Origin of the sequence: Nocardia sp. AB354 (assembly GCF_049538315.1) — a bacterium.
Lineage (GTDB): Bacteria > Actinomycetota > Actinomycetes > Mycobacteriales > Mycobacteriaceae > Nocardia > Nocardia nova.
The window spans coordinates 225,822-276,806 of sequence record NZ_JBMVFU010000009.1; the positions used below are offsets into that span (position 1 = coordinate 225,822).

General features: G+C 67.4%; 44 protein-coding genes (1 of these 44 cut by a window edge). 21 read left to right on the forward strand and 23 right to left on the reverse strand.

The window, feature by feature from the left end; translation table 11 throughout:
- Positions 1-842, reverse strand: partial view of a zinc-binding alcohol dehydrogenase family protein gene (locus ACPCUW_RS15910; protein ID WP_423425662.1) — the 5' portion only. Its footprint begins 166 nt before the window's first position; the window shows 842 of its 1,008 coding nt (coding positions 1-842); the start codon lies at positions 840-842; its stop codon lies beyond the left edge, outside the window.
- A gap of 150 nt (positions 843-992) precedes the next feature.
- On the opposite strand from ACPCUW_RS15910, the gene ACPCUW_RS15915 reads away from it, so the two are divergent.
- Both ACPCUW_RS15915 and ACPCUW_RS15920 read left to right on the forward strand, forming a co-directional pair.
- The gene (locus ACPCUW_RS15915; protein ID WP_423425598.1) at positions 993-2,006 is read left to right on the forward strand and encodes an AraC family transcriptional regulator; all 1,014 of its coding nucleotides are present in this window, start codon (positions 993-995) and stop codon (positions 2,004-2,006) included.
- Positions 2,007-2,130: 124 nt separating this feature from the next.
- Positions 2,131-3,252: an acyl-CoA dehydrogenase family protein gene (locus ACPCUW_RS15920; RefSeq protein ID WP_063028198.1), complete on the forward strand. Its 1,122-nt coding sequence runs from the start codon at positions 2,131-2,133 to the stop codon at positions 3,250-3,252.
- 182 nt (positions 3,253-3,434) lie between these two features.
- Here ACPCUW_RS15920 and ACPCUW_RS15925 read toward each other — a convergent pair whose 3' ends face one another.
- The 5 genes from ACPCUW_RS15925 to ACPCUW_RS15945 all read right to left on the reverse strand — a co-directional run bounded on the left by ACPCUW_RS15925 (position 3,435) and on the right by ACPCUW_RS15945 (position 9,693).
- Positions 3,435-4,481 (reverse strand): lactonase family protein, encoded by a 1,047-nt coding sequence (locus ACPCUW_RS15925; protein ID WP_423425599.1) that lies wholly within the window; start codon positions 4,479-4,481, stop codon positions 3,435-3,437.
- A 260-nt stretch (positions 4,482-4,741) separates the two neighbouring features.
- Positions 4,742-5,116, reverse strand: a complete 375-nt coding sequence (locus ACPCUW_RS15930; RefSeq protein WP_423425601.1) for a DUF742 domain-containing protein — start codon at positions 5,114-5,116, stop codon at positions 4,742-4,744.
- Complete coding sequence (locus tag ACPCUW_RS15935; protein ID WP_423425602.1) at positions 5,113-5,547, reverse strand: roadblock/LC7 domain-containing protein; 435 nt, start codon at positions 5,545-5,547, stop codon at positions 5,113-5,115. The genes ACPCUW_RS15930 and ACPCUW_RS15935 overlap by 4 nt, the downstream gene beginning before the upstream one ends.
- 11 nt (positions 5,548-5,558) lie before the next feature.
- Positions 5,559-7,712: a nitrate- and nitrite sensing domain-containing protein gene (locus ACPCUW_RS15940; protein WP_423425604.1), complete on the reverse strand. Its 2,154-nt coding sequence runs from the start codon at positions 7,710-7,712 to the stop codon at positions 5,559-5,561.
- Positions 7,713-8,085: 373 nt separating this feature from the next.
- Positions 8,086-9,693: a sigma-54-dependent Fis family transcriptional regulator gene (locus tag ACPCUW_RS15945; RefSeq protein WP_423425605.1), complete on the reverse strand. Its 1,608-nt coding sequence runs from the start codon at positions 9,691-9,693 to the stop codon at positions 8,086-8,088.
- Between the two features lie 407 nt (positions 9,694-10,100).
- Here ACPCUW_RS15945 and ACPCUW_RS15950 point away from each other — a divergent pair, with 407 nt between their 5' ends.
- From ACPCUW_RS15950 to ACPCUW_RS15985, 8 genes are all read left to right on the forward strand, one after another.
- The gene (locus ACPCUW_RS15950; RefSeq protein ID WP_423425606.1) at positions 10,101-11,270 is read left to right on the forward strand and encodes a PucR family transcriptional regulator; all 1,170 of its coding nucleotides are present in this window, start codon (positions 10,101-10,103) and stop codon (positions 11,268-11,270) included.
- Between the two features lie 122 nt (positions 11,271-11,392).
- Complete coding sequence (locus ACPCUW_RS15955) at positions 11,393-12,409, forward strand: ABC transporter permease (RefSeq protein ID WP_063063389.1); 1,017 nt, start codon at positions 11,393-11,395, stop codon at positions 12,407-12,409.
- A 58-nt stretch (positions 12,410-12,467) separates the two neighbouring features.
- On the forward strand, positions 12,468-13,538 hold the full coding sequence (locus ACPCUW_RS15960) for a sugar ABC transporter substrate-binding protein (protein WP_423425608.1): 1,071 nt from the start codon (positions 12,468-12,470) through the stop codon (positions 13,536-13,538).
- A 2-nt stretch (positions 13,539-13,540) separates the two neighbouring features.
- Entirely contained in the window at positions 13,541-15,775 is a 2,235-nt protein-coding gene (locus ACPCUW_RS15965; RefSeq protein ID WP_423425609.1) for an ABC transporter permease, read from the forward strand.
- Positions 15,772-16,857, forward strand: a complete 1,086-nt coding sequence (locus ACPCUW_RS15970) for a hypothetical protein (RefSeq protein WP_423425610.1) — start codon at positions 15,772-15,774, stop codon at positions 16,855-16,857. The genes ACPCUW_RS15965 and ACPCUW_RS15970 overlap by 4 nt, the downstream gene beginning before the upstream one ends.
- A 10-nt stretch (positions 16,858-16,867) precedes the next feature.
- Entirely contained in the window at positions 16,868-18,379 is a 1,512-nt protein-coding gene (locus tag ACPCUW_RS15975) for a sugar ABC transporter ATP-binding protein (RefSeq protein ID WP_423425612.1), read from the forward strand.
- A gap of 213 nt (positions 18,380-18,592) precedes the next feature.
- Positions 18,593-18,772 carry a hypothetical protein gene (locus tag ACPCUW_RS15980; RefSeq protein WP_157121547.1) on the forward strand — a complete coding sequence of 60 codons (180 nt, stop codon included), beginning with the start codon at positions 18,593-18,595 and terminating at the stop codon, positions 18,770-18,772.
- 120 nt (positions 18,773-18,892) lie between these two features.
- Entirely contained in the window at positions 18,893-19,651 is a 759-nt protein-coding gene (locus tag ACPCUW_RS15985) for an SDR family NAD(P)-dependent oxidoreductase (protein ID WP_423425614.1), read from the forward strand.
- A gap of 193 nt (positions 19,652-19,844) precedes the next feature.
- Here ACPCUW_RS15985 and ACPCUW_RS15990 read toward each other — a convergent pair whose 3' ends face one another.
- The 3 genes from ACPCUW_RS15990 to ACPCUW_RS16000 form a co-directional block, all read right to left on the reverse strand.
- A complete protein-coding gene (locus ACPCUW_RS15990; protein ID WP_423425616.1) occupies positions 19,845-20,894 on the reverse strand; it encodes a zinc-dependent alcohol dehydrogenase family protein in 1,050 nt (349 codons plus the stop codon).
- Positions 20,895-20,942: 48 nt separating this feature from the next.
- Positions 20,943-22,409, reverse strand: a complete 1,467-nt coding sequence (locus ACPCUW_RS15995; RefSeq protein WP_423425617.1) for an aldehyde dehydrogenase — start codon at positions 22,407-22,409, stop codon at positions 20,943-20,945.
- Between the two features lie 185 nt (positions 22,410-22,594).
- Positions 22,595-24,013, reverse strand: coding sequence for an MmgE/PrpD family protein (locus tag ACPCUW_RS16000; RefSeq protein ID WP_423425618.1), 1,419 nt, complete (start codon positions 24,011-24,013; stop codon positions 22,595-22,597).
- A gap of 207 nt (positions 24,014-24,220) precedes the next feature.
- On the opposite strand from ACPCUW_RS16000, the gene ACPCUW_RS16005 reads away from it, so the two are divergent.
- The 3 genes from ACPCUW_RS16005 to ACPCUW_RS16015 all read left to right on the forward strand — a co-directional run bounded on the left by ACPCUW_RS16005 (position 24,221) and on the right by ACPCUW_RS16015 (position 27,940).
- Positions 24,221-25,318 (forward strand): response regulator transcription factor, encoded by a 1,098-nt coding sequence (locus ACPCUW_RS16005; RefSeq protein ID WP_423425619.1) that lies wholly within the window; start codon positions 24,221-24,223, stop codon positions 25,316-25,318.
- Positions 25,319-25,608: 290 nt separating this feature from the next.
- Positions 25,609-26,640 carry an MBL fold metallo-hydrolase gene (locus ACPCUW_RS16010; protein WP_423425620.1) on the forward strand — a complete coding sequence of 344 codons (1,032 nt, stop codon included), beginning with the start codon at positions 25,609-25,611 and terminating at the stop codon, positions 26,638-26,640.
- 70 nt (positions 26,641-26,710) lie between these two features.
- Positions 26,711-27,940, forward strand: coding sequence for a CoA transferase (locus ACPCUW_RS16015; protein WP_423425622.1), 1,230 nt, complete (start codon positions 26,711-26,713; stop codon positions 27,938-27,940).
- Between the two features lie 303 nt (positions 27,941-28,243).
- On the opposite strand, the gene ACPCUW_RS16020 is transcribed toward ACPCUW_RS16015, so the two are convergent.
- From ACPCUW_RS16020 to ACPCUW_RS16030, 3 genes are all read right to left on the reverse strand, one after another.
- Positions 28,244-29,233 (reverse strand): quinone oxidoreductase family protein, encoded by a 990-nt coding sequence (locus ACPCUW_RS16020; protein WP_423425623.1) that lies wholly within the window; start codon positions 29,231-29,233, stop codon positions 28,244-28,246.
- Between the two features lie 337 nt (positions 29,234-29,570).
- The gene (locus ACPCUW_RS16025; RefSeq protein ID WP_423425625.1) at positions 29,571-30,734 is read right to left on the reverse strand and encodes an acyl-CoA dehydrogenase family protein; all 1,164 of its coding nucleotides are present in this window, start codon (positions 30,732-30,734) and stop codon (positions 29,571-29,573) included.
- Between the two features lie 85 nt (positions 30,735-30,819).
- Complete coding sequence (locus ACPCUW_RS16030) at positions 30,820-32,055, reverse strand: acetyl-CoA C-acetyltransferase (protein WP_232329181.1); 1,236 nt, start codon at positions 32,053-32,055, stop codon at positions 30,820-30,822.
- Positions 32,056-32,159: 104 nt separating this feature from the next.
- Here ACPCUW_RS16030 and ACPCUW_RS16035 point away from each other — a divergent pair, with 104 nt between their 5' ends.
- The 6 genes from ACPCUW_RS16035 (at position 32,160) to ACPCUW_RS16060 (ending at position 37,144) form a co-directional block, all read left to right on the forward strand.
- On the forward strand, positions 32,160-33,323 hold the full coding sequence (locus ACPCUW_RS16035) for an acyl-CoA dehydrogenase family protein (protein WP_423425626.1): 1,164 nt from the start codon (positions 32,160-32,162) through the stop codon (positions 33,321-33,323).
- Positions 33,320-34,162 (forward strand): HpcH/HpaI aldolase/citrate lyase family protein, encoded by an 843-nt coding sequence (locus ACPCUW_RS16040; protein WP_423425627.1) that lies wholly within the window; start codon positions 33,320-33,322, stop codon positions 34,160-34,162. Before ACPCUW_RS16035 ends, ACPCUW_RS16040 begins: the two co-directional genes overlap by 4 nt.
- A 24-nt stretch (positions 34,163-34,186) precedes the next feature.
- Complete coding sequence (gene fabG, locus ACPCUW_RS16045) at positions 34,187-34,933, forward strand: 3-oxoacyl-ACP reductase FabG (protein WP_423425628.1); 747 nt, start codon at positions 34,187-34,189, stop codon at positions 34,931-34,933.
- Positions 34,933-35,802, forward strand: coding sequence for an FAS1-like dehydratase domain-containing protein (locus ACPCUW_RS16050; protein WP_423425630.1), 870 nt, complete (start codon positions 34,933-34,935; stop codon positions 35,800-35,802). Before fabG ends, ACPCUW_RS16050 begins: the two co-directional genes overlap by 1 nt.
- 13 nt (positions 35,803-35,815) lie before the next feature.
- Positions 35,816-36,268, forward strand: a complete 453-nt coding sequence (locus ACPCUW_RS16055; RefSeq protein WP_423425631.1) for a MaoC family dehydratase — start codon at positions 35,816-35,818, stop codon at positions 36,266-36,268.
- A gap of 180 nt (positions 36,269-36,448) precedes the next feature.
- Positions 36,449-37,144 (forward strand): GntR family transcriptional regulator, encoded by a 696-nt coding sequence (locus tag ACPCUW_RS16060; protein ID WP_063063404.1) that lies wholly within the window; start codon positions 36,449-36,451, stop codon positions 37,142-37,144.
- Between the two features lie 71 nt (positions 37,145-37,215).
- On the opposite strand, the gene ACPCUW_RS16065 is transcribed toward ACPCUW_RS16060, so the two are convergent.
- Both ACPCUW_RS16065 and ACPCUW_RS16070 read right to left on the reverse strand, forming a co-directional pair.
- On the reverse strand, positions 37,216-38,103 hold the full coding sequence (locus ACPCUW_RS16065) for an HpcH/HpaI aldolase/citrate lyase family protein (RefSeq protein ID WP_063063405.1): 888 nt from the start codon (positions 38,101-38,103) through the stop codon (positions 37,216-37,218).
- 30 nt (positions 38,104-38,133) lie between these two features.
- Complete coding sequence (locus ACPCUW_RS16070; RefSeq protein ID WP_387251607.1) at positions 38,134-38,928, reverse strand: enoyl-CoA hydratase/isomerase family protein; 795 nt, start codon at positions 38,926-38,928, stop codon at positions 38,134-38,136.
- Positions 38,929-39,095: 167 nt separating this feature from the next.
- Between ACPCUW_RS16070 and ACPCUW_RS16075 the strand changes: the two genes are divergently transcribed.
- Positions 39,096-39,911 (forward strand): acyl-CoA thioesterase domain-containing protein, encoded by an 816-nt coding sequence (locus ACPCUW_RS16075; protein ID WP_423425632.1) that lies wholly within the window; start codon positions 39,096-39,098, stop codon positions 39,909-39,911.
- Positions 39,912-39,921: 10 nt separating this feature from the next.
- Complete coding sequence (locus ACPCUW_RS16080) at positions 39,922-40,212, forward strand: WhiB family transcriptional regulator (RefSeq protein ID WP_423425634.1); 291 nt, start codon at positions 39,922-39,924, stop codon at positions 40,210-40,212.
- Positions 40,213-40,379: 167 nt separating this feature from the next.
- Here the strand turns inward: ACPCUW_RS16080 and ACPCUW_RS16085 are convergent, their stop codons facing one another.
- From ACPCUW_RS16085 to ACPCUW_RS16125, 9 genes are all read right to left on the reverse strand, one after another.
- Positions 40,380-41,723 carry a phenylacetate--CoA ligase family protein gene (locus tag ACPCUW_RS16085; RefSeq protein WP_423425636.1) on the reverse strand — a complete coding sequence of 448 codons (1,344 nt, stop codon included), beginning with the start codon at positions 41,721-41,723 and terminating at the stop codon, positions 40,380-40,382.
- Between the two features lie 127 nt (positions 41,724-41,850).
- On the reverse strand, positions 41,851-42,465 hold the full coding sequence (locus ACPCUW_RS16090; RefSeq protein WP_423425637.1) for a TenA family protein: 615 nt from the start codon (positions 42,463-42,465) through the stop codon (positions 41,851-41,853).
- 37 nt (positions 42,466-42,502) lie between these two features.
- A complete protein-coding gene (locus ACPCUW_RS16095; RefSeq protein WP_423425639.1) occupies positions 42,503-43,738 on the reverse strand; it encodes a cytochrome P450 in 1,236 nt (411 codons plus the stop codon).
- 252 nt (positions 43,739-43,990) lie between these two features.
- Complete coding sequence (locus tag ACPCUW_RS16100; protein WP_423425640.1) at positions 43,991-44,704, reverse strand: GntR family transcriptional regulator; 714 nt, start codon at positions 44,702-44,704, stop codon at positions 43,991-43,993.
- A gap of 89 nt (positions 44,705-44,793) precedes the next feature.
- Positions 44,794-45,969: a CaiB/BaiF CoA transferase family protein gene (locus tag ACPCUW_RS16105; protein WP_423425642.1), complete on the reverse strand. Its 1,176-nt coding sequence runs from the start codon at positions 45,967-45,969 to the stop codon at positions 44,794-44,796.
- Positions 45,966-47,144, reverse strand: coding sequence for a CaiB/BaiF CoA transferase family protein (locus tag ACPCUW_RS16110; protein WP_423425644.1), 1,179 nt, complete (start codon positions 47,142-47,144; stop codon positions 45,966-45,968). The genes ACPCUW_RS16105 and ACPCUW_RS16110 overlap by 4 nt, the downstream gene beginning before the upstream one ends.
- A 94-nt stretch (positions 47,145-47,238) precedes the next feature.
- Positions 47,239-48,402, reverse strand: coding sequence for an acyl-CoA dehydrogenase family protein (locus tag ACPCUW_RS16115; protein ID WP_062996793.1), 1,164 nt, complete (start codon positions 48,400-48,402; stop codon positions 47,239-47,241).
- Positions 48,399-50,300 (reverse strand): AMP-binding protein, encoded by a 1,902-nt coding sequence (locus ACPCUW_RS16120; protein WP_423425646.1) that lies wholly within the window; start codon positions 50,298-50,300, stop codon positions 48,399-48,401. The genes ACPCUW_RS16115 and ACPCUW_RS16120 overlap by 4 nt, the downstream gene beginning before the upstream one ends.
- A gap of 83 nt (positions 50,301-50,383) precedes the next feature.
- Complete coding sequence (locus ACPCUW_RS16125) at positions 50,384-50,860, reverse strand: MaoC family dehydratase (protein WP_063063416.1); 477 nt, start codon at positions 50,858-50,860, stop codon at positions 50,384-50,386.
- Between the last annotated feature and the right edge of the window lie 125 nt (positions 50,861-50,985).

Here is a 50,985-nt window from a genome sequence, read left to right on the forward strand (position 1 = left end):
GTGACCGAACGGATCTCGCGCTCCTGGAACAGATGGCGCTGATAGTTCAGCACCGGGATGTCCGTGAGGTGGATACCCGCGATCGACAGCACACCACCGCGGTCCAGCCCCTCCAACGCGGGCAGCACGAGGTCCCCGACCGGCGCGAACAGGATCGCCGAATCCAGCGGCACCGGCGGCGGGTCGGCCGCGCCCTGCGCCGAGGCCGCGCCCAGCGCCAGGGCCAACTCCCGCGCGGCGGCGTCGCGGGTCATCACGTGCACCTCGGCGCCCTGCGCCAGGGCGACCTGGGCGGCCAGATGCGCGCTGCCGCCGAAACCGTAGATACCGAGCCGTCCCCCCGGTGGCAGCGCGGCCCGTCGCAGCGCCCGGTAGCCGATGATGCCCGCGCAGAGCAAGGGGGCCAATTCCGCGTCGGCATACCCGGAAGGCAGCGGATACACGTAATCGGCAGGCGCCGTGGCATATTCGGCGTACCCGCCGTCGGCGTCCCATCCGGTGTAGCGCGAATTCGGGCACAGATTCTCCGCGCCGCGGCGGCAGTACGCGCACACCCCGCACGTGCTGCGCAACCACGCGATACCGACCCGGTCACCGGGCGCGACAGCCGTCGCTCCGGCACCCGCAGCCACCACCTCCCCCACGACCTCGTGACCGGGCACCACCCGCTGCCGGTGCACCGGCAGATCGCCCTCGGCGACATGCAGATCGGTGCGGCACACGCCGCAGGCCAGCACTCGCACCAGCACCTCGCCCGCGGCCGGCTCGGGAATCGGGATCCGGGCGCGGACCGGCGGGGATTCGTCGATCGGACCGGGCCGCACCACCTGCCAGGCGGCCATCGTCGCAGGGCTCATCGCACTCCTTCCGACACCGGAACGCCCGCGCCACGGCGGGAAGATCGATGGTAGTCGTGCACGCGGACGAACCCGGCACATCCGGCCGCCGAGGCGGTCACGCGCACCGGAACGCGGCGTTGATAGCGTCGCCGAGTGCCCCCGCCGTCGACCGCCTTCACGCTGCCCATCGGGCGCGTGCACGCGATCGTCGACCTGGCGCGCCGGCGCGGCTGGGACACCGGGGAACTGCTCGCCGAAGCCGGCATCGCGCCGCAACTGCTGAACCAGGGCCGCGCCCGCGTCACCGTCGGGCAAGCCGTGCATCTGGTGCAGCAACTGTGGCGCAGCACCGACGACGAACTACTCGGATTGGGCCGTCACCCGATGCCGCGCGGCACCTTCCGGCTGGTGTGCTTCGCCCTGCTCGGTTCCCGCGATCTCGCCACCGCACTGCACCGATTCCGGATGTTCCAGAAGGCCCTGCCGGGATTTCCGCCGCTACAGCTGAGCGCCGACGCCCGCGAGGCGCGAATCGCGTTCGACCTCAGCGATATCCGCCATCCGCACAGCCTGATCATCGACACCATGCTGATGGTCGTCTACCGCTTCCTGGACTGGTCGGTGGGCGGCTCGCTGCGACTGCTGCGCGTCGAAGTCCCCTATCCGCCCAACGATCTCGACGACTACGACCTGATCTTCGATGCGCCCGTGCGCTTTTCGGCGCCCCATCCGGCCCTGGTGTTCGATGCCGCCCTGCTCACCGCACCCCTCGTGCGCGACGAGGACGATCTGCTGCGCTTCCTACGCAACGCCCCCGAGGCCGTGATCGGCCGCGGCGACGATTCGGTGTCCACCGCGGCGCAGGTACGCCGGATCCTGGAGCGCGGCGGACCACGGCACTGGCCCGGTGTCGAACAGATCGCCGGCGAACTGTCCGTCAGCCCCGCGACACTGCGGCGCAAATTGAGCGAGGAACATACCTCGCCTAGCCGCATCCGCGAACAGATCCTGCGCGATGCCGCGATCGCGGCGCTGGTGCGCGGCGAGACGGTGACAGCGATATCGCGCCGGCTCGGATTCTCCGAACCCAGCGCCTTCTCCCGCGCGTTCCGGCGCTGGACCGGCAGCTCCCCCGGTTCCTATCGCGGTCCCGCCGCCGCGCCCTGAGCGATCCGGTCACAAGATCGAGCGCTGCGGTCATTGGCTGCCGCGCGGCGCGCTCCTACCTTGGCGAACGAACACCGTATTCGACCAGAGGAGTTTCCCCGTGCCGGTGCATCGGTCCCCGTGGATGGACGAAGATCTCGACGCGCTCACCGATTTGGCGCGCCGCTTCTTCGAGAAGGAGTGCGCACCGAACGAGGATCGCTGGGGCCGCCAGCACCACGTCGACCGCGAAATCTGGAACCGCGCAGGCGAATTGGGTCTGCTGTGCATCTCCATCCCCGAGGAGTACGGCGGTGGCGGCGGCACCTTCGCCCACGAGGCCGTGATCGCGATCGAGCAGACCCGCGCCATGGCGCCCAGCCTCGGCAACCCGGTGCATTCCACGATCGTCGCGCACTACATCAACGCCTACGGCACCGAGGAACAGAAGCAGGCATGGCTGCCGAAGATGGCCTCCGGCGAGATCGTCGCCGCCATCGCCATGACCGAACCCGGCACTGGTTCCGACCTGCAGGGCATCCGCACCCGCGCGGTCGCCGACGGTGACCACTACGTCATCGACGGCGCCAAGACCTTCATCTCCAACGGCCTGCTCGCCGATCTGGTGATCGTCGCCGCCAAGACCTCCGAAGGCAAAGGCGCGGAATCGGTTTCGCTGATCGCCGTCGAGACCGACCGAGACGGCTTCCGGCGCGGCCGCAACCTCGAGAAGGTCGGCCAGCACGGCCAGGACACCTGCGAACTGTTCTTCGACGCCGTACGCGTCCCGAAGACCAACCTCCTCGGCGCCACCGAGGGCACCGGCTTCATCCAGCTCATGCAGCAACTACCGCAGGAGCGTCTGATCCTGGCCGTCGCCGCCGCGGCAGCGATCGAGAAGACCGTCGAGATGACCGTCGCCTACACCAAGGAACGCCAGGCCTTCGGCAAACCCATCTTCAACTTCCAGAACACCCAATTCACCCTCGCCGAATGCGACACCATCGCCTCGGTCGCCTGGGCCTTCCTCGACGACTGCGTCGCCAAACACCTCCGCGCCGAGCTCGACATCCCCACCGCCGCCAAAGCGAAATGGTGGCTGACAGAACAACAATGCCGCGTCGCCGACGAATGCCTCCAGCTGTTCGGCGGATATGGGTACATGGCGGAATACCCGATCTCACGGGTGTTCACGGATGCTCGGATCCAGAAGATCTATGGCGGGACGAACGAGATCATGAAGCTGATTATCGGGCGGAGTTTGTAGATTGCCTGGTAAGGGGCGGTTTTCGGGGTCAGGAGGCGGTAGCGCTCCCGTCTTGCTCCCGTCCGTCGTCGAAATCTTCGTCCAGATCTTGTAATACCCCGTGGGGGTTAATCCGATCCAGGCCGAAGACGTCATCGAGGCGGCAACAGTTCGCGACCGCATATTTGTGCCAACGGCGGGATTCATGTGCCCGGGGTGACGAACACGCCGGTGGCGCCGTCGGAGAACACCACGCCGGTTTCGGCCGGCGGCTCACCGGTCGGTTCGAGCGCCCCGTTCGCGAGCACCCGGTAGGTGAACACCTTCTCGGTGCCGGCCGTGGTGAGGGTGTCGATGACGTAAAGGCGCTTCGCATCCGGACTCAACACCACTCGCCCCGGGAAGTGCCCGGGTTGGCTGGGTGCGTCGGCGCCGGACAGCGGGGCCAGCTCACCGTTGTCGAGAATGGCGAAGCCGCTCACTCCCATCCCGGCGGTCTGCGGGAGGTACAAGTATTTGCTGTCCGGAGTGATCGCCATACCGTGCGGGGTGCCCTTGGTCGGGAATCGGCCGATCGGGGTCAGTGCACCGGTGGGTGAAATACTGTATGCCGACACATCATTGGTGCCCTCATTGGTGATGTAGAGGAATTTGCCGTTCGGCGTCACCGAGGGCAGTGCCGGCCGGTCGCCCGTGGGCACCTGCGGCCCGGCAGGGGTCAGATGCCCGTCGTCGCCGATCGCGAAGGAATCCATGGTGGCGCCGATGAAGCTGGGCGCGAACAGGAATCGGCCGTCGGGCGAGACCGTCGGGATCGAGAGGCCGCTCGTGGCTCCCGGAATCATCGCCGAGGCGACCGGCGTCAGTGCGCCCGAGGGGGCGATGGCGTAAGTACGCACCTCGTTGGTTACCGAGCCGACCGTGGCGAACAACCACCGTCCGTCGGGACTCACCACCGCGCCCACCACCGGCTGTCCCGGATCCAGCCGGGCGCCCGCAAGAGGCTCGAACGAACCGTCCGGATGTACTCGGAAACCTTGCAAGGTACCCGAAACTGTATGGGCCACATACACGTAACGATTGTTCGGGGTGACGGCGACGGTGAGGGTGCCGGTTTCGATCGGTACTGTCGGGCCGGTGCCCGACAGATGGCCGGCCGTTTCGCGTAGCACCCCGAGATTCGACGACCCGGCACCTCCGACCAGAAGATAACTTGGGCCGGCCGGGGCCGCGCCCACCGGCGGGGTCACGACACCACCGACGGAAACCCCCACAGCCACGCCGATCGCCGCCGCAAGTGCCGACGTTCGCCTCCGCTGCCCTTTAGGGGACGAAGACACTTTCGGGCCGCTGAGGGTATTCCGATCGTTCAAGACAACCTCCGTTGGTTGGCAGCCCGCGGGGCGCGGGTCGGTGCGCCGACAAGGATCCGTCGGCGCGCTGCCACGAACGTATGCCCCCGGTCGGATGTGAAGTGTCCAAGGATTTGGACAACCGACACCGAAGCCGGTCATAGTTTCCGTAACCCGGCCAAAACCGCCCGCAGAAATACCGGATCGTGTCCGACGTCAGGATGTGGCGATCGGAATTCGATGTATCCGGCGGTGATCAGATCACCGACGAGCACCTTCGCCGCCGTGACCAGCAATCCGCAGCGCGCCGCGATTTCCGCGATGGATTGCGGCCGGCCGCCGCACAAGGACAGAATCTGCCGGTATTCGCGGTCGAAGTTCTCGATGTCGTTGTCGAACTCGACGGCCGTCACCAGCGTGAAAATATCCAGATCGTGCACGTTCGTCCCGGTTCGCCCGCGGGTCGTGGCGAAGGGCCGAACCAGCGGTCCTGGATCGTCGTCGATCGGTGAATCGTCGGGTGGTCGGGTCACGGCTGGTACGGCGGGGCCACTGTTTCCGACACTCTGGGGACCGTCGACAGGTGCTCGCGCACCTGGCCGATGATCACGTTCATTTCGTAGGCGATCAGGCCGAGATCGGATTCGACATCCGCCAGCAGCGCCAGACACGCCCCGTTTCCGGCCTCGGTCACGACCAGAAAACCCAATTCCAGTTCGATGACCGTCTGATGCAATTCGCCTTTGCCGAAATGGGAGCCGACGCCGCGCGCGAGACTGTGCAGAGCCGAGGCGATGGCCGCCAGATGTTCGACATTCTCGCGGCCGAGGCCGGAACCGGCCATCGGCAATCCGTCGGCGGACAGGACGACCGCACCTTCGGCCCCGGAGACTCGGGAGACCAGCTTGTCGAGTATCCAGTCCAGCCCGACGGGAGCGGGAGTGGTCGAGGGGTATTCGTTCATGTTACGGCCGTTCACTGTTCGTCGGAATTATGCTGTGCGCTGGTGTCGGCGGAACGCCGGGCTTGCCGGGTTCCGCGCTGGAAGGAGGTCATGGCCGCACGTGCCACGTCCGGGCTTCGTCGTCGCTCGGCGACGGACGCCGAGGGTGACCCGATGTGCCGGCGCGCGGCCGGCATTCCGTTGCTCGGCCGTACTCGCCGGGGCAGCGGCGTGCGCGACGACTCGAGAGCGGCCTGGTCGGCCGGTGCGACATCCATGCTCACCCGATCCAGCACGGCCGCGGGAACGAGCACGATCGCGGTGACGCCGCCGTAGGGTGATTCCCGCAGGCTCACTCCGATACCGTGCCGGCGCGCCAGGCGACCGACCACGAACAATCCGAGTTGACGCCGGCCCGTGAGCGCCATCTCGTGGAATTCGGGTGGTTCGACCAGAAGCGTGTTGACCTGCTCCAGTTGTTCGAACACCATGCCGAGGCCGCGGTCGACGATCTCGACCACGACCCCGCGCCCGACGATGCTGCCGTGCACGGTGATCGACGCTTCCGGCGGAGAGAAGTTCGCCGCGTTGTCGATCAGTTCGGCGAGCAGATGGATGAGATCGGCGACCGCGGCGCCGAGGACGCTCACCGGGGGAAGCCGGACGGCGGTCACCCGCGCGAACCCCTCGGTTTCGGAGGCCGCGCTGCGCACGATCTCCTCGAGGCCCACCGGCCGCCGCCACTGCCGCCCGGGCTGCCGGTCGCCGAGGATGAGCAGATTCTCGGCGTTGCGCCGGGCGCGGGTCGCCAGGTGATCGAGCTGGAACAGCAGCTCGAGATGATCGGGGTGGTCCTGTTTGGCCTCGGCCACATCCAGCACGTCGAGCTGCCGGCGGACCAGGGCTTGACTGCGGAACGCGATGTCGAGGAAGACCCGGTTAAATCCGTCCCGGGTGCGAGCCTCGGCGACGGCGGCGGCGATGGCGGTGCGCTGGGCGGCGGCGAAGGCGTCGGCCACTTCGCCGATCTCGTCCACACCGGAGTCGACGGGGGTGGTCTCGCCCTGCACATCCACCGTTTCGCCTCGATGGATGCGGTCGATGATCGCGGGGAGCCGGTCGTTGGCCAACTCGAGGCTGGACGAGCGCAGCGACCGCAGTCGGCGCACGAGCCGCCCGGCGAGCACGAGGGCGGCGGCGACGGCGAGCACGGTCGCGATGACGAGTCCGGTACCGGCGGTGATCGCCCAGTTCAACGTTCTGTCGGCGACCTTCTGGGTCAGTGCGACGGTGTTGCGGTACTGGTCGGCGACCACGGCGACCAGCCTGTCGTCGACCGACCGCTGCGCGGGCCGCCATGCGTCCTCGGGCGTGTCCAGGCTGCCCCGCTCGGCGAGCTGGTTCTGCGCGCTCTCGGTGAGCCGCCATTCGGCGCTGTCGGTCAGTGCCCGGAACGCGGTTTGCGCGACGGGGGCCAGCCGTGGTACCAGCGTGTCGAGCTGCTGCCGGTAGGAGCCGGTCAGCTCGGCCAGAGCTCGTCTTCCGGCGACGTCGAGCATTCCGCGCGATTGCGCGACCGCCGCGTAGCCGAGGGCCCGCGCGTGGGTATCGACCGCGCGGATCAGGGCATTGCCCGTCATATCTCCGGCCAAGGTGTCGTTGTCCGGAGACTGACCGACGGCGCTGTCGAAGCCACCGTCGGCGGTGGCGCCCACGAGCAGACTGTAGAAGGCGTCGACGGCTTCGGGCGTGGTTGCGCGGGTGTCGATCTGGTGCCGGACGTCGGCGAGCTTCGCCACGAGCTGACCGATCTGGCTGCCGAACTTCTCGGCCGTGCCCGCATCGATCTTTTTCGCCCCCGAGGCGATCGCAGCGGTTTCCGCCATCGCGGTGTCCAGCGCTCTCCGCCGGTCCGCGATATTCACCTCCGGGCCCGCGATGCCGCCGGCCACGAGCATGCCGGCCGTCCGTTCGTCCTCGACGGCGCTGACGAAATGCAGGAGTGGGTCAATGATGCCCTGCTGGTAGTTCGACCATTCCCGGACCGCGTGCGCACGAGTGGCGAGGACGGCGATGGTGACACCGCCGGTCGCCAGCAGCAGGATGCTCGGGATCAACGCGATCGCGAGAACGCGGGTTCGGATACCGGCCCACCGTCTCGCGCGCGGGCTTTCGGCAACTGTCATCGGTGACGTCCAAACGTAGTTTTACGCTTAATACATTGAGCTTGATGTTGCGTTACCCGGGCGGCGCTTCTTCGAATGCGTATCCGTAACGCGCGCAATTCTTTTCGCACGCGGCTGCCCCCGGGGCCCGGCGCGCGTCCGCGCTACGCATCGAACCCCGGAGGCCCCCCGACCGCCGGATCTGCCCAGTGGACTACTCCGGCGGAGCAGGGGTGGACGCGCATGCACCCGGGCCGAGCACGGCCGCCGATGCAGCTGTCATGGTCCTCACCACCTCTGGAACTGTCCGGGGCACCGCCTGATTCGGCGCCCGACCCACAGTAGAGAGGTATGCGGCCGGTGAGTGTCCAAAGTTCTGGACACTCACCGGGATTCAGTCGATGTGCAACGCCCGCAACCGGTTGTAGAGGGTGGACCGGCTGACTCCCAGGGCCCGCGCGGCCTGCAACCGGTTGCCACCGGCGGCTTCCAGGGCCGCGACGATGACCTCCCGCTCGGCTTGCCGGAACGGCGAGGCCGGCGCGGGACGACCGCGGTGCGAGGCCGGCAGATCCGAGGGGATGATGTCGCCGGCCGAGCGCAGGTCGGCGACGGCCGCGATCACGCGCCGCAGCTCCGCCAGATTGCCCGGCCACGGCTGTTCGGCCAGAATGCGCAGCGTCTCGGCGGTCAGCCGGGTTTGCCCGCCGGGTTTCATCTCAGCGAGCATGTGCCGCGCCAGCTGCGGGATTTCATGGCGGCGGCGGCGCAGTGGCAGGAGATCGTTGCGGTCGTTGCACAGTACCGCCAGCGGCGCGTGCACGGTGTCGAGGTGCTCGCCCGGCGTCGAGGTCAAGACAACACTGCGCCGCGCGCTGCGCAGATACCGGGCCAGCAGCGTCGTCATCTGTTCCGACAGCAGCTGGATGTTCTCCACGACGGCCGCGGGTCCCGGCTGGCCGAGGACGGTTTCGGCGGCGCCCGCCCAGGCTTGTTCACCCAGCCGCACGATTTCGGTGGCGTCCAGTTCCACCGCGTCGGACCCCGCGGCCCGCTGGGCGGCGGCGGTGCGGCCGCTGCCCAATTCGCCGACCACCAGCAGCGGCCAGGTCTGCGTCCGGGTGGCGGGGCGCTCGCAGCGGCGAGTCTCCTGATCCGGGATGATGTCGACCAGCACGCCGTGGTCGTCGTCGACCGGCATACACCGCAGTCGAACGGACTGCCCGGAGACGAGAGTGAGTCGGTGGGTCGCCTCACCGGCGAACCGGGTGCCCTCCACGCACATCCGCACGGCCGCGTGGTCGGCGGGTTCGAGCAGATCCAGCGCCGCGGGGGTGGCCAGGACGAGGCCGTGGCCGACCGCGACAACCGCTCGTTTCCGGCGGATCGCCGCCGCCTGGAAGGCGGTCAGGAGCTGCCGCTGTGACTGCGAGGCGTCCAGTTGGAGGCGGTCTTCGATATCGCGCACCACCCGCCGAGCGAAGGGCGGGAACAGCCGGTGGTCGTCGCCGGCACGGCCACTGATGTCGAGGACGCCCTCGAGCCGGCGGGTGACCGGATTGACGATCGGATGCCCGTAACAGGTGAAGCCCTGGAAGGCCGACATGAAGTGTTCGGGGCCTTCCACGAGCAGACCCTGCCGGGTCTCGATGGGGGTGCCCACGGCGTTGGCGCCGACCTCGTCCTCGGCGAGCCGGATCCCCGGCACCACTCCGAGGTCGGCCACACCGCGCAACGTGGACCGGTCCGCGCACTGGATATCCACCACGCGGGCCGACTGATCGGCGAGCAACAGCGTGACCGAGGTACCCTCCAGTTCGGCCGTGGCCCGTTCGAGCACCGGACGCGCCGCCCGGGTTAGGCCCGACTCGACGGCGACCGCGTCCGGATCGAAGCGGGGCGTGACATGTTCGTCGAGGCCGTTGAGCCGGGATCGTAACCACGCCGACGCGATTTCGGGTCGTGCCGGTCTTATGCCGGGATGCGCCGATATAGAAGGCACGCGACACCACCTTGTCTCGCCGTTCTCGCCTACCCTGCTGCGCTGTTCGCTGGCAGGACGAGCAGTGAATATGTGAGAAGCATTATATTTTATGTACGAAATGATGCAAGTCACACCCCTTTCGAAAACGATGCGGTGACCGGCACCGACACCATCCTCCGGCGGGGTGTCCAAATACTTGAACACTGCGCACTCGGCAGCGCCCATAGTCTCGGGGAGCTCGAACGATCCGGGCGCTACGCGTCAGCGGAGTCTACGGTCCCCGCGCACACCGAGTCCGCATTTTCGACCCGAATACCGGAATCGACGGAGGAGATTTCGATGCCCGAAACTCACCACTGCGCACCGACGCCCCCGACGGCGCTCCCACGCCGGATTCCGGGGATCAACTCCGGATAGGAGGAGCAGTGCCGCAAAAACAACTTTCCCTACCGACCCGTGCCGCGGATCCACACACCGGCTCGCACCACTTCGATCGGCCGACGCCCAACGGCGACAACCTGACCCGCGCCGTACAGGAATGCCTGGAACTGTCGATGTGCATACTGGCCGGACAGGAACGCCCCGAACACCTGCGGCGGCTCCAGCAGGAGGCGTCGTGCTGGGCACGCGACGGAATCCCCATCGATACGATCCTGCGGCTGGTCCACGACGGTGTGCGCCTGGCCATCGATCTCGTGCGGCGCAGCGCCGTCACCCGGATCGGCACGACCGGCATCCGTCGCCGCCCGATCGACGGCGACGTCGTCCTGGACCTGCTGACCACGATCACCTCGACGGTCGCCGGAGCCTACGCCCGCCAGCTCCACGCCGCCGACCGCCAGCACGCGGCGCGTGCGCTGGCGACCGCTCTGCTGGAAGGACGGCCGACCTCGGCCCTGGTTCGCCACGGCGGCATCGAGGTCGCTGACGAATACTGGGTGCTGGCGCTGACCGTGCTGCGAATTCCGGATTGTCCGGGTTTCCGCGTCGGCGCCGACGTCCTCACCCTCGCGCCCATACGGCGGGTGCGGGCCGAACTCGCCGACCGATTCGACGGCGCCGCATTGGACGTCCTGTCGCTCGACGGCGGCACGGTCCTGGTGCCTGCCGCGCTCGCCGAGGATGCCGCTCTCGACCTCCTCGTCGCCGACCTCACCCGGACGGCGGGCGTGCCGATCGCCGCCGCGCTCACCCGCGCCGAGGCCCCGGGCATCCCCGCCGCCGCCGATCGCGCTCACGAACTGCTCGACCTGGCGGCCCGGCTCGGCATGACCGGATTGCATCGCTTCGACGACCTGGCGCTGGAATATCAGCTCACCCGGCCGGGCCCCGGTCTCGACCAGCTGAGCGCTCTGCTGGATCCCCTGGACGATTACCCCGAATTGCTGAGCACCCTGCGATGTTTCATCGCCAACGACCAGAGCCGCAAACGCACCGCCAATCGCCTGCACCTGCACCCGAATTCGGTCGACTACCGGCTCAAACGCATCGCTCAGCTCACCGGTCTGGACGTCTCGCGCTCCACCGGCCTGTGGTATCTGCGCTCGGCCCTCATCGCGCGCAGCCACCGTCGGCCGATCATCCGAACGTCGTAGTCGAATCCGACCGGCGTCAGATGCCGTCCCCCTGTGCCCTGGGACACAGTGTCAGCCACATCACATGACTGACGAGGAGCGGCGATGGAGCCATCACACAACACCGACGGGCGTGGCCGGCGATGACCACGGCCACGCTGGATACTCGCGTACACATCTCGCCACGGTCCCGGATCGCGCGGATCGAACAGGGCTATCTGGTGCTCGGCATCACGGTGCTGGTCTGCCTCGTGGGCGGGCTGACCACATCGAACTTCCTGTCGCTGAACAACTTCACCAGCATCGCGAGCCTGTCGGCGGCCTTCGGCATCCTGGCCGTCGGTGAGGCCGTGGTCATTCTCGGCAAGGGCATCGACCTGTCGGTGGCCGGGATCGGGCTGGGGACCGCGCAGGCGACGCTGGCGTTCATGAATCGCGGTATGCCGGAAGGCAGAGCGATCCTGCTGATGGCCGGGCTGGCGCTGCTGGTCGGCGTCGTCAACGGCGTGCTGATCGCCTACTTCGAGGTGCCGGCGCTGTTCGCGACCCTGGCCACCGGCATGCTCGCCATCGGCGGCGTCGACATCCTGTTCCTGACCAGCAACGTCTACAACGTGCCCGGCGGATCGTGGATCGCGGCGCTGAGCAACGGATCGGTGCTGGGCGTTCCGCGTCCGGTCCTTGTGGCCGCCGCGGTATTCCTGCTGGCCTGGCTGTTCATCTCCTACACCTCGCCGGGACGTTTGATCCGCGCGATGGGCGACAACTTCGACACCGCCCGGGCGACCGGTGCGCCGGTGCGCCCGCTGCAGGTGCTGACGTATGTGATCGCCGCACTGCTGGCGGTGCTGGCCGGCTATGTCACGGTGTCGATTCAGGGCAGCGTGCAGACCACGGTGAGCTCGTTCGATCCGATTCTGTTCACCGCCTTGACCGTTGCCGTGATCGGCGGTGTGTCGCTGTCGGGCGGTCGCGGCACGATTCTCGGCGTCCTCGCGGGATCGCTGTTCGTCGGCGTCCTCAACAACCTGCTGGTACTGCACGGGCTGACCACAGCCGTGCAGGACCTCATCCGCGGCGCGGTCCTGATCGCCGCCATCGCCTTCGACGCTTGGTTGCATCCGCGCAATGTCGAGACCGAGAAGTCGGGCGAATTGTAATGCCCTCCCCCACAAGCATTTTCCTTTCCGATCAATCACACAGCAGGAGTGTTCGACGATGAACCGAAAGAAGATACTCGCCCTCGTGATGGCGGCCCTGGCGGCGTTCGCCATCGCCGGCTGTTCGGTCGACAGCGGCGCCAGTTCCGGCGGGGCCGCCTCCGGCGATCAGGCCTTCGGCGCGAATGTGGACATGAACGCCGCGGTGCAGAAGGCCCACGACGTGATGAAGGGCAAGAAGATCGCCTTCGTCCCGATCCTCTACAAAGGCTATGCGCTGACCGAGAACTGGGGCGCGACGATGCAGCGGTCCTTCGGGAACCTGGGCGCCGACTTCCAGGTCTACGACTCCAACTTCTCCAGCGACCGCATGATCAGCACCATCAACGACCTGATCGCCCGCAAGGCCGCCGACGTCCTCGTCCTGCAGAACCAGGACCTCGGTCTGCTTGACAACGCGATCCAGCAGGCCGAACGCGCCGGCATCTACACCGTCGTGCTGAACATGATGTCGACCCGCCTCGGGGACGCGTTCATCGGCGTCGACGTCGCGCATGCCGCACGCACGATCGCCAAGCGCGCGGCCGACGATTGCGGCGCGCGCAACGCACCGAAACAGGTCGCGGTGATCGACGGGCCCGGTAACGACCCGGCCTCGATCCAGTGGAATCAGGGCATCCACGATGTGCTCGACCCGCTGGGATACAAAGTGACCGTTGCCCATTCGCAGTTCCAGAACGCGGTCGCGCAGCAGGCGGCGGAGTCGATGCTGCAGCAGTCGCAGGGCAAGTTGTGCGGCTTCCTGGTGACCTACGACGTCAACGCGGTCACGGTCGGTCAGACCGTCGCCAACGCCGTCGGCCGCGGACAGGTGGCGCCGGATTCGGTGGGTACCTACACCTTCGACGCCGACAAGAGCTGGTGTGATGCGCTGAAGCAGGGCCTGGTCACCGCCTCGGTCGCCTACGACGTGCAGGGTATCGGTGAGGCCGCGGCGGTCGCGACCCAGCAGCTGATCCAGTCCGGTGTCAAGCCCGGCGGCAACCACACCGTGTCCTTCGTCTCCGACGCGATGGTCGACAAGAACAACGTCGACGACGTCTCCATCGCCTGCTACAAGGGCCAGTGAGCATGACGGCACACGCACTCGTCGAAAACCCGCCGCCCGCAAGGTCTTCCAAGACATTGACGCGGGGCCGGCTCGGAATCAAGTATCTGTCGCGAGGGGTGGACTCCTTCCCGCTCACCGGCGGTAGGTGGACCGACCGCATCGCGCGCTACCGCACGCTGTCGGAGCTGTTCGAGAAGCGCTGGATGGAGGGCGCGGTCCCCTTGGGCCTGGCTCTGATCCTCTGCGCGATCGTACTGGCCACCACGAAGGTCGGCGCCAACAACACTCCCCTCATCCTGGACCAGGCGACCGAATACGGGTTGCTCGCCATCGGTTTGACGGTGGTGCTGGTCGGCGGCGGCATCGACCTGTCGGTCGGTTCGATCGTCGGGGTCGCCTCGCTCGGCGCGATGGTCGCCGACCGGGTGTGGAACTGGCCGATGCTGCTCGTGGTACCCGCGGCGGTCTTGATCGGCGCCGCGCTCGGCGCGATCAACGGCTTCCTCATCGCGCGGCTGAAGATGCGGCCGTTCATCACCACCCTGGTGACGCTGATCGCCTTCGGTGGCGCGGCGTCCGCGCTGCAGAGCGCCTACAGCACGAAGATCGGCCTCGCCAAGCCCGACATCGTCTGGGATTTCCTGAGTTTCGGCAAGATCGCGGGAATTCCGGCGGAGTGGTTCATCTTCCTGGTGGTGTTGATCGTGGCGCATCTGGGACTCACCCGTTCCCGCTGGGGCTGGTGGGTCACCGCGGTCGGCTCGGATCGGCGTTCCGCGCGCCGCAACGGTATTCCGGTCGACGCCACCACCTTCTGGATCTATGTGCTCTCCGGTGCGCTCGCGGGCCTGTCGGGTCTGCTCACCGCCGCCCGGCTCGGCCGCACCGACCCCAACGTCGGAAACGGCTGGGAGATCATCGCTTTGACCGCCGTGGTGCTCGGTGGTGTGAGCCTCAAGGGTGGCCGCGGCTCGGTGTTGCGGGCGACGGTCGGTGTCCTGGTGGTGGCGATCATCCAGCAGGCCACCATCGCCGAGGGCGCGCAGGGGTCCTACTACACGGTGATCCTGGCGGCGGTGCTGCTGCTGTTCACCATCCTCGACTTGAAGTGGGGTAAGTATCGCCAGCGCACGGTCGAGAAGCTCAAGATCGACCCGGCGAAACTGGAGCTGCCGCCGCTGATCGATATCACCGCTCCCAGCAGTGTCTGGAACCTCAACAGCCGGCTGACCGATGCCCCGCCGATCGGTCTCGGGCAGATCCGCGGCGCCGAGGACTGCGCCGTCGACGGTGACGGCAATGTCTTCTGCGGTGACCAGCGCGGCTGGGTGTGGAAATTCGCGCCCGACCGCACCGAAGGCGAAATCTTCTCGCGCACCGGCGGTTTCCCCTGTGGTCACGTCTTCGACCGCGACGGGCAGCTGGTGGTGGCGGTCGGCGGTATGGGCATCTACCGGATCTCCCCGGACGGGGAATCGGAACTGCTGGCCAACAAGGTCAAACGCAGCCCGTTCTCCCTGCTCGACGACTCCGGACTGCGCGCCATCGACGATCTCGATGTCGCCCCCGACGGGGCGATCTACGCCTCGGACTTCTCCACCCGCAACAACACCGCGGACTTCCTCATCGAGCTGGTGGAATTCCGCCACAACGGACGCGTGGTGCGAGTCGATCCGGACGGCAGCACCGAGGTTGTCGTGTCCAACCACGTATTCCCCAACGGGATCTGCACCTCCCACGACGGCCAGTCGATCCTGATCGTCAGCACCGGGCTGTGCCGGGTGGATCGGTTGTGGATCGCCGGACCGAAACAGGGGCAGCTCGAGCCGGTCCTGGAGAACCTGCCCGGCTACCCGGACAACCTGAATCGGTCCTCGGACGGCAACTACTGGCTGCCGCTGTGCGCCATGCGCACCCCGATGTCGGATCTGCTGCGCAAATATCCCGGCGTGCGGCGGCGCATGACTCGTGAAGTGTCGCTGGATAATTGGGTCGTTCCGCAGCTGAACATGTCGTGCGTGATCAAGTTCGACGATCGCGGGCAGATCCTGCAGGTGCTGTGGGACGAGACGATGGAGAACTACCCGATGGTGACCTCGGTCAAGGAACACGCCGGCCACCTGTATCTGTGCGGCGTCAGCAACAACCGCATCGGCCGGCTTCCGTTGCTGCCGGAGGAAATCGGATCCATCGATCCCAATCGCGTTCCGGGACTGGCGGATACGACGCGCACACCCGCTGGGGTGATCCTGTGAACCGCACGATCGCCACCCTCGCTGAATGGATCAACCCCGCGTGGGGCAAGCACCGCACCGTCCCGCCGATGGATGCCGGCCTGCGGCCCAACCGGCGACTGGACGAGGCGAAGGAGCTGCTGCCGGACGATATCTACGAACCCGATGACGTCGTCATCACCGAATCCGGTTCGGTGCTGTTCGGCAGCGGCGCTTATCTGCTCTCACTGCGTGACGGCGAGGTGCGCCCCGTCGCCGAACTTCCGGGGCCGGTGGGGGCGCTCGTATGCCGCGGCGGGGCGGTGATCGCCGCCGTCGAGGGCACCGGGCTCGTCGCGGTCGACACCTCGGGGACGGTGACCGAACTGTGCACCGACCCTGTGGTCGCCACCTGCGTCACCGACCTCGCGGTCCTGCCCGACGGTTCACTGATCGGCACGGTCGGTTCCCGGAACCACGACGCGCGCAACTGGTCTCGGGCCTTGGTCCGCAGCGATCGCTCCGGCCTCATCGTCCGATTCGACGGCTCGCGGGCGCGGGTCGAGGCGCAAGGTCTGGGATGGCCGTCGGGCATCGAGGTGGCCTCGGCCACCGAGGTGCTGGTGTCGCTGAGTTTCGAACACCGCATCGAATTGCGGTCCCTGGACGCGCTCGCCCGCCCGGCCCGCGCGATCGCGCGCAATCTGCCCATCTATCCGGGGCGCTTGGCGGCCGCCGGTGACGGCTGGTGGGTCGCGGCGCCCTATATCCGCAATCGGGTGACCGAAATGCTGCTCGACGAACCCGCGGTCATCGAGGAGATGGTGGCGCGGATCGATCCCGAGGACTGGTTCGTGCCGCGACTGCGCTGCACCAACCCCTACACCGACACCATGCAGATGGGGCAGCTGCGGGTGCTCGGTGTGGTCAAACCGTGGGCGCCCGCGCGATCGTGCGGGGTGGTGGTGCGTATCGACCGGACCGGGCGCGTGGTGGAGAGCGCGCACGCGCGCGTCGACAGCAAGCGCCACGGCGTGACCGGTCTCGCGGTGTCCGGCGATGACATCGTGGTGGCGGCCAACGGATTCGGCAATCTCCTGCACGTGTCCGGTGAGAAGGAATGAGGTGATACGGATGCCTTACGCGGACAACGACATCGCCGAGCCGGTGATCCGGCTGTCGAACGTGAGCAAGCGTTACGGCGGCACCTACGCCCTGCGCGGCGTCGATTTCGATGTGCGGCCCGGCGAGATCCACGCCCTGCTGGGTGAGAACGGCGCCGGCAAATCGACGATGGTGAAGATCATCTCCGGCGCCGTCACCCACGACAGCGGAACCCTGCAAGTCGACGGCGCCGAGTGCACCTTCACCGCGCCGAAGGATTCGGTGGAAGCCGGAATCTCAATGGTGTACCAGGAGGGTTCGCTCGTCGAGACCATGACGGTGGCGCAGAACCTGTTCATGGGCAACGAGAAGGTCTTCAACAATCTCGCCCACCTCAACATCGTGGCCCGAGAACTGCTGGAATCACACAACTTCCACATCCGGCCGGATGTGCCGGCCGGCGCGCTCGGAGTGGGCCAGAAGCAGATGGTCGAGATCGCGCGCGCGGTCCACCGCCACGCGAAGGTGGTGATTCTCGACGAGCCGACCTCCTCGGTGACTCCCGAGGAACGGCTACAGCTGTTCATGTCCATGCAACAGCTCAAACGCAAGGGCATCGGCGTCATCTTCATCACCCACATGCTCGACGAGGCGTTCGAGGAGGCCGACCGGATCACCGTCCTGCGCGACGGCGAGGTGCAGGGCACGCTGTCCAAACCGGAGTTCAGCCACGACGAGGTGGTGCGAATGATGGTGGGACGCAACGTCGAAATGGGCCGGGTCGCCGCCGGCCGGGAACCCGACCCGACACCGGTGCTCGAGGTCGAGGACGTGACCTTGCTGCCGGTGGTGCGCAATATGTCGTTCTCCGCCTACGCCGGTGAGATCGTGGGCATCTACGGTCTGGTCGGCGCCGGCCGCAGCGAGGTCGCGATGATCGTCAGCGGCATCATGAAACGCCGCCGATTGCGCGGCGGGACAACCAGATTGAACGGCCGCGAGGTCCGTTTCCGGACACCGCGGCACGCCCGCAAGGCCGGCATCGTCTACATCACCGAGGACCGCAAAGCCTCCGGCTTCTTCAGCCACCTGACGATCGCCGACAACATCTACCTCGGCCATCTGTGCAGCGCGCCGCGACTACCGTTCCTGGTCCGCCCGGGAGCCAAGAAGTCCGTGGCGCAACGCTTCGTCGAACTTTTCCAGGTTCGAACCCTGCAACCGAACCGGGCCACCCTCGAAGAGCTCAGCGGCGGCAACCAGCAGAAGGTCGTGCTGGCCAAGGGGCTGACCCGCAAACCGCTGGTCGCGATCATCGACGAACCGACGCGTGGCGTGGATCTGGGCACCATCCCGGAAATTCACGCCATGATCCGCGGGCTCGCCGACGACGGTGTGGCGGTCGTCGTCATCTCCTCGTACATGCCCGAGATACGCGCCTTGTCCGACCGCATCCTGGTCGCCAAGAACGGGACGATCGCCGCCGAGTTCGCCCCGGAGGAAGCGGACGAGACCCGGCTGATGTTCGCGGCCGTGCACTGACAGCGAAGGTCGCGGCCTGCGTGTAACCCCGGCTCATTCGAGCCCGGGGTTACACGTCGTTGTCGGGCAGTGCGCTCCGCGCCGAAACCTGGCATCGGGGGCCGATGCCAGACCTCCGCCGTTTCGCCGACCGCTACGACAGGGCCCCCCGATCGGGACCCCTGTCCAAGTATCTGGACAGTCACCGCCGGCAATTCTGCCTAGCTTCGATTCATGACATCTGGTTCACAGCCGACAGGTGATCCGGCGACGACGACCGATACCGCCGCACGCCCGAAGCAACGCCCGGCCAGGACACGGCAGGAACGCTGGGCGGCCGCCATGGCAGCGATCGTGCTGCCGGGCATGGTGGTTCTCCCGTTACCGGCAGCGGCCTTCGCCCCGGTGCGCTGACTCCGAGGGCGCCCCGCCGGACGGCCCGCTTCGGCGCCCAATCCCGTGCCCGGACATGAACGGGCACACCGAGTTCGGCGATCGCCGCCGAACTGTCCCACCCCACACAGGAGAAATATCATGGCTGGAATCGACGGACGTTCCGTCATCGTGACGGGCGGCGCCAGCGGCATCGGTGAGGCGGCCGCGCGCCTGTTCGCCGAGAACGGCGCCAAGGTCACCATCACCGACCTCACCACCGAGGCAGGCGAAGCGCTGGCGAAGCAACTGACCTCCGAGGGATACACCGCGCAGTTCGTCACCACGGACGTGACGAACGAACAACAGGTGAAGGCAATGGTCGACGCCGCCGTTTCGGCGTACGGCCGCCTCGACGGGGCGTTCAACAACGCGGGCATCCCCAACTCCGGCAAGAGTCTGGTCGACATCACCCGCGAGGATTTCGATCGGATCTTCGCCGTCAACGTCACCGGGCCGTTCCTCTGCATGAAGCACGAGATCCCGGCGATGATCGAGGCCGGCGGTGGCTCGATCGTGAACACCGCCTCCGTGGGCGCCTTCATCTACATTCCGCTCGCCTCAGAATACACCGCGTCCAAGCACGCCGTGGCCGGTCTGACCAAGGGCGCGGCCGCGGAATACGGCGAGAAGGGCATCCGCGTCAACGCCATCGGCGTATCGACCGCCAAGACTCCGATGTACATGGAGTACCTGGAATCCAATCCGTCCTACGCCGATACGGTGGCGGCCACCCATGCCCTGCGTCGCGCCAGCGAGCCCGTCGAACATGCGGAGGCCGCCATGTGGTTGCTGTCGGACGCCGCCTCGTTCGTCACCGGTGTCACCCTGGCCACCGACGGCGGTTACACGCTGTACTGAGCACGGCCCGCGTTCCACTCCTCGGCAGGTGCGGCGGTTGCGACCGCCGCACCTGTCGTGCGTACGGCGAAGTAGGCGTCCGCGGGGCGAAGCGAGGGGTTTCGCCTCTGCGGCACAACGCAACACGCCCTGATCGCAGGCAGAACCTGCGGCCAGGGCGAGTCTCAGGTGTCTGTCGGTGCTTCGTCGTCGGTCAGAACTCGATAACGGCCTTACCGCCGGTCTGCTTGTCGAATTCGCGGTAGGCCTGGTCGGCGTCGTCGAGAGTCCAGTGGTCGGTGAAGACCTTGTCGACGTCGACGCCGTGGGCGGCGATGAAGCGGGCGCAATCACCTTGTCCGACAACGGAGAACGTGTAGGACCCGATGATGGTGAGCTGTTTGCGGATGATGTCGGGGCTCACGTTCAAGGTGACCTGTCCGCCCTCACCGACGAAACCGACGCGGCCCCAGGGCGCGGTGGCCTGGACGGCCGCCGCACGTGCGGCCGACGCGCCGGAGCAATCCAGCGCACAGCTCACGCCCTTGCCTCGGGTCAGCTCGCGAATCGCCTCCACCGCATCGGTGGCACTGGAATCGATCGCGTGAGCGGCACCGAATTCCGCTGCCCGGGCGACTCTTTCGCTCGCGACATCGACCGCGATCACCTCGGCGCCCATCGCCGCGGCCAACTGTACCGCGGATTGGCCGACCGGGCCCTGACCGAAGACGGCGATGGTGTCACGGGCGCCCAGATCCAGCCGCACCAGTCCGCCGAACGCCGTCCCGGTCCCGCAGGCGATCGCCGCGCCGGCGGCGAAGCTCAGTTCGTCGGGCAGCGGAACCAGTGTTTGCGCAGGCACTTTGATGTAGTCGGCGTGGCCGCCGTGTGCCGTGGCGCCGAAGATCTTGGCGCCACGTTCACACATCTGTGTCCACCCGGTGCGGCACCGGTCGCAGAATCCGCACCCGTCGTAGTGGTGCACCATCACCCGGTCGCCGACGCGCACCGCACGGGCGTCCACCTCGGATCCGAGCGCGACCACCACACCGCACGGCTCGTGCCCGGCGATGATGCCGGCATCGTCACCCTGCAATCCGAACGCGGCCAATGCTTCGCCGGGGGCGGCGCGATAGAACCGGAGATCACTACCGCACATCCCGGACGCCTTGATCTGCACGACCACGTCCGCGGGTCCGGGTTCGGGGTCGTCGAACGAGACGATTTCGAGGTTGCGGTCACCGTTGAACACAACGCCGCGCATCGGCACTCCTCTGCTTCCGGCCTACGCCGGGTCGATCGAACAATGGTGTCAGGACAGCGATTTCGCCAGGGCGGGCGACAGGCCGTAGGACTTGGGCTCGACATATCCGTCGAACCCTTCCAGCCCGGCCTCACGACCGATGCCACTGCATTTGAAGCCGCCGATGGGCGAGTGGAAGCCCACCACGTTGCCGTTCAATTCCACAGTCCCCGTGCGGATCCGGCGGGCCACCGCCAGTGCGTGCTCGTCGTCGGCGGCGAACACCGAACCGTTGAGGCCGAACATCGAGTTGTTGGCGATCGCCACGGCCTCGTCCTCGTCGGCGAAACTCAACACCGACAGCACCGGTCCGAAGATCTCCTCCTGCGCGATGCGCATATCCGGCTGGACTCCGGTGAAGACGGTCGGCTCCACGAACCATCCCCGGTCCAGTCCGGCGGGCCGCCCGCCGCCGATGGCGACCTTCGCGCCCTCGTTGCGGCCGATCTCGACGTAGCTCTCGATCATCGCGCGCTGCCGGGCGCTGACCACGGGGCCGATCTCGGTGGCCGCGTCGGCCGGATCACCGACCGGCATCGACTCGACCATCGCGACCAGCCGCTCGACGAGTTCGGCCTCGCGCGAGCGTGCCACCACGATCCGGGTCTTGTTGCTGCAGGCCTGGCCGTTGTTGCGCATCGAGAGCTTGCGGATCTGCGCGATCGCGATGTCGAGATCGGCGTCGTCGAGCACGATCGCCGCGGATTTGCCGCCCAGTTCCAGGGTGATGCGCCGCAGATCACGCCCGCAGACCTCCGCGACGCGCCGGCCGGCGGCGGTGGATCCGGTGAACGACACCTTGTCGATACCGGGATGGGTGACCAGGTGCTCACTCACGCCACGGTCGGCGGGCAGGATGTTGACCACGCCGTCCGGCAAACCGGCTTCCTGCAGGATCTCGCCCAGGATGTAGCCGTTCAGCGGCGCCTCCGGCGCGGTCTTGAGCACCACGGTGCATCCGGCGAGCAGCGCCGGACCCAGCTTCAGCATGGCGATCTGCAACGGCATGTTCCACGGAATCACCGCGGCGACAACGCCGATGGGCTCGCGCGTCACCAGGCCGGTACCGGTCGCGGAGGGACGGATGCTGCTCCATTCATAGCGCGGCGCCAGCTCGAGGAAGGCATCCAGCAGAAGTTTCGCTCCCAGCGACTGGGTGCTGCGCGACAGGGTGATGGGGCTGCCCATCTCGGTGGTGATCAGCTGGGCGATCTCCTCCTGCCGCTCCCCCAGCCCGGCGCTGACGCGGGTCAGCACCTCGATCCGCTCGGTTAGCGTCATCCGAGGCCACGCTCCCTGGTCGAACGCGTGCCGGGCGGCGGCGACGGCACGATCGACATCGCTGGCGGCCGAGTTGGGCACATGTGCCACAGTCTGTTCCGTATACGGCGAGATCACCGCGATCTGTTCGGTGGCGGTGGGCTCGGCCCAGCGGCCGCCGATGAACAGCTTCGAATAGTTGCCCTGGTAGACCATGTTCTTCTCCTCGCACCGGCCGAAGCATCGCTCACACCGGTCCAGTCATGGAGCCGCCGACGGACATGATGGGGCGGCTCGGTAGTTGCGCTGCGCGGCGCGCTGTCGTCGAGTGTGTCGCAGCGCACACCCGAGGCGATATCCGTCGCCGGTCGTATTCGACTGCGACCTTCAGCCGATAGCGGTCACTTCGTGCCGAGCCGGCGCATGACCGTCGCGAAGTCGTCGACGTTCTCGAGGGCGAACACCGCCTCGACGATGCTGTCCATCTGTGCCTCGGTGATGACGCCCTCGGCGTTGGTGCGGAACTTGGCGATCAGTTCCTCGTCGGTCATCCGGGTCTCCGGGTCCGGGGTGGGGCTGCCCTTCGGATACACCCGGTCGGCGACGAAAGTCGTTCCGCGAGCGTCGACTTCGATGCGGGCGGGCCGCGCGGAGGGATGTGCGGACAGCGCCTTGAAGTAGTCCGGGTGCGGTTCGAAGGTGACCCGTTCCATCAGGTCCAGGACCGAACGGCTGAACACGAGATCCGGATCGTGCCACGCCTTGCTCGGGGTGATGTTGTGCGCGCCGACGGCCAGTCCGTGCGCGATGCTGAACTGGGCGTCGTGGGTGTGTTCGATGACGTTGCTCAACCACAGCGGATGCAGGACCGCGGCCTCACCCCAGCACCGGATCGCCTCGATCTCCTCGGGCTTCAGATCGTTGTCCGTCACGATCTCGGTCAGCGCGTGCAGCGGCGCGTGCAGAATCCGGCAGTGCGGATACGGCTTGAAGGTCTGCTCGGCGGGAAACAACCACTCCTGCCCCAGTCCGGTGGTGATGTTCTGTGGTTCCCAGCGCCGGGTGCCGATGAAGCGCCGGTAGCCGAGGTCGGCGTCGTCGAGGACCGGCAGATCACCGCGGTGTCCGAGTTTGGCCATATAGGCGGCGGTCAGCGAGGCGTTGGTGAGGGCTCCGGCCAGCGAGTACTTGATCGTCGCGGTCGGGGCGTGCGCGAGCCAGGAGCGCATGGAATTCACCGGCGAGGTACTGGCGGCGATGGCGAGGGCGTTGGCGAGCACCTCGGTGGAGTAGCCCTCGAGCTTTCCGACGGCCGCGGTCGCGCCGAAGATGGTGTTGCTGTAGCCCAGGACCGGCGACAGGTTCATCTCGGTGTCGGTGCGGTCGCGCAGATAGTCGACCGACTTGTAGAACCGGAACGACATCTCGTGCGAGAGCGCGATCGCGGCGATCACATCCCGTCCCGTACGCTGCTGACTTTCGGCCACCGCCATCGTCTGCGGCAGCACATAGGGCGTCACATGCCCGGGCGGCAGCACCGCGTCGAAGTCGAGAGCGTTGATCAATTCGCCGTTGGCGAAAGCGGCGCCGAAGATCGACACCCGGTCGGCCGTGCCGATGATGGTGGCGTCACCGGAGCCACCGGTCAGGCGCCCGTACTCGATGCCGATCTTGCCCTTGTGCTGGTCGACCGCACCCAGCGCGCAGCCCATCGAATCGAGCAGAATGCGCTTCGCCTCCACGACCACCTCCGCGGGCAGGCGAGAGTACTCGACACCGGTGGTGAAATCGGCCAATTGTTCGACGATGGTTTTCGACACGAAGGGAGGTCCTTTCCGACTACCGCGCGACTGCGATGCCGATGTCAACGATGGCGTCGATCGAGACCGCCGGCATCCGCCGCCGGTCCGATTCGCATACGACCTTCGGCCGACTACCGCCGTGTTGCGCGAATCTGTGACATCGATGACCATCCTACCGCTAGAATTGGACATAATATATTCTCTTGCCGAAGTACTGGAGCGATCGTGGCAACCGCAACGTGGGATTCACAGCACCGTGACGTGGCACTGGCCGGCGATCTCGGCGCCCGGATCCGCGAACTCGTCACCGATGCCGGCAGCACCCTGGGCCGGGAGTTCCCCGCGCGCGACTTCTCCCGCGCGGTCGCGGCCAAACAGGTCCTGCGCTACCTGTGGGAGGCCGCCGTCGCGGACCTGCTGCGGGCGACCGATATCGAGCCCGCGCAACTGACCCGGCTGACCTTGCTGCTCAACCGAATCCGGGACACCGAGAGCGAAGTCGACGAGGCCCGGCTCAGCGAAGGTGTGGAATTACTGCGCCGGGTCCGCCGGGCGCTGGCCCGCATGCACGACGCGACCACCGTCGACGAATTGTTCACCGGCGCACCCGAAGCGGCGTGCACTCTCGGATTCGATCGAGTGCTGCTCTCGACGGTGGAGAATTCGACCTGGCAGCTGCAGACCATGTGCGTGGTCGGCGATCCGAAACTCGCCGCGGACATGGTGGCGGCCGGTCGCGACAACCCACCGCGCCTGGACGGCACCCTGATCGAGTCCGATATCGTCACGCACCGTCGCGCCGGGCTGGCTTTGGACGTGCAGCGCAATCCGCGGGTCGAACGCACCCTGGTGAAGATGTCGCGCTGCACCTCCTACGGCGTGGCGCCACTGACGGTGCAGGGGCAGGTCGTCGGCATGGTGCACGGTGACTGCTACCGCCCGCACCGTGAGGTCGACGCCGCCGATCGCGCGGTGCTGAACTTGTTCGCCGAGGGCCTGAGCCACAGCCTCGCCCGGGTGCGCGTGCTGCAGGGTGTCGCCGATCTCCAGCGCGGCCTGCAGCAACTCACCGGCATGCAGTTCACCGCCCGCCAGGCGCTTCCGGCGCCCGCGCAACCCCACCCCCTGCTGTCGAGCCGCGAGGTCGAGGTCATCGAACTGCTCGCCGCTGGCGAACCCAATCGCCTCATCGCCCGCAAGCTCTGCATCTCCGAGGGCACGGTCAAGACGCACGTGACCCACATCCTGCGCAAACTCGGCGCCGCCAACCGCGCCGAGGCGGTGTCCTACTGGCTGCGCGACGCCCCGGTCGGCGCGCGCTGACAAGATCGGCCCGGCCCACCCGACCGGCGCCTTCGACCGCAGCGCCCCGGCTGCCGCGTCGGGTGGTTCGCCTCGACGGGCGGACTTGGTACGCCCGCGCTCTGCGATCGGCTACTACCCGCGATGCCGGTGCCGAGGCGGTTACGCACGGCTCGCCACCGCATCTCCGCAGCGCTGCGGCCCGGAGGTACCGCACCCTCGCCTGACACAGTATCGCGTATAATATATTGTGTATCAGCTAATGAAGCGTGCCGGAACGCAATCCCGACCTCCCGCGACAGAGGTAGCCCATGACGATGATCACGACCCAGCCCGCCGACTGGACGGAACCGGGTCCGCACCAAGTCGTGCGCGGCGTCTACCGGATTCCGCTCCCTCTGCCGATCGACGGACTCGCGGCGGTCAACGCCTATCTGCTGGAATCCTACGAAGGCCTGATCCTCATCGATCCGGGCTGGGCGTGCCCGCAGACGGAGCGGGCCGTCGCTGCGGCGCTGGGAAAGCTGGGGTACGAGCTCGACGACATCGCCATCTGCCTGGCCACTCACCACCACGCCGATCACTACACCCAGGCCTATGCGTGGCGGAAAACGCTGGGCTGCAAGCTGTTCACGGGCCGCGAGGAACGCCACAGCATCGACGCCTTCTCGCTGCCGGGCAGCTTTCCCAACCATCTCCGGCTGCTCGCGCGCAGTGGGGCGCCGGAACTCGCGCAACGAGTCGCCTGCGACGATGGGCCGACGGAGTGGGACGACCTGCCCTTCGGCCCACCGGACGGCTGGCTCGACAACGGCGAGGTGATCGGCCTGCGGCGCGGCGCACTCGAGGTGATCGCGACGCCCGGCCATACCCGCGGACATGTCGTATTCCACCACCCCGAAACGCGAATCCTGTTCTCCGGCGATCACATCCTCCCGACCATCACCCCGTCTCTCGGATTCGAGAAGGCGCCCGAGCCGCAACCGCTGCGCTCCTATCTCGAGTCCCTGCGTTTGGTCGGCGGACTGCCCGACACCGCGCTGCTCCCCTCGCACGGCCCGGTCACCTGCAGCACCCACGCGCGGGTCGACGCCCTCCTCGTCCACCACCGGCAGCGTCTCGACGAGGTGTGCGAACGAGTGGACGCGGGCGCCACCACCGCCTACGAGATCGCCGCCGCCCTGCCGTGGACGCGGCGCCGGATTCGGCTGGAGGAATTGCCGCCGGAGCATCAACTGTCCGCGATCATGGAGATCAGCGCCCATCTGGACATCCTGTCGCTCCAGGGGCGGGTAGGGCACGACGATCGCGCGACCATCCGCCATTACTCACCCGCTGCGTGAAATACCCCACCGCACAGTGATTTTCGACAATCCGGCCGCACGCGGCAAGCAACCTATCGTGGAGGAACCCGTGACCACAGACCATTCACCCCGGACTCCTCTGGCGGGCCTGCGGATCGTCGAATTCGCCAGCTTCGTGGCCGGCCCGTCCGGCGGGATGACGCTGGGCCAGCTCGGCGCCGACGTCATCCGGGTCGACCCCATCGGCGGGGCGGCCGATTACACGCGGTGGCCGCTGTCGCAGCGGACCGGTCGCAGCCTGTACTGGACGGCACTCAACCGCGGTAAGCGTTCGGTCGCGGTCGACCTGCGTTCCCCCGAGGGCCAGGAGCTGATCATCGGCCTGGCCACCGCGCCGGGACCCGATTCGGGCATCGTGGTGGACAACAACGTCGGGCGGCCGTGGCTGTCGTACGAGGCGCTGAGCAAGCACCGCGCCGACCTGATCCAGGTCCACATCGACGGCTACGCCGACGGCCGCGCCGCCGTCGACTACACCGTGAATCCCGATGCGGGCGTTGCCGATATGACCGGCCCACTCGACGCGGCCGCACCGGTGAACCACGTCCTGCCCGCCTGGGATCTACTCGCCGGAATGACCGCCACCACCGGATTGCTGGCCGCCCTGCACCGCCGCACCCGCAGCGGCGAAGGATCGTTCATTCGTCTCGCCCTCGCCGATGTGGCGTTCTCGTCGCTGGTGAATCTGGGCTGGCTGGCAGAGGCCGACGAACTGGGCCACGCCCGCGCCAAACACGGCAACCAGGTCTACGGCAGCTACGGCGCCGATTTCGAGACCGCCGACGGCAGCCGCATCATGGTCGTCGCCCTCACCCGCCGGCACTGGGACGCGCTACGCACCCTGACCGGCACCGGCGATGTCTTCGACGCCCTCGAGAAATCTCTGAACGCCGACTTCCGCACCGAAGACGACCGCTATCGCCACCGCGACATCATCACCGCCATCCTGCGCCCCTGGTTCACCACCCGCCCACTGACCGACATCGCCCCCGCCCTCACCGAATCCGGCGTGCTGTGGAGCAAGTTCCGCACCGTCCACGACGTAGCGACCGGCTACCGCGCCGAAGGAACCCCCGCCATCTTCGGCGAGGTGGACCAACCCGGCATCGGCCCGGTCCTCACCAGCCGCTCCCCTCTGCGCATCGACTCCGAATACGGCGACAACGCGGTCGCCCCCGACCTCGGTGAGCACACCGGTGAGGTGTTGTCGGAGGTGCTCGGATTGAGCGATGCCGAATTGGGCCGGCTGCACGACGCGGGAGTCATCGCGGCGAAGTAGAACTGTTTGCTGATGCGGCGGCACCGCGTTTTCCGGGATGCGGGGCCGCCCACTCACAGGTCGAGAGACCCCCTCTCCGTCCGAGAGTGGCACCGCGTCACAGCCGCAACGACCACGTCGCAGTCACAACATCTGCTCCCGTAGAGACTGCTTCGCTTTCGTCAGCTTCACCTACTGCTGCTTCTCACCTTCGACGCGATCGCGAATAGCGCTGACCGACTTATGCTTCGGCACTCGCTGAGGCCAGATCCACGCCGCGATGAACACCACCGTCGGAATGGCGATAACGATGACAAGACCTCCCTACGTCCCGCTCATGGTGAACACGATCTTCCCCACGGCATCACCGGAGCGCAGACGTGCGACCGCACTGCCGTGCTCGGCCAACGGCACGGTTCGGTCGATGACCGGACGGATCGCGCCGCGTGCGACGACCGGGATGACCTCGGGCAGGAGCCCGGCGATCACGGCGGCCATTTCGTCGGCGCGGGTGAAGCCGAAGGAGACGCCGTGCACGGTGAGGTGGCGGTAGGAGAGGTGGTCGAGGTTGATTGTCGACGCCGGTCCTTCGAGGCGGCCGATGTTGACCACGTGCCCGTCGTGTTTCGTGGCGGGGAGGCACTGGGCGAATGTCTGTCCGCCGACGTGGTCGAGTACGACATCGACGCCGCCGTCGGTGGCAGCGAGGGTGGCTTCGGTGAGGTCGGTGTCTGCGGTGACGATGACGGTGTCGACGCCGGCCTCGGTGAGCAGGTCTTGTTTGCCGGGTGCGCGGGTCGTGCCGATAACGTATGAAGCTCCGAGCGCCTTGGCGAGTTGGACGCCGATCAGCCCGATTCCGGCGGATGCTCCGGTGATGAGCACGCTTTGCCCGGCCGTGAAACCCGCCGCGGTGAGAGCGCCGTGTTCGGTCAGCAATCCGGTCGGCAACGCGCAGGCCACGGCCGGGTCGAGCCCATCGGGGCGGGGCAGGACGTGGCGGTGGTCGGCGAGGACGTATTCGGCGAACGAATGCGGTGTCGATCCCATGACCGCGTCGCCGATCTGCCAGGTATCGACGCCGTCACCGAGCGCGGCGACGGTTCCGGCGTATTCGAATCCGGCGACGAACGTTTCACCGTGACCGCCGCGTGCGGGATCGGCATGGGCGAGCATCGGGACGTCGCCGTTGTTCGTCGCCGCCGCCTCGTTGCGGATCAGCACCTGCCCCGGACCTGGCTGCGGAACCGGAACGTCTCGCAAGCTCCAGTCGGGGCCGAGTCCGCCGACGAGCGCGCGCATCATCTGAGGCATACCGATTCTCCTGTCAGGGCTTGTGCTCGAGTTGCAGATCAGCCGGGGTGCTCCGTCGGTCCGTCCAGGCAGGTCGTATCCGGCCCACTCTGCCCGTCGCCGCCCCGGGTAGCAACGACCCGAACACGCGAAAGCCCGGTCGGCTGCTTGTGGCGCCGGCCGGGCTTTCGGCTGATCTCGGTCGCGGTCGTAACCTCGTGCGAGATCAGTTGGGCAGCAACCGCATTGCGCTGGATCTCCCCGGCGGGCTCGCCGAGGGTTATGCGTAACCGGCGCCGCCGAGAAACTGACGCTGCCCGAACGGGTCGCGCCCGGGGTTCGTCCCCGGACCTTGATCTCAGCCCCGGTCGGTCACCTTGTTACGCGAGATCAGCTGGGCGGCAATCACATTGCGCTGAATCTCGTTGGTCCCCTCGCCGAGGATCATCAGCGGGGCGTCGCGGAAGTAGCGTTCGACCTCGTACTCCTTGGAGAAGCCGTAGCCGCCGTGGACGCGCATGGCGTCGAGAGCCACCTCCATCGCAGCCTCGGACGCATACAGCTTGGCCATGCCGGCTTCCATGTCGGCGCGCAGGCCCTGGTCGATGCGCTCGGCGGCGTCGGCGGTGAGCAGGCGGGCGGCCTGGACCTTGGTGACCATATTGGCGAGGTGGGTGCCGACGGCCTGGTGCTGCCAGATCGGCTTGCCGAAGGATTCGCGCTGCTGGGCGTAGGCGGTCGCGTCGGCGAGGGCGGCCTGGGCGACGCCGACCGCGCGGGAGGCGACCTGCACACGCCCGACCTCGAGGCCGCGCATCATGTGGTTCCAGCCGACACCGGGCGTGCCGCCCAGGATCGACGAGCTCGGCACGCGCATATTGTCGAAGACCAGCTCACAGGCCTCCACACCGCGGTAGCCGAGCTTGGGCAGCTTCTTCGAGATGATCATGCCGTCACCCGGCTCGACCAGCACCACGCTCATACCCTTGTGCGCGGGTTTCGCCTCGCGGTCGGTGATGCACAGCAGGCCGATCAGGCCGGAGTGCGCCGCGTTGGAGATCCAGGTCTTGCTGCCGTTGATCACCAGATCGTCACCGTCGGCGCGCGCGTACGTCCGCATGCCCTGCAGGTCGCTGCCGCCGCTGGGTTCGGTGAGCGCCATGGTCGCCCGGATCTCGCCGGTCGCCATCTTCGGCAGGAAGTGCGCCTTCTGCTCGTCGGTGCCGAAAGTCCGCACCAGATACGAGATCACCGAATGGCCGCCGATCGCGCCGGCCATGCTCATCCATCCCCGGGCCAGCTCTTCGGTGACACGCGCGAAGCAGGCCGTGCTGACCGCGATGCCGCCGAACTCCTCGGGCACCAGCAGACCGAAGCAGCCGAGCGACTTCATCTCGTCGATCAGCTCGCCCGGATAGATGTCGTCGGCCTCGAACTCCCGTACCCGAGGCCGGACCTTCTCGTCAACGAACTTGCCGACCAGGGCAACGATCTCCTGTTCGTCAGGGGTAAGGGTGATCATCGTTCTCCTTCGCGCGCCGATGAGAGGCCGAGCCCCGCCATGGCAAGAATTATATATTTTATTTCCAGAGCCTACAAGGGCGGCACTACACCGCTTCGACGGTGGCGGCAAGTCCCTGACCACCGCCGATGCACATCGTGGCGAGCCCCTTACCGCCGCCGCGGCGATGCAGTTCGTGCAGCAGCGTGGTCACCATTCGCATACCGGTGGCGCCGATCGGGTGGCCGAGCGAGATGCCCGAGCCGTTGACGTTGAGCCGGTCGTGATCGCGCCAGCCCCAGCCCTCCAGCACCGCGAGGACTTGCACCGCGAACGCCTCGTTCAGCTCGACCAGATCCAGCCCGTTCAGCAACTGCCGGGTGTCGAGTCCTTGGCGCGCAGCGAGTTTCGCGACCGCGGGCACCGGCCCTATCCCCATCCGCGAAGGATCGCAGCCCGCTGCGGCCCAGCTGCCGAGATAGCCGATCGGAGTCAGCCCGAGTTCGTCCAGCCGATCCTCGGCCACCAGCAGACAGGCCGAGGCGGCGTCGTTCTGCTGGCTGGCGTTGCCGGCGGTCACCGTGCCACCCGGGGCGATCGAGCGCAGCTTGGCGAGGGTCTCGGTGGTGCTGTCGGGCCGCACGCCCTCGTCGGTGGCGAAGATTCGCGGTTCGCCGCGGCGCTGCGGCACCGACACCGGCACCACCTCGTCGTCGAAGCGTCCGTTCTTCCATGCCGCGGCGGCGCGCTGATGACTGCGGGCGGCATAGGCGTCGGCGCTGTCGCGATCGATCTTGTAATCGGAGGCGAGATTCTCGGCCGTCTCGATCATTCCGGAGATCTTGCCGAACCGCTCCTCGGGCTGCGAGCGCTCCCGCCCCCGGTCGAGACGGTCGTAGAGCGAGACCGTTCCCGCCCGCGCGCCCCAGCGGGTGGCCGTCGAGTAGTACTCGATGCGGCTCATGGATTCCACGCCACCGGCCAGCACCACGTCGGCGGCGCCGGTCTGCACCATCATCGCCCCGGTCACCAGCGCCTGCAGACCACCGCCGCAGCGGCGATCCAGCTGCATTCCCGGCACCCCGATCGGCAGTCCGGCGTGCAGCGCCACCCAGCGACCCACACACGGAACCTCGGAATTGGCGTAGGACTGCGCGAAGACCACATCATCGATGCGTTCGGGGTCGACGCCGGAGCGGCCCACGACCTCGCGAACCACGGTCGCCGCCAGATCCTCGACCGGGACGTCACGCAGCGCGCCGCCGAAGGTTCCGACGGGGGTTCGCAGCGGTTGCACGATCGCGACCCGCCGTAGATATTGCTGATTCGACAACGTACTCACACCCATTCCGATCGAATTGGCTCATGGCCGCACCGCGTGCGCACCACTTGCAGCGTATACATTTTATATAATATTCTTCAAGCGAGCAAAGGACGGTGATCGACATGCCCGAGGTGGGCCCCGAAGACTTCAGCGCGATCCTGGCACATGTGCGCGAATTCGTTCGCACCAAGGTCGTGCCGCGCGAACAGGAGATCATGGAGGCCGACGCCATCCCGGACGATCTGCGCAAGCAGGCCGCCGAGATGGGCCTGTTCGGCTACGCCATCCCCCAGCAGTGGGGCGGATTAGGCGTCGACCTCACCCAGGATGTCGAGCTGGCGATGGAATTCGGCTACACCTCGCTGTCGCTGCGCTCGATGTTCGGCACCAACAACGGCATCGCCGGTCAGGTGCTGGTGAACTTCGGCACCGACGAGCAGAAGGCGCAGTGGCTCGAGCGGATCGCCTCCGGTGAGGTCGTGGCCTCCTTCGCCCTCACCGAACCGGGCGCGGGCTCGAATCCGGCGGGACTGCGCACCAAAGCCGTGCGCGACGGTGACGACTGGGTGATCGACGGCCAGAAGCGCTTCATCACCAACGCGCCGATCGCCGACCTGTTCGTGGTCTTCGCCCGCACCCGTCCCGCCGACGAATCGGGCCCCGGCATCGCGGTGTTCCTGGTGCCCGCCGACACCCCCGGCCTCGAGGTCGGTGTCAAGGACAAGAAGATGGGCCAGGAGGGCGCCTGGACCGCGGATGTGGTGTTCTCCGGCGTGCGGGTACCGGCCGCTGCGCTGGTCGGCGGTTCCGAGGACGTGGGATACCGCGCGGCGATGACCTCGCTGGCTCGCGGCCGCGTGCACATCGCCGCGCTCGCCGTCGGTTCGGCCCAGCGCGCCCTCGATGAGTCGGTGGCCTACGCCGCCTCGGCCACCCAGGGTGGTCGGCCGATCGGTGAATTCCAGTTGGTGCAGGCGATGATCGCCGATCAGCAGACCGGGGTGATGGCCGGCCGCGCACTGGTGCGTGAGGCCGCCGCCCGGTATGTCAGCGGTGAGGACCGCCGCATCGGCCCCTCGGCGGCGAAACTGTTCTGCACCGAAATGGTCGGTAAGGTCGCCGACCTCGCCGTGCAGATCCACGGTGGCACCGGCTATATGCGCGAGGTCCCGGTCGAGCGCATCTATCGCGACGTGCGACTGCTGCGCCTGTACGAGGGCACCAGTGAGATCCAGCGCCTGATCATCGGCGGCGGGCTGGTGCGCGAAGCGGGGAAGCGTAAATGACCGCAGCTCAACAGGATTCAGTCGGCGCGGCTGTGGTCGACACCGCGGCGACCTGGTTGTTCGTGCCCGGTGACCGACCGGACCGGTTCGCGAAAGCGCAGGCGGCCGGCGCGGATCTGGTCGTGCTGGACCTCGAGGACGCGGTCGCGCCCGATCGCAAGGACGAGGCCCGTGACTACGTGCACCAGTGGCTCGCCGGCGGAAACCGGAGTGCGGTGCGCATCAACGCGGCCGGAACCCGGTGGTACGCGGAAGATCTCGCCATGCTGGCCCAACACCGTGCCATCGTGATGATCCCCAAGGCCGAGGAGCCCGGCGCGTTGCTGAACGCGGCGGCGGGACTGGACTCCCCGGTCTTCATCGCGCTCATCGAGACCGCGCGCGGTGTGCTCAACGCGGCGGCACTGGCCGACGCCGCCGAGGTGCGACGCCTGGCCATCGGCACCTTCGACCTGGCCGCCCAGCTCGGCATCGACCCGTCCGACCGCGAAGCACTGGCGGCGGCTCGCAGCGCCTTGGTGCTCGCCTCGGCCGCCGCCGGGCTGTCCGGGCCGATCGACGGCGTCACCGGCAGTATCGACGAGCCCGAGATTCTGACCGCGGACGTGAACTACGCCCGCCGCCTCGGATTCGCGGGCAAGCTCTGCATCCATCCCCGGCAGGTCGTGACGGCGGCCGCCGCGCTGCGTCCGAGCGCCGACGAAATCCGCTGGGCCACTTCGGTAATGGAGGCGACCACGGCCGACGGAGTCGCCGTACTGCACGGGCAGATGATCGACAAACCGGTCGTAGACCGCGCCCACCGCATCCTGCTACAGGCGGGCACTGCCCGCTCCTGACGACCCGACGAAACGGAGTCCGACATGTCACAACCACTGCTGCACAACCGCACCGCGGTCATCACCGGCGCCGCCCAGGGCATCGGCTACGCCATCGCGGAGAAGTTCATCGAAGAAGGCGCCCGGGTGGTGCTCGGTGACCTCGACGCCGACACCGTGAAGCAGGCCGCCGAACGCCTCGGCGGCGCGGACAAGGCCATCGGCGTGCGCTGCGACGTCACCGATTCCGACGACGTCGACGCCCTGTTGCAGGCCGCGCTCGACACCTACGACAGCCTCGACATCATGGTCAACAACGCCGGCATCACCCGCGACGCGACCATGCGCACCATGACCGAAGAGCAGTTCGACCAGGTCATCTCGGTGCACCTCAAGGGCACCTGGAACGGCACCCGCAAGGCGGCGGCGATCATGCGCGAGCGCAAGCGCGGCGCGATCGTGAACCTGTCCTCGCTGTCAGGCAAGGTTGGCCTGGTCGGGCAGACCAACTATTCGGCCGCCAAGGCCGGAATCGTCGGGCTGTCCAAGGCCGCCGCGAAAGAGGTCGCCCACCACGGCATCCGGATCAACGCCATCCAGCCCGGCCTGATCCGCACTCCCATGACCGAGGCCATGCCGGAGAAGGTCTGGGAGCAGAAGATGGCCGAGATACCGATGGGCCGCGCCGGCGAGGTCGGCGAAATCGCCTCGGTGGCACTGTTTCTCGCCTCGGACCTGTCGTCGTATATGACCGGCACCGTCCTGGAGGTCACCGGCGGAAGGTTCATGTAGTGCCCGAGTGGGAACCGCACACCGTCACCACCGAAGAACTCATCGACCCCAGCCCGGTCGCGACCCTGGCGTCGCTGTTCGACGACGGGTTGCCGGCCCCCGGCCCTGGTGACGAACTCCCGCCGATGTGGCATTGGGTGGCGCTGCCGCGCTGGCCGGTCTCCTCGCAGATCGGCACCGACGGCCATCCGGTCCGTGGCAGCTTCCTGCCGCCGGTGGATCTGCCGCGGCGCATGTTCGCCGGCGGAGAAGTGAGCTGGCACAGCGAGATTCACGTCGGCGAGACTGTGCGGCGGGTCTCGCGCGTGGAATCGGTGACCGAGAAGTCCGGACGTTCCGGAAAGCTGGTCGTCGTGGTTGTCGGCACCCGGCTGTATCGCGACGGTGGTGAACTCGCCCTCGAAGAGCGCCAGGACCTCATCTATCGCGAGGCAGGCCCGGCAGCATCCGCCGAGGCTCCGGTGGCCGAGGCGGCGGCCCTGACGCCGGCGGGCAGCCCGCTGCGACGCGCCGAGGATACGGCGTGGGACTTCGCCACCGATCCGACGCTGCTGATGCGGTTCTCCGCGGCCACCGCCAACGCGCACCGCATCCACTACGACTGGCCGTATGCGACGCGCGTGGAGGGCTATCCGGGCCTGGTCGTTCACGGACCGCTGATCACGCTGGCCGCCGCCGAGGTCCGGCGCCTCGCCGGGCAGATCGGACGCCCGGCGCGGTTGCGGCACCGCAACCGCGCTCCCCTGTTCTGCGCTCAGTCCGCCCAGTTCCGGACCGAGCAGGACGACAAGGCGTTGCGGATCGAACTGTTCGGTCCCGGCGGCGTGGCGGGCGGTCCGAACGCGACCGTCGAGATCGATCTCGGATAAGGAGGCCCACACCATGATTCGCACTTTCGCGGGTCTCGACGAGGTCCGCGCCGCGCTCGGCGAACAGCTGGGCCCGAGCGATCCGCTGATCGTCGACCAGGCACGTATCGACGCCTTCGCCGAGGCGACCGGTGATCACCAGTGGATCCACGTCGACCCGGTCCGCGCCGGCGAAGGACCGTTCGGCCGCACTATCGCCCACGGATATCTGACACTGTCGCTGCTGCCGCAGTTCGGTGCGCAGCTGTTCGCGCTCGAATTCGGCACGGCCCGGGTCAATTACGGCGTGGACAAGGTGCGATTCCCGGCCCCCGTGCCGGTGGATTCGGCCCTGTCCTGCACCGCGACCTTCACCGATCTGCGCGACACCCCGGCCGGCGCCATCCTCACCACGCGCTACGTGGTGCAGGCCGCGGACGCGGCCAAACCGGCCTGCGTCGCGGACACATTGGTGCTACTCACCTGACAGGGACCGTAGCGGCCCACCCTGGCAGGGACGCAGGGCCCCGCGCGAGGCGTACTCGCGCGGGGCTCTCGCCGTATTCGGGGTAGTGACGGCGCGAACAGGCACTATTCGTAACAAATCTTATATATTATGTATTGGAGCGCCGATCATGTGCGCTCACACCCCACCGGGAGGCTTGGCGTGGCCGACAACTCGACTCATATCCGCGGCAGCGGCGGCCGGCAGCAGCTGCCCGACGAGGTGGCGTCCTATGTGCGGGAATTGATCATGTCCGGACAGGTACGCGCGGGAGAATTCCTGCGGATGGAACCGATCGCCGCGGCCGTCGGGGTCAGCAATACGCCGGTGCGCGAGGGACTGCTGTCGCTGCGCAGTGAGGGTTTCGTCGAATTGGTACCGCGTCGGGGATTCGTGGTGGCACCGGTGACCCCGCAGGATGTGTACGACTTGTTCTGGGCGCAGGCACAATTCGCCGCAGAGCTGGCCGCGCGCGCCGCGACGACGATCACCGCCGAGCAGATCGGCGAGCTCGAGGCGATCAATGCCCGGCTCGACGACGCGATCACCGCCGACGATCGCGATGCCATCGCCGTGCACGGCCACGAATTCCATCGCCACATCAATCTGGCGGCGAGCTCGCACCGCCTGACCCTGCTCCTGGGCTCGGTCGTGCGGCATCTGCCGAATCGCTTCTACGCCTCACTGGAGGGCCGATTGGCCGCCATCGGCAACGATCACCCGCAGATGATCGAGGCGCTACGCGAGCGCGACTCCGACCGCGTCCGGGAGCTGACCGAAAAGCACATCCTCGACGGCGCTCAGGGCGTGCTCGGCATGCTGGAGCGCAGCGGGCCGTGGACGGCCGAGAGCACCTAGTTCACCCCCTCGACACGCGAAACCGGCCCCGAGAGGTCACCTCCCGGAGCCGGTGGCATCGTCGCTACCGCTTACACGCCGATCGCGTCGGCCAGTTCGATCACCGCCTCGGCGGTCTTCACATGAGCCAGATCGATATGCACACCCTCGAAGTCGACCGCACCGCTACCCGCGGCCTCCGCCTCACGGAAGGCGGCGATCATCCGGCGGTAGTAGTCGACCGTCTGCTCGGACGGGGTGAACACCTCGTTGGAGATGGCGATGTGCGACGGGTGGATGCACACCATGCCCCGGAAGCCGAGCCGCCGCGAATCCTCGGCGAACCGACGGAAACCGTCGAGATCCTTGATGTCCTGCCACACGCCGGTCACCGGATGGGTCTGTCCGGCCCCACGGGCCGCGACGACGATGCGGCTGCGCTGATACAGCGTCTCGAGGCCCTCCAGGGTGAATTCGAAACCCAGTTCGCGACCCACGTCGGCGTTCGGGCCGGTGGCGCCGAGCAGACTCCACACTCGCGGGCACGCCTCGGCGATCTCCTCGCAGTGCGCCACCGACACCGCGGTTTCGAAGCTGATGATCAGGCCCACCGAGCCGGGTTCGAGGCCCTCGCGCTCCTCGATGTGCGACACCACGGCGTCGATGCGCCGGACCTCTTCGGCGTTGTACACCTTCGGCAGGAACAGACCCGCCACACCCGGCACGATGACGGCCTCGGCATCGGCGCCGAAATGCCCGCTGTCGTAGCTGTTGGGCCGCACCCACACGTCGGGTCGCACGTTCTGCTCACGCAGCCGGCCGAGGGTCTCGCGCACGGTGACCCGGGCATCGGCCTTCTCCGCGGCCGGCACCGAATCCTCGAGATCCAGGATCAGCGCATCGGCGCCGGCGGCGACCGCCTTCTCAGCCCAGGTGGGTTTGTGCCCGGGCACGAACAACATGGAACGGTACGGCTTCAAAGGTTCTCTCCTTCTGGGAAATTCGGTGATTCAGAACTTCGGGCTGCGATGCTCGAGGTGGGAGGCCAGGCCCTCGCGGACCTCGGGGCCACCGAAGCCGTAGAACTCGAGCGCGAGCGAGGCGTCGAAGATGGACCCGGCGACCTGCCGGTACCAGTTGTTCAGCGACTGTTTGGTCCACCGGATCGCGGTCGGAGCGCCGGCGGCGAGTTCGCGCGCCACCTCCCGCGCGGTCGGCAGCAGGTCGGCATCGGCGTCGACACACAGCGAGACCAGGCCGATGCGCTCGGCCTCCTCGCCGTTCAGCGGCCGGCACGTCATCAGGTAGTACTTGGCCTTGGCCATACCGCACAGCAGCGGCCAGCAGATGGCGGCATGGTCTCCGGCGGCCACCCCGAGCCGGGTGTGACCGTCGATGATCTTGGCGGTCTTGGTCGTCACCGAGACGTCGGCGAGGATCGCGGAGACGAGTCCGGCGCCGACCGCAGGCCCGTGGATGGCGGAAACGATCGGTTTGGTGCAGTCGAGCAGGTTGTAGACCAGATCGCGGGCCTCCCGCATCACGCGCGTGCGTACCTCGTAGTCGTCGCGCATCGCCTCGACCATCGAGAACGAGCCACCCGCCGACAAGCCCTTACCCTCACCGCGGATCACGATGGCCTTGACCTGCGGGTCGGCGTCGAATTCGCGCCAGATCTCGGCCAGATCGGCGTGGGCACCCTCGCTGACCGCGTTCAGATTCGGGGCATCGAACACCAGCTCGGCGACCCCCGCCTCGTCGGGGCCATCCACCCGCAGGTGCTCGAAGCGCGTATAGCGGCTCATGTCCGTCCTTCCGTACCGATCTCGAATACCGAAACCAATGAAAACATTATATATTAAGTACTACAAGACCGATCCGGATCTCCAGTTCACCGAACCGCCGAATCCGGCGCAACGCCCCGACCGCCGGCTATCGGGGCAGGCTGTCGACCAGAAAGGAAGGCCAGCGCATGGATCGTGCGTTCTTCCGCGTGAAATACGGGGATACCGAGGAATTACATCCCGAACCGGGCGCCGCCAGCGGCTGGGGTGCCGAACACATGCGCGGCCTGGCCGTCAGCGGCGCACTCGCCCGCGAAGCCGAGCGCACGGTCGACACCCTGGGGCGCGGGGACCTGCAACCCGTGCGATGGACTCTCGACATGTTCCGGGCGGCGAGAATGCAGCCGTCCACCACCTCGGCCACGGTCATGCGCGACGGGCCACGGGTGTGCCTGATCGACGCCGTCCTGCACCAGGATGGCGAACCCGTCGCCCGAGCGAGCGCGCTCTACCTGCGCCCGAGCGAGACGCCGGCAGGCGCGGTCTGGTCCGGCGGCGCCACCCCTACCCCACCGGCCGCCGATCACGCCCCCGGCGATCGGGAACGGCTGTACTTCGACCCCGAACACGGCTGGGGCGAATGGACCGACAACTTCGCTACCATCGATCGAAAACAGATCTGGCACTTCCCGATTCCCGTCGTGTACGGCGAATCCCTGACGCCGTTCCAATTGGCCGCCTCCATCGCCGACGTGACGAACCTGATCTCCAACCTCGGCAGTGCGGGACTCGAGTTCATCAACCCGGACGTCACCATGACGATCGCACGGTTGCCGCGCGGCACAGAACTCGGTCTGGCACTGACCGAGCGGGTCGAACATCACGGCATATCCGTCGGCACCGCGGTCGCCTTCGACCGCCACGGCGTCATCGGCACGGTCACCGCCTCCGCCGTGGCCAACGCCCGCCGCGCCGTCGGCCGCTACTCCCTCCGCCGATACTGAAGGACCTCCGTTGTCCCGCGAGAAGCCACTCGAACTCCCAGCGCCCCGTACCGACGCCTGGGACTGGCAGCTACGCGCCGCCTGCCGCGCCCACGACGTGAACGCCTTCTACGCCGACGACGAGTCCGATACGGCCGCCGCCAGACAACTGTGCGCCCGCTGCCCCGTGCTCGCCCGCTGCCGCGACCACGCGATCATGTCCAATGAGCCGCACGGCATCTGGGGCGGGCTCACACCCCGGGAGCGGATCGAATACCGGTGGGCGCATTACCGACCCGTCCCACGCCGGCGCACCGCGTAGCCGCTTCGTCGCGCGTCCCGATGAGCGCGGCACCGGCCCCGCCTGCGCGAGCGCGCCGCAGAGCCGCCCGGATATTCTTCTGTGGCACAGAACGTACACGTGGTCCTGAGGTTCGAGGAGTGCGAGCGCACCGTCTGCTCTCGCAAGCTCCTCCAGTCGCGGCCCGCTCACCGCTCGATCAACGCGACCTTCACATGATCCGGACGCTTCAACGTGCCCTCAGGCACCAGCTCCACAACCGTTTTCACGTTGAGGGCCGAACGGATCCGCTGTTCGATGGTGGCTCGGAGGCCGGTTCGCGCTTCCTCGCTCGAGCCGTCGGCGTATTCGACGACCAGGGGCAGCGGGCGCTGGGTGGAGTGGCCTTCGAAGTCGGGGCGGATGCGCATCTCCCCTGTCGTCTCCGGGACCAGCTCGAGGATCAGATCCTTGATGGCCGAGGGGAAGACGTTGATGCCGCGCACGATCAGCATGTCGTCGGTGCGGCCGATGCAGCGGACCTTGTATCCCGTCCGGCCGCACGCGCAGTCGGTGCCGGTGACGACGACGTGATCGCGGGTGCGGAAGCGCAGCAGCGGCGAGGCCCGGCGGCGCAGCGCGGTGTAGACCAGTTCGCCCTGGGCGCCGGCGACCGGTTCGACGCGGTCGCCACTCACGGGGTCGATCAGTTCGGCCACCATGAGATCCGGTGACAGGAAATGCATGCCGTCGGCGGCGTCGCATTCGCCCCAGTAGGTGCAGGCGATATCGGTGCCGCCCAGCATCTCTCGCGCGGTGGCGCCCCACAGCGATTCCAGCTTCTCGCGGATGGCGGGCGATCCGCCGCCCGGTTCACCGCCGACACTGATGGTGCGCACGCCCAGTTCGCGGGCCGGACGGCCGACGATGCGGGGCGCTTGCTCGGCGAGGTGGGCGAGGAAGTTCGGCGTTCCGATCAGCGCGTTCGGTCGCTGATCGGCCTGCACGCGCAGCAGCCGTTCCGCGCCCGCCTCCGCACCGATCGGAATATCCACGATGCCCATGTATTGCAGGATCTGGATGATCGGCAGGCCGCCGACGAAACCCTTGCTCATCCCGAAGCCGTGCAGCAGGCGGTCACCGGGCCGGAAACCGTTGGCGTACAGCGCGCGTGCGCCCAATTCCGACCAGGTGACGATGTCCTCGGCGGTCAGCGCGACATACGACGGGCTACCGGTGGTGCCCGAGGATGCCTGGATCTGCACGATATCGGAATCGCCAACCGCGACGTGCGCGCCCAGCGGCGGGCACTGCGCCAGGCTGTCGCGCAGCTCCTGCTTTTCGGTGAAGGGAAGGGAGACAAGGTCTTCCACGCCGCGCACCGCTGCCGGATCGACACCGTGGTCGGCGAATTTCGCGCGGTAGAAGGCGCTGTTCGCGGACAGGTGCGCGAGTTGCTCCCGCAGCCGCTCGTTCTGGATCACCGCCGCATCCGCCGGGGAGATCGTCTCGATCTCGCTCCAGTACTGCGCCGAGAACGGTGTGGCCGTCATTCGAGCCTCCTACCTGGCCGAGCCTCCTACCTGGCCGAGCCCCCTACGTGCTGTCGCGGGCCGGCGTGCGGCACTGCGCAGCAACATCGACCCGAGCAGTAATTATATATTATATTCAAACTGCGGTTCACTGAACTTCGGGAACGTCCCAGAACGCCAGCTCGTACCGCATGCCCTCGAGGAACAGGACCTCTGCCCGCGCCTGGTCGGCGCCGGTTTCGTCGAGCATCTGCCCGCAGCGACGCGTCAGCGCCGCGAATCCGGGGTCGGCGTAGGTCTCGACCCACCGGCGGTAGCGCGGCTCCACCGGCAGCTCGCGCGCGAGAATCGCGCCGAGGGTCGAATAGCCCCACATGCACGGATACAGCGCCGCCAGCCCCTCCGCGTACGAGGCCGCCGAATCCAGGAGGAACGTCGTATACGCCTGGCAGACAGGGCCTTTCACCGCACCGTCGAGGTCGGCGCCGAACTCGGCCGCCAGCGACCGATGCAAGGCCAGCTCGTCGTGATAGGTGGCGTGGGCCAGATCCACGAGATCGCCCAGATGCGCCGGCGGCGCCTGCCAGGCCAGGCGCGCGAACACCCGGACGTAATCGAGCAGGAACAGATAATCCTGCTCGAGCCAAGACCGGAAGACCGGCGCGGGCAGATCGCCGCGGGCGATCCCGGCCACCGTGGGATGTGCGCGCTGCTGTTCGACGATCGGCAGGCCGATCCTTTCGAGATGCGCTGAAAGACTCATCTCCCGAGTGAATCAGCTTCGCGATCCGCCCGCGTGCTCACACCGGCATCCGAGGCGACCGCGGGAACGTCACCGGCAACGCGGTCAGCGAGCGGTGGAACGGGCCGGGACGCCAGGTCAGCTCCGCGCCGCCGAGTGTCATCTCGGGCAGGGCGTCGACGAGCTGGTCGATGGCATCCTGAGCGACCAGGTAGGCCACCGAGCGGGCCGGGCACGCATGCGGTCCGATACTCCACGACAGGTGCGAATTGTTGTCCAAGTATTCGCCGGTGCCGGTCGCGGGATCGTTGTTGCAGGCGGCCATGCTGATCACGACCGGCTCGTTCGCGGGCAGCCAGACACCGTCTATGAGGATCGGCTGCCGGGGAAAGGTGGTGCACATGTTCGACAGCGGCGGATCGGTGAACAACACCTCGTCCAGTGCCGCACGGGTGGTCAGGCTGCCGCCGAGCAGCCCGCCGGCGAATCGCTCATCGGTCAGCAGCATGCTCAGGGTGTTGACGATCAGATTCTGCAGCGGTTCGATGCCGGCGCCGTAGAAGCTGAACAGCTGGCTGTTCAGCTCGGCGTCGTCGAGACCGACCGGATGGCGCAGCAAGCGCGTGGTGATATCGTCGCCGGGCTCCTTCCGCTTGAAGGCGATCAGGTCGGCCAACGCCGCGACCAGCCTCGCATCGGCCTCATCGGTGTCCGAGCCGTCGAATATCGCGGCCATGCCCTCCGCCACCCTGCGCCCGATATCGGCCGGACAGCCGAGCATCGTGTTGACCACCTCGAAGGTCAGCGGATAGGCGTACTGGCCGATCAGTTCCGCCGTGCCCGTCTCACAGAACTCGTTGATCAACGGCACCGCGATCCTTTCGACGGTGCTGTGCAAGGAGAACAGGTCGAAGGCGTTCAGCGCCTCGACGGTCGGGACGCGATAGCGCACATGGTCGGCGCCCGCACTGCGAAAGGCGTTGGGGCGCCACTCCATCAGCGGCAACACCGGGCAGTCGGCGGGAATGTCACGCTGCCACACCCGGGGATCGGCCGGAAAGTGGTCCGGGTCGTTGAGGATTCGCCGGGCGGTCTCGTAGCCGATCACGAGCGTCGCGGGCACCCCGGGCGCGAGCTCGACCGGCGCCAGCGCCCCGTATCGAGCCCGCAACTCTCGATACACCCGGTACGGATCGGCGGCGAATTCCGCTGTGTAGATCGGAGTTCGGAGTCCGTCCTCGTTGGACGGCACCCTGCGCGGGACCGGGCAGGACGTGGCACCGGGCGATGGCATGGTCAACGGTGACCCTCCGAGCATCGAGCAAGACCGACGTAATGTGGCCGGTCACAACGACATACCGCCGAACCGACCTGCGGAATCGTATCGAGTCACGACGGATCCCGAGGGAAATTTCAGATATTACGCATTTTGCGTAAAACTTGACCCCGGGCATCTCGGCGGCCGCCCGGCCGAGGAACGGTGGTCGCCGACGCAAAGCGGGGCGGACCGTTCGGCCCGCCCCGCTTGCACAAGCTATCGGCCGCCCTACGCGGTGGACTTCTCCTCCTCCGACCACAGGCCCTGCGCCTCCAGCATGGCGACCAGCTCGTCGGCGCCCTCCATGATGTGATCGCGCATGAGGGTGTTGGCCGCCTTCGCGCGCCGCTTCTGCAGCGCCTCCAGGATCGCGGGGTGCTGCTGCATCGTGTCCTTGCTGTGGCCCTCGATGTCGTTGTAGAAGCGGTTGGGCAGCTGCCGCACGATCGAGCGCAGCAGCATGGCGAGACGGCGGGAATCCGCGGCCAGATTGATCGTGCGATGGAACTCGTGCCCGAGCTGCACCACCAGCTCCGGGTCGGACCCCTTCGCGACCGCCTCGGCATGGCGGGTATTGACGTCGGCGAGATGCTCGAGTTGCGCCGGACTGATCAATTTCGCTGCGCGCCCGGCCAATTCGCCGGCCAGCGACGCCTGCGCCCAGAAGATGTCGCGCACGTCCTGGCGGCTGAAGGCTGAGACCATGAATCCGCGCCGCGGGACCAGTTCGACGAAACCCTCACCGCTCAACAGCAGCAGTCCCTCGCGCACCGGGGTGTTGCTCACCCCGACCGCCTCCGCGATCGGCTCCGTGCGCAGGAAGTCACCGGGCCGGACCCGCCCCGTGATGATCAGCTCGCGCACATACGTCGCGACATCCTCCGAGAGCTGCTGGCGCTGAGCGTTCGAGCTCCGCGGTAAACTCCGCGTCGTCGAGTCCATGTACACTCGGTCCTTTCCGGTCGGCACTTGTTATGCATTATGCCTCATGCTTTCCGGAACGGAACGCCCCTGCTCAGCCTCCGGCCGTCTCAGCCTTCGCTCGACCGCGGGCCCACATCCCCGCGCGCGCCACCGAATTCCTTGCGAATGGCATCCGTATCGGCGCCCAGCTCGGGCACGCTTCCGGAAACGGCGCACCAGTCACGCGCCAGCGCGGGCGGCAACAGCGCCGGCAGCGGACCCACCGGCGAGCCGACCTCGCGCCACCGGCCCCGGTCGGCCAATTGCGGATGGTCGGCCAGCTCCCGCACCCCGTTGAGCCGGGCGTTGCCGATGCCGGCGGCATCGGCCAAGCGCTGGATATCGGCCAGATCGCGCTGCGCGCACCACGCGCCGACGATCTCGTCCAGCTCGGCGCGATGGGCCACACGATCGTGATTGTGCTTGTAGCGCGGGTCGGCCGCCAGATCGGGACGGTCGAGCAGATCCTCGGTGAGGCGGCGCCATTCGCGATCACTGGTGGTGCCCAGCACGGCGGTCTGACCGTCGGCGGTCGGATAGGCGCCGTACGGGGCGATCATCGGCGACCCCATGCCGACCGGTTCCGGTTCGGTCCCCGCGTGCAGCACCTGATTCAGCGCGAAGCCCATCATCTCGGCGACGACGTCGAGCATCGCGATCGGGATCAGCGCTCCGCGGCCGGTGCGGTCGCGGTCGTAGAGCGCGGCCAGCACACTGGAATAGGCGTAGAGGGCGGTCCCGACATCAGCGACCGGAATACCGGGTTTGGCCGGCGCCCCGGGCGTCCCGGTGATGGCACACGACCCCGCCTCGGCCTGGATCAGCAGATCATAGGCGCGTTTGTGATCCAGCGGCCCGCCCCGGCCGTAGCCGGAGATGTCGACCACGATCAGGCGCGGATACCGCTGCAGCAGCTCCTCTGGCTCGAACCCCAGCCGGCCCAGAGCTCCCGGCCCCAGGTTCGACACCAGCACGTCGGCCCGTTCCAGCAGCCCGGTGAACACCTCCTGATCGGCGGCATCGGTCAAATCGAGCGTCGCGGATTCCTTGCCGTGGTTCAGCCACACGAAATGCGCGGCCATCCCCCGCACCACCCGGTCGTAGTGGCGAGTGGAATCGCCGAAGCCCGGCTGTTCGATCTTGATCACGCGGGCGCCGAGGTCGGCCAGATGGCGAGTGCACAACGGCGCGGAGATGGCCTGTTCGAGCCCCAGGACGGTGATTCCCGACAGCGGTGCGCTCATGCGCGATTCTCCTTCGAGACAGCTTGTGCGGCAACGTATTCGCCGTCGCGCGACAGGTCGGATCCGGTCCAGTCGGCGATCAGTCCCGCCACGTCGAGATGGTCGGTGCGCGGCACCGAGGGCGCGCGGGCGGGAGTGCGGCTCAACCGGGGCGCGGGCGCCGGATGCAGCACGCCGTGCACACGCTGGAACAGCTCGCGCTGGGCATTGTGCGGATCCTCGGCCGCCTCATCGAAGGTCAGCACCGGGGTCACGCAGGCGTCGGTGCCCTCGTAGATCCCGGCCCACTCCGCGCGGGACCTCGTCGCGATCGCGGCGCCGATGAGCTCGCGCAGCCGCGGCCAGTTTTCCCGGTCGTCCTGTGCGGGCCAGCCGGTCGTGTCGACGCCGAGGCGAACCAGGAATTCGGCGTAGAAGTCGGGTTCGAGCGCGCCGACGGCAAGGTAGTTGCCGTCCGCGCAGCGGTAAGTGTCGTAGAAGGGAGCGCCGGAGTCCAGGTAGTTCGTACCCGGCTCGTCGCTGTAGAGTCCGGCCGCCCGCAGGCCCTGGAGTTTCGCGGTCAGCAGCGCAACACCGTCGACCATGGCCGCGTCCACAACCTGGCCGCGGCCGGACTTCCACGCCTCCAGCAGTGCGCAGACGATACCGAACGCGCCGATCGCCGCGCCGCCGGCGTAGTCGCCGAGCAGATTGATCGGCGGACGCGGCGCCTCACCCGCCCGCGCCATCGCGTGCAGCGCGCCGGTCTGCGCGACATAGTTGATGTCGTGCCCGGCTTCGGTCGCCAGCGGACCGTTCTGGCCGTAGCCGGTCAGCCGGGTGTAGACGATTTCGGGGTTGCGGGCGAGCACCACCTCCGGCCCCAGCCCAAGCCGTTCGGCCACCCCGGGCCGATAGCCCTCAATGAACACGTCCGCACCCGCGATGAGCCGCAGCACGTTCTCGACGCCCTCGGGATCCTTGAGGTCCACCGCGATCGCGTCACCGCCGCGATTGACCACGTCGAATTCCTCACGCAACCCGTCGGTTTGACCGAGCGCACGCGCGGACCGATGCGGCGGCCGCACCACCCGCACCACCTGGGCGCCCATATCCGCCAGCAACATGCCGACGAAGGGCACCGGGCCCATGCCGGCCAGGACCAGAACCCGCACGCCGGTCAGCGGTCCGCTCATCACCACACACTCCTGTTTCGTTGGAAGACGACGCCGGCCGCGACCTGTGACTGACGGCGGCCGGCGTCGTGCCCGAGATCCCCTGCAGGGGTGATCAGTAGGACCTCGGGAGTCCTAGCACCTGCTGCGAGATGTAGTTGCGCACCATCTCCTGTGAGAAGGGCGCGTTGCGCAGCAGGCGAACCTCACGCCACAGCCGTTCGACGTGGTACTCCTTGGAGTAGGCGTACCCGCCGAAGGTCGACAACGCGCGGTCGCATGCCTCGAAACCGGCTTCAGCGCCGAGGTATTTCGCGGCCGCGGCCTCCTTGCCGCACGGCTTGTGCGCCTCGAACAGTTCGGCGGCGTGCATGCAGACCCGTTCGGCGGCCTCGAGCCGGATCCAGGAGTCGGCCAGCGGATGGGCGACGGCCTGGTTCTTGCCGATGGGCCGGTCGAAGACGACTCGGTCCTTGGCGTACTGGGTGGCCAGCTCCAGACCGGCGCGGCCCAGGCCGACACCTTCCAGGCCGACCACGATGCGCTCGGGATTCAGGCCGTCGATCAGGTACTTGAAACCCTGGCCGACCTCGCCGATCACCTCGTCGTCGCGCACCTCGAGGTTGTCGATGAACAGCTCGTTGGAGTCGATCGCCGACCGTCCGAGCTTCTCGATCTCCCGCACGGTGATCTTGCTGCGGTCCAGATCGGTGAAGAACAGGGTGATGCCGTCGAGCGGCTTGGCCTCGTCACGGGGCGAGGTGCGCGCCACGATGAGGATCTTGTGCGCGTTCTGGGCGTTGGTGATGAACACCTTCTGCCCGTTGATCACCCAGCCGCCCTCGGTCTTGGTGGCCTTGGTGCGGATACGCGAAGTATCCACGCCCGCAGTGGGTTCGGTGACGGCGAAGGCCATCAGGATCTCACCGGAGGCCAGCTTCGGCAGCCATTCGCGCTTCATCTCCTCCGAGCCGTAGCGCAGGATCGGCGCCGGCGGGAAGACGTAGAAGTGGATGGCCGAGCCGCCGCTCATACCGGCGCCGGAGGCCGCGACCTCCTGCAACATGATGCCCGCCTCGGTCAGGCCCAGCCCCAGGCCGCCGTACTCCTCGGGAATCATGACGCCGAGCCATCCGGCCGCGGCGAATGCCTTGACGAATTCCCAAGGGTATTCGCCCTTCTTGTCCTTCTCGCGCCAGTAGTCGTAGCCGAACTTGCGGGCCAGTTCGCGGGTATTCTGGCGAACCAGTTCCAGATCGTCTGCGTCGGTGAGTGTCACTGTTGATCTCCTGATCGGGTCGGGATGCCGTCGATGGGCGTGGCGGGATCCAGGGACGACAGATCCCCTTGTGAGAGGCCGAGATAGCGCGAACGAATGGCGCGGCGCATGATCTTGCCGTTCTTGGTTTTCGGAAGTGCCTGCACCACATGCAAACTCGGAGCGAACGAACGGCCGATATTGTGCACGGCGGTGGTCTTCAGGTCGTCGTGATCGGTACCGGCGCCGGTGACTACGAAGGCGACGACCCGCTGGCCCCGCTGCGGATCGGGCTCGCCGATGACCGCGGCCTCGACGATGCGGCGATCCTTGAGCAGCGCCGCCTCGATCTCGGCGGGACCGACGCGACGGCCGGAGACCTTGATGGTGTCGTCGGAGCGGCCGTGGATATGCCAGATTCCGTCCTCGTCGACCGCCGCCAGGTCACCGTGCACCCATACGTCTTCCCAGAAGCTCCAATAGGTTTCGAGATACCGTTCGCGGTCCTGCCAGAACGCGTGCGTCATACCGGGGAATGTGTTGAGGACGGCGAGTTCGCCGACTTCGCCGATCACCGGCTTTCCGTCACCGTCCAGGACGGCCATGTCCGAGCCGATCAGCGGCGCGTTGAAGGAGGCGGGGTCGATGGGCAGGAACGGATAGGCGACCAGCAGGCCGCCACCCACCTCGGTGCCGCCACTGAAGTTGACGATCGGCCGCTTGGAGCCGCCGACGGTTTCGAACAACCAGCGCCAGGTCGGCTCGTCCCACGCCTCGCCGGTGGACACGAAGGTTCGCAGCGTGTCCAGTCCGGTTGGGGCGCCGTCGGTTCGGGCCATGACCAGCCGCATCGCGGTGGGCGCCACACCCTGTACGGTGACGCCGTTGCGGTCGATGATCTCCCACATCCTCGTGGGCGTGGGATGATCGGGCACGCCCTCGGTGAACACGACGGTGGCGCCGAGTTGAAGCCCGCCCGCGATGAGCATCGGTCCGACGAGCCAGCCCATATCCGAGATCCAGGCGATGACGTCGTCGTCGTGCACGTCGAAGCTGTAGCCGAAGTCGACGGCGGTTTTCACCGCGAATCCGGCGTGCGAGTGCACGATGCCCTTGGGACGCCCGGTGGTTCCGGAGGTGTAGACGATGGTGAGCGGGTCGTTGGATTCGACCTGCACCGTCGGCACCTGCTCCGGGTTAGCCGGCAGTTCGTCCCAGTAGATGTCGCGTCCGTCGCGCATCTCGACGTCGTTGTCGAGATGACGGACCACCACGCTGTGGCGGACGGACGGGGCCGACTGCAGGGCTTCGTCGGCAGTCTCCTTCAACGGCACCACTTTTCCGCGGCGCGTCGTTGCGTCGGCGGTGATCAGCAGGACCGCTTCGGAGTCGTGCAGGCGTGCGGCGAGGGCTTCCGGGCCGTAACCGGTGAAGGCCGGGACCGAGATGGCGCCGATCATCGCGCAGGACAGGAACGCCACGATGGTTTCGGGAACGACGGGCGCGAACAGCACCACTCGGTCCCCCTGCGAAACACCCAGTGCGGCAAGGTTGGCCGCGAACCGCCGGACCTGCCCGTCGAGTTCGGCATAGGTCAGCGTGCGGCGGGTGCCGTTGTCCCCCTCGTAGACGACCGCAATCTTGTCCGCGATCGGTCCGGTGGCGTGGCGATGCGCGCACAGGGTGGCGAGATTGAGCCGGCCGCCCGGGAACCACCGCGGAAAAGGCGTGCCGTCACTGTCGTCGAGAACCCGGTCGAACGGTTCGGCGAACTCGATACCGAGATCCTCGATCGCGGCGCGCCAGAACCATTCGGGATCATCGACCGACGCCCGGTGCAACTCTGCGAGGTTGCTGTAACCCCACTTCGCCATCGCCGTCAACAGGCGGCTGCGGGCACGCACGTCGTCGGTGGGCATCCATACCGACGGTCGGGTCGAATCGGCGGGACCTGGTCCTCGCATCGGGCACATCCTTTCTCGGCGCGACTGGTCTGTCGGAATCAGGACGCGGTCGCGGGCTCCGGCGCGGCGGAACGCTTCAGCATCAGGCCGGCGCGCAGGCAGTCGCAGACCACCTCGTCACGCTGATTGATGCCCTGGTGCCGGAAGTTCACGATGCCGGAGTCGTTGCGGCTCTTGGATTCCCGCTTGCTCACGATCTCGGTCCGCACCCGGATGGTGTCGCCGTGGAAGACCGGCGCCGGGAACTTCACCTCCTGGAAACCCAGGTTGCCCAGGGTGGTGCCCAGGGTGGTGTCGGGCACGGTGATGCCCGACACCAGCCCGAGAATGAACAGGCTGTTGACCAGACGCTGGCCGTGGATGGAGTTCTTCGAGTACTCGGCGTCCAGGTGCAGCGGCGCGACATTGAGGGTCAGCGTGCTGAACAGGACGTTGTCGGTCTCGGTCACCGTGCGCCGCGTCGCGTGCTCGATGACGGTTCCGGGTTCGAACTCCTCGAAGTAGAGGCCGGCCATGACGAGTCCTTTCGATTCGATGAGGGTGCTTCCCCGGTTTCCCGCGGTCGAACCCAGCTTACAACATTATATATTATATTGTCACGCTGCGGGCAGAAGATCCTCCCCGGCCGTTCGCCGGGCCG

Coding starts and splice junctions, on each gene's coding strand:
- ACPCUW_RS15920 (WP_063028198.1), top strand. CDS start 2,131: ATGGACGAAGATCTCGACGCGCTCACCGATTTGGCGCGCCGCTTCTTC.
- ACPCUW_RS15935 (WP_423425602.1), bottom strand. CDS start 5,547: ATGAACGAATACCCCTCGACCACTCCCGCTCCCGTCGGGCTGGACTGG.
- ACPCUW_RS15940 (WP_423425604.1), bottom strand. CDS start 7,712: ATGACAGTTGCCGAAAGCCCGCGCGCGAGACGGTGGGCCGGTATCCGA.
- ACPCUW_RS15955 (WP_063063389.1), top strand. CDS start 11,393: ATGACCACGGCCACGCTGGATACTCGCGTACACATCTCGCCACGGTCC.
- ACPCUW_RS15960 (WP_423425608.1), top strand. CDS start 12,468: ATGAACCGAAAGAAGATACTCGCCCTCGTGATGGCGGCCCTGGCGGCG.
- ACPCUW_RS15965 (WP_423425609.1), top strand. CDS start 13,541: ATGACGGCACACGCACTCGTCGAAAACCCGCCGCCCGCAAGGTCTTCC.
- ACPCUW_RS15975 (WP_423425612.1), top strand. CDS start 16,868: ATGCCTTACGCGGACAACGACATCGCCGAGCCGGTGATCCGGCTGTCG.
- ACPCUW_RS15980 (WP_157121547.1), top strand. CDS start 18,593: ATGACATCTGGTTCACAGCCGACAGGTGATCCGGCGACGACGACCGAT.
- ACPCUW_RS15985 (WP_423425614.1), top strand. CDS start 18,893: ATGGCTGGAATCGACGGACGTTCCGTCATCGTGACGGGCGGCGCCAGC.
- ACPCUW_RS15990 (WP_423425616.1), bottom strand. CDS start 20,894: ATGCGCGGCGTTGTGTTCAACGGTGACCGCAACCTCGAAATCGTCTCG.
- ACPCUW_RS15995 (WP_423425617.1), bottom strand. CDS start 22,409: ATGGTCTACCAGGGCAACTATTCGAAGCTGTTCATCGGCGGCCGCTGG.
- ACPCUW_RS16010 (WP_423425620.1), top strand. CDS start 25,609: ATGACGATGATCACGACCCAGCCCGCCGACTGGACGGAACCGGGTCCG.
- ACPCUW_RS16020 (WP_423425623.1), bottom strand. CDS start 29,233: ATGCCTCAGATGATGCGCGCGCTCGTCGGCGGACTCGGCCCCGACTGG.
- ACPCUW_RS16025 (WP_423425625.1), bottom strand. CDS start 30,734: ATGATCACCCTTACCCCTGACGAACAGGAGATCGTTGCCCTGGTCGGC.
- ACPCUW_RS16035 (WP_423425626.1), top strand. CDS start 32,160: ATGCCCGAGGTGGGCCCCGAAGACTTCAGCGCGATCCTGGCACATGTG.
- ACPCUW_RS16040 (WP_423425627.1), top strand. CDS start 33,320: ATGACCGCAGCTCAACAGGATTCAGTCGGCGCGGCTGTGGTCGACACC.
- fabG (WP_423425628.1), top strand. CDS start 34,187: ATGTCACAACCACTGCTGCACAACCGCACCGCGGTCATCACCGGCGCC.
- ACPCUW_RS16055 (WP_423425631.1), top strand. CDS start 35,816: ATGATTCGCACTTTCGCGGGTCTCGACGAGGTCCGCGCCGCGCTCGGC.
- ACPCUW_RS16070 (WP_387251607.1), bottom strand. CDS start 38,928: ATGAGCCGCTATACGCGCTTCGAGCACCTGCGGGTGGATGGCCCCGAC.
- ACPCUW_RS16075 (WP_423425632.1), top strand. CDS start 39,096: ATGGATCGTGCGTTCTTCCGCGTGAAATACGGGGATACCGAGGAATTA.
- ACPCUW_RS16085 (WP_423425636.1), bottom strand. CDS start 41,723: ATGACGGCCACACCGTTCTCGGCGCAGTACTGGAGCGAGATCGAGACG.
- ACPCUW_RS16090 (WP_423425637.1), bottom strand. CDS start 42,465: ATGAGTCTTTCAGCGCATCTCGAAAGGATCGGCCTGCCGATCGTCGAA.
- ACPCUW_RS16095 (WP_423425639.1), bottom strand. CDS start 43,738: ATGCCATCGCCCGGTGCCACGTCCTGCCCGGTCCCGCGCAGGGTGCCG.
- ACPCUW_RS16100 (WP_423425640.1), bottom strand. CDS start 44,704: ATGGACTCGACGACGCGGAGTTTACCGCGGAGCTCGAACGCTCAGCGC.
- ACPCUW_RS16105 (WP_423425642.1), bottom strand. CDS start 45,969: ATGAGCGCACCGCTGTCGGGAATCACCGTCCTGGGGCTCGAACAGGCC.
- ACPCUW_RS16110 (WP_423425644.1), bottom strand. CDS start 47,144: ATGAGCGGACCGCTGACCGGCGTGCGGGTTCTGGTCCTGGCCGGCATG.
- ACPCUW_RS16120 (WP_423425646.1), bottom strand. CDS start 50,300: ATGCCCACCGACGACGTGCGTGCCCGCAGCCGCCTGTTGACGGCGATG.
- ACPCUW_RS16125 (WP_063063416.1), bottom strand. CDS start 50,860: ATGGCCGGCCTCTACTTCGAGGAGTTCGAACCCGGAACCGTCATCGAG.